General features: G+C 61.3%; 48 protein-coding genes and 1 pseudogene (2 of these 49 only partly in view). 23 read left to right on the top strand and 26 right to left on the bottom strand.

Features of this window, described 5'->3' with window-relative positions:
• Positions 1 to 634, top strand: the end of a protein-coding gene (locus AC2ISB_RS07570; protein ID WP_486574638.1) for a DEAD/DEAH box helicase. The gene continues 5,720 nt to the left of window position 1, outside the view; only the last 634 of its 6,354 coding nucleotides appear in the window; its start codon lies beyond the left edge, outside the window; the stop codon is at positions 632 to 634.
• Entirely contained in the window at positions 631 to 2,742 is a 2,112-nt protein-coding gene (locus AC2ISB_RS07565; protein WP_486574637.1) for a UvrD-helicase domain-containing protein, read from the top strand. The genes AC2ISB_RS07570 and AC2ISB_RS07565 overlap by 4 nt, the downstream gene beginning before the upstream one ends.
• A 79-nt stretch (positions 2,743 to 2,821) precedes the next feature.
• On the opposite strand, the gene AC2ISB_RS07560 is transcribed toward AC2ISB_RS07565, so the two are convergent.
• From AC2ISB_RS07560 to AC2ISB_RS07505, 12 genes and pseudogenes are all read right to left on the bottom strand, one after another.
• Complete coding sequence (locus AC2ISB_RS07560) at positions 2,822 to 4,780, bottom strand: GmrSD restriction endonuclease domain-containing protein (RefSeq protein ID WP_486574636.1); 1,959 nt, start codon at positions 4,778 to 4,780, stop codon at positions 2,822 to 2,824.
• 105 nt (positions 4,781 to 4,885) lie between these two features.
• A pseudogene (locus AC2ISB_RS07555) lies at positions 4,886 to 5,186 on the bottom strand (integrase core domain-containing protein); the annotation flags it as partial.
• A gap of 204 nt (positions 5,187 to 5,390) precedes the next feature.
• Positions 5,391 to 5,525, bottom strand: a complete 135-nt coding sequence (locus AC2ISB_RS07550) for a hypothetical protein (RefSeq protein ID WP_486574635.1) — start codon at positions 5,523 to 5,525, stop codon at positions 5,391 to 5,393.
• Positions 5,526 to 5,588: 63 nt separating this feature from the next.
• A complete protein-coding gene (locus tag AC2ISB_RS07545; protein WP_486576769.1) occupies positions 5,589 to 5,645 on the bottom strand; it encodes a hypothetical protein in 57 nt (18 codons plus the stop codon).
• A 669-nt stretch (positions 5,646 to 6,314) separates the two neighbouring features.
• Positions 6,315 to 6,614, bottom strand: a complete 300-nt coding sequence (locus AC2ISB_RS07540) for a hypothetical protein (RefSeq protein ID WP_486574634.1) — start codon at positions 6,612 to 6,614, stop codon at positions 6,315 to 6,317.
• Positions 6,615 to 6,741: 127 nt separating this feature from the next.
• Complete coding sequence (locus tag AC2ISB_RS07535) at positions 6,742 to 8,238, bottom strand: YfjI family protein (protein WP_486574633.1); 1,497 nt, start codon at positions 8,236 to 8,238, stop codon at positions 6,742 to 6,744.
• A complete protein-coding gene (locus AC2ISB_RS07530; protein ID WP_486574632.1) occupies positions 8,235 to 8,849 on the bottom strand; it encodes a DUF7146 domain-containing protein in 615 nt (204 codons plus the stop codon). Before AC2ISB_RS07530 ends, AC2ISB_RS07535 begins: the two co-directional genes overlap by 4 nt.
• Positions 8,850 to 9,273: 424 nt before the next feature.
• Positions 9,274 to 9,540, bottom strand: coding sequence for a helix-turn-helix transcriptional regulator (locus AC2ISB_RS07525; RefSeq protein ID WP_486574631.1), 267 nt, complete (start codon positions 9,538 to 9,540; stop codon positions 9,274 to 9,276).
• A 98-nt stretch (positions 9,541 to 9,638) separates the two neighbouring features.
• Positions 9,639 to 10,430, bottom strand: a complete 792-nt coding sequence (locus AC2ISB_RS07520; protein WP_486574630.1) for a hypothetical protein — start codon at positions 10,428 to 10,430, stop codon at positions 9,639 to 9,641.
• Complete coding sequence (locus tag AC2ISB_RS07515; protein ID WP_486574629.1) at positions 10,420 to 11,622, bottom strand: tyrosine-type recombinase/integrase; 1,203 nt, start codon at positions 11,620 to 11,622, stop codon at positions 10,420 to 10,422. Before AC2ISB_RS07515 ends, AC2ISB_RS07520 begins: the two co-directional genes overlap by 11 nt.
• Positions 11,623 to 12,035: 413 nt before the next feature.
• Positions 12,036 to 13,595 carry a DHA2 family efflux MFS transporter permease subunit gene (locus tag AC2ISB_RS07510; RefSeq protein WP_339107630.1) on the bottom strand — a complete coding sequence of 520 codons (1,560 nt, stop codon included), beginning with the start codon at positions 13,593 to 13,595 and terminating at the stop codon, positions 12,036 to 12,038.
• Positions 13,592 to 14,713 carry an HlyD family secretion protein gene (locus AC2ISB_RS07505; RefSeq protein WP_486574628.1) on the bottom strand — a complete coding sequence of 374 codons (1,122 nt, stop codon included), beginning with the start codon at positions 14,711 to 14,713 and terminating at the stop codon, positions 13,592 to 13,594. Before AC2ISB_RS07505 ends, AC2ISB_RS07510 begins: the two co-directional genes overlap by 4 nt.
• Positions 14,714 to 14,874: 161 nt before the next feature.
• Here AC2ISB_RS07505 and AC2ISB_RS07500 point away from each other — a divergent pair, with 161 nt between their 5' ends.
• Positions 14,875 to 15,534, top strand: coding sequence for a TetR/AcrR family transcriptional regulator (locus tag AC2ISB_RS07500; protein ID WP_486574627.1), 660 nt, complete (start codon positions 14,875 to 14,877; stop codon positions 15,532 to 15,534).
• Positions 15,535 to 15,553: 19 nt separating this feature from the next.
• On the opposite strand, the gene AC2ISB_RS07495 is transcribed toward AC2ISB_RS07500, so the two are convergent.
• Positions 15,554 to 18,160, bottom strand: a complete 2,607-nt coding sequence (locus AC2ISB_RS07495) for a chemotaxis protein CheB (protein ID WP_339107627.1) — start codon at positions 18,158 to 18,160, stop codon at positions 15,554 to 15,556.
• Between the two features lie 77 nt (positions 18,161 to 18,237).
• On the opposite strand from AC2ISB_RS07495, the gene AC2ISB_RS07490 reads away from it, so the two are divergent.
• The gene (locus AC2ISB_RS07490) at positions 18,238 to 18,612 is read left to right on the top strand and encodes a response regulator (protein WP_339107626.1); all 375 of its coding nucleotides are present in this window, start codon (positions 18,238 to 18,240) and stop codon (positions 18,610 to 18,612) included.
• Between the two features lie 97 nt (positions 18,613 to 18,709).
• Positions 18,710 to 21,121: a hybrid sensor histidine kinase/response regulator gene (locus AC2ISB_RS07485; RefSeq protein WP_486574626.1), complete on the top strand. Its 2,412-nt coding sequence runs from the start codon at positions 18,710 to 18,712 to the stop codon at positions 21,119 to 21,121.
• A 25-nt stretch (positions 21,122 to 21,146) separates the two neighbouring features.
• Here AC2ISB_RS07485 and AC2ISB_RS07480 read toward each other — a convergent pair whose 3' ends face one another.
• On the bottom strand, positions 21,147 to 23,090 hold the full coding sequence (locus AC2ISB_RS07480) for a putative bifunctional diguanylate cyclase/phosphodiesterase (protein WP_486574625.1): 1,944 nt from the start codon (positions 23,088 to 23,090) through the stop codon (positions 21,147 to 21,149).
• 359 nt (positions 23,091 to 23,449) lie between these two features.
• On the opposite strand from AC2ISB_RS07480, the gene AC2ISB_RS07475 reads away from it, so the two are divergent.
• Entirely contained in the window at positions 23,450 to 24,628 is a 1,179-nt protein-coding gene (locus AC2ISB_RS07475; protein ID WP_406720964.1) for a M20 aminoacylase family protein, read from the top strand.
• Positions 24,629 to 24,672: 44 nt separating this feature from the next.
• Here AC2ISB_RS07475 and AC2ISB_RS07470 read toward each other — a convergent pair whose 3' ends face one another.
• Together AC2ISB_RS07470 and moaA are read right to left on the bottom strand one after the other, a co-directional pair.
• The gene (locus AC2ISB_RS07470; protein WP_339107622.1) at positions 24,673 to 25,470 is read right to left on the bottom strand and encodes a Crp/Fnr family transcriptional regulator; all 798 of its coding nucleotides are present in this window, start codon (positions 25,468 to 25,470) and stop codon (positions 24,673 to 24,675) included.
• Between the two features lie 60 nt (positions 25,471 to 25,530).
• Positions 25,531 to 26,538 (bottom strand): GTP 3',8-cyclase MoaA, encoded by a 1,008-nt coding sequence (moaA, locus tag AC2ISB_RS07465; RefSeq protein WP_486574624.1) that lies wholly within the window; start codon positions 26,536 to 26,538, stop codon positions 25,531 to 25,533.
• A 155-nt stretch (positions 26,539 to 26,693) separates the two neighbouring features.
• Here moaA and AC2ISB_RS07460 point away from each other — a divergent pair, with 155 nt between their 5' ends.
• The 3 genes from AC2ISB_RS07460 (at position 26,694) to AC2ISB_RS07450 (ending at position 30,708) form a co-directional block, all read left to right on the top strand.
• Complete coding sequence (locus tag AC2ISB_RS07460) at positions 26,694 to 27,185, top strand: hypothetical protein (protein ID WP_486574623.1); 492 nt, start codon at positions 26,694 to 26,696, stop codon at positions 27,183 to 27,185.
• A gap of 456 nt (positions 27,186 to 27,641) precedes the next feature.
• On the top strand, positions 27,642 to 29,231 hold the full coding sequence (locus AC2ISB_RS07455; RefSeq protein ID WP_486574622.1) for a Re/Si-specific NAD(P)(+) transhydrogenase subunit alpha: 1,590 nt from the start codon (positions 27,642 to 27,644) through the stop codon (positions 29,229 to 29,231).
• A gap of 13 nt (positions 29,232 to 29,244) precedes the next feature.
• The gene (locus AC2ISB_RS07450) at positions 29,245 to 30,708 is read left to right on the top strand and encodes an NAD(P)(+) transhydrogenase (Re/Si-specific) subunit beta (protein WP_339107618.1); all 1,464 of its coding nucleotides are present in this window, start codon (positions 29,245 to 29,247) and stop codon (positions 30,706 to 30,708) included.
• Between the two features lie 40 nt (positions 30,709 to 30,748).
• Here the strand turns inward: AC2ISB_RS07450 and AC2ISB_RS07445 are convergent, their stop codons facing one another.
• From AC2ISB_RS07445 to AC2ISB_RS07425, 5 genes are all read right to left on the bottom strand, one after another.
• Positions 30,749 to 31,117, bottom strand: a complete 369-nt coding sequence (locus AC2ISB_RS07445; protein WP_486574620.1) for a hypothetical protein — start codon at positions 31,115 to 31,117, stop codon at positions 30,749 to 30,751.
• Complete coding sequence (locus AC2ISB_RS07440; protein ID WP_486574619.1) at positions 31,117 to 31,404, bottom strand: hypothetical protein; 288 nt, start codon at positions 31,402 to 31,404, stop codon at positions 31,117 to 31,119. The genes AC2ISB_RS07445 and AC2ISB_RS07440 overlap by 1 nt, the downstream gene beginning before the upstream one ends.
• The gene (locus AC2ISB_RS07435) at positions 31,401 to 31,970 is read right to left on the bottom strand and encodes an RNA polymerase sigma factor (protein WP_339107615.1); all 570 of its coding nucleotides are present in this window, start codon (positions 31,968 to 31,970) and stop codon (positions 31,401 to 31,403) included. The genes AC2ISB_RS07440 and AC2ISB_RS07435 overlap by 4 nt, the downstream gene beginning before the upstream one ends.
• 72 nt (positions 31,971 to 32,042) lie before the next feature.
• Positions 32,043 to 32,348: a hypothetical protein gene (locus AC2ISB_RS07430; RefSeq protein ID WP_339107614.1), complete on the bottom strand. Its 306-nt coding sequence runs from the start codon at positions 32,346 to 32,348 to the stop codon at positions 32,043 to 32,045.
• A 48-nt stretch (positions 32,349 to 32,396) separates the two neighbouring features.
• Entirely contained in the window at positions 32,397 to 32,849 is a 453-nt protein-coding gene (locus tag AC2ISB_RS07425) for an EF-hand domain-containing protein (RefSeq protein ID WP_486574616.1), read from the bottom strand.
• 194 nt (positions 32,850 to 33,043) lie between these two features.
• Here AC2ISB_RS07425 and AC2ISB_RS07420 point away from each other — a divergent pair, with 194 nt between their 5' ends.
• Positions 33,044 to 34,333, top strand: coding sequence for a DUF3422 family protein (locus tag AC2ISB_RS07420; RefSeq protein ID WP_486576767.1), 1,290 nt, complete (start codon positions 33,044 to 33,046; stop codon positions 34,331 to 34,333).
• Positions 34,334 to 34,658: 325 nt separating this feature from the next.
• Here AC2ISB_RS07420 and AC2ISB_RS07415 read toward each other — a convergent pair whose 3' ends face one another.
• Positions 34,659 to 36,158: an AcvB/VirJ family lysyl-phosphatidylglycerol hydrolase gene (locus AC2ISB_RS07415; RefSeq protein ID WP_486574614.1), complete on the bottom strand. Its 1,500-nt coding sequence runs from the start codon at positions 36,156 to 36,158 to the stop codon at positions 34,659 to 34,661.
• A gap of 274 nt (positions 36,159 to 36,432) precedes the next feature.
• On the opposite strand from AC2ISB_RS07415, the gene AC2ISB_RS07410 reads away from it, so the two are divergent.
• From AC2ISB_RS07410 to AC2ISB_RS07400, 3 genes are all read left to right on the top strand, one after another.
• Positions 36,433 to 37,656 (top strand): glutathionylspermidine synthase family protein, encoded by a 1,224-nt coding sequence (locus tag AC2ISB_RS07410; RefSeq protein WP_339107611.1) that lies wholly within the window; start codon positions 36,433 to 36,435, stop codon positions 37,654 to 37,656.
• A gap of 100 nt (positions 37,657 to 37,756) precedes the next feature.
• On the top strand, positions 37,757 to 38,338 hold the full coding sequence (locus tag AC2ISB_RS07405) for a DUF1190 domain-containing protein (protein WP_339107610.1): 582 nt from the start codon (positions 37,757 to 37,759) through the stop codon (positions 38,336 to 38,338).
• Positions 38,339 to 38,489: 151 nt separating this feature from the next.
• A complete protein-coding gene (locus AC2ISB_RS07400; protein WP_339107609.1) occupies positions 38,490 to 39,182 on the top strand; it encodes a DUF1236 domain-containing protein in 693 nt (230 codons plus the stop codon).
• Positions 39,183 to 39,516: 334 nt separating this feature from the next.
• Here AC2ISB_RS07400 and AC2ISB_RS07395 read toward each other — a convergent pair whose 3' ends face one another.
• The gene (locus tag AC2ISB_RS07395; RefSeq protein WP_339107608.1) at positions 39,517 to 40,263 is read right to left on the bottom strand and encodes a DsbA family protein; all 747 of its coding nucleotides are present in this window, start codon (positions 40,261 to 40,263) and stop codon (positions 39,517 to 39,519) included.
• Between the two features lie 169 nt (positions 40,264 to 40,432).
• Between AC2ISB_RS07395 and AC2ISB_RS07390 the strand changes: the two genes are divergently transcribed.
• From AC2ISB_RS07390 to AC2ISB_RS07365, 6 genes are all read left to right on the top strand, one after another.
• Positions 40,433 to 41,578, top strand: coding sequence for a pyridoxal phosphate-dependent aminotransferase (locus AC2ISB_RS07390; protein ID WP_339107607.1), 1,146 nt, complete (start codon positions 40,433 to 40,435; stop codon positions 41,576 to 41,578).
• Between the two features lie 68 nt (positions 41,579 to 41,646).
• The gene (locus AC2ISB_RS07385) at positions 41,647 to 42,909 is read left to right on the top strand and encodes an N-acetylmuramoyl-L-alanine amidase (RefSeq protein WP_406720954.1); all 1,263 of its coding nucleotides are present in this window, start codon (positions 41,647 to 41,649) and stop codon (positions 42,907 to 42,909) included.
• A gap of 173 nt (positions 42,910 to 43,082) precedes the next feature.
• Positions 43,083 to 45,644, top strand: a complete 2,562-nt coding sequence (locus tag AC2ISB_RS07380; protein ID WP_339107605.1) for a penicillin-binding protein 1A — start codon at positions 43,083 to 43,085, stop codon at positions 45,642 to 45,644.
• A gap of 96 nt (positions 45,645 to 45,740) precedes the next feature.
• Positions 45,741 to 46,868, top strand: a complete 1,128-nt coding sequence (gene prfB, locus AC2ISB_RS07375) for a peptide chain release factor 2 (RefSeq protein ID WP_339107603.1) — start codon at positions 45,741 to 45,743, stop codon at positions 46,866 to 46,868.
• A gap of 242 nt (positions 46,869 to 47,110) precedes the next feature.
• A complete protein-coding gene (locus AC2ISB_RS07370; RefSeq protein WP_339107602.1) occupies positions 47,111 to 47,674 on the top strand; it encodes a P-loop NTPase family protein in 564 nt (187 codons plus the stop codon).
• Between the two features lie 67 nt (positions 47,675 to 47,741).
• Positions 47,742 to 48,488: an SDR family NAD(P)-dependent oxidoreductase gene (locus tag AC2ISB_RS07365; RefSeq protein WP_339107600.1), complete on the top strand. Its 747-nt coding sequence runs from the start codon at positions 47,742 to 47,744 to the stop codon at positions 48,486 to 48,488.
• A gap of 54 nt (positions 48,489 to 48,542) precedes the next feature.
• On the opposite strand, the gene AC2ISB_RS07360 is transcribed toward AC2ISB_RS07365, so the two are convergent.
• The 3 genes from AC2ISB_RS07360 to AC2ISB_RS07350 form a co-directional block, all read right to left on the bottom strand.
• Positions 48,543 to 49,043: a bactofilin family protein gene (locus tag AC2ISB_RS07360; protein WP_339107598.1), complete on the bottom strand. Its 501-nt coding sequence runs from the start codon at positions 49,041 to 49,043 to the stop codon at positions 48,543 to 48,545.
• Positions 49,033 to 50,346: a DUF5930 domain-containing protein gene (locus AC2ISB_RS07355; protein ID WP_406720952.1), complete on the bottom strand. Its 1,314-nt coding sequence runs from the start codon at positions 50,344 to 50,346 to the stop codon at positions 49,033 to 49,035. Before AC2ISB_RS07355 ends, AC2ISB_RS07360 begins: the two co-directional genes overlap by 11 nt.
• 231 nt (positions 50,347 to 50,577) lie before the next feature.
• The gene (locus tag AC2ISB_RS07350) at positions 50,578 to 51,054 is read right to left on the bottom strand and encodes a peroxiredoxin (RefSeq protein ID WP_339107596.1); all 477 of its coding nucleotides are present in this window, start codon (positions 51,052 to 51,054) and stop codon (positions 50,578 to 50,580) included.
• Positions 51,055 to 51,300: 246 nt separating this feature from the next.
• Here AC2ISB_RS07350 and AC2ISB_RS07345 point away from each other — a divergent pair, with 246 nt between their 5' ends.
• The 4 genes from AC2ISB_RS07345 to AC2ISB_RS07330 all read left to right on the top strand — a co-directional run.
• Positions 51,301 to 54,711, top strand: a complete 3,411-nt coding sequence (locus AC2ISB_RS07345) for an AsmA-like C-terminal region-containing protein (protein WP_486574610.1) — start codon at positions 51,301 to 51,303, stop codon at positions 54,709 to 54,711.
• A gap of 7 nt (positions 54,712 to 54,718) precedes the next feature.
• Positions 54,719 to 55,768, top strand: a complete 1,050-nt coding sequence (gene queA / locus AC2ISB_RS07340; RefSeq protein ID WP_339109516.1) for a tRNA preQ1(34) S-adenosylmethionine ribosyltransferase-isomerase QueA — start codon at positions 54,719 to 54,721, stop codon at positions 55,766 to 55,768.
• 148 nt (positions 55,769 to 55,916) lie between these two features.
• Positions 55,917 to 57,314, top strand: a complete 1,398-nt coding sequence (locus AC2ISB_RS07335; protein ID WP_339107594.1) for an MFS transporter — start codon at positions 55,917 to 55,919, stop codon at positions 57,312 to 57,314.
• Positions 57,315 to 57,438: 124 nt separating this feature from the next.
• Positions 57,439 to 57,671 carry the beginning of a DUF924 family protein gene (locus AC2ISB_RS07330; protein WP_339107593.1) on the top strand. It continues 376 nt past the right edge of the window, so 233 of the gene's 609 nt are visible here — the first part of the coding sequence; its start codon is at positions 57,439 to 57,441; its stop codon lies beyond the right edge, outside the window.

The following is a 57,671-nucleotide window of genomic DNA, read 5'->3' as shown; positions in this document are numbered from 1 at the left end:
TCTCAGACAGGGCGCACCGGCCGTCTTGCCGAGCGATCTCGACCAGGAGAGCCGTGCATTTATCGACTTCGGGAAGTACACGATGCAGTTTTCGTTGCCAGGCGCTCGATTGTTCGTCGGGCTACCGGAGACGGCTCGCACGCCGGAGGGAATGCATCTAGCGCGGGCGCTACTGCACTCATCACTTCCTGACGCGGTATCTGATGCGGCCGCCAACACCAGCGAGCGGCGCGACTGGTGGCATCTTTGGTCGACGATCACGCTGTTGCAGGGCATCGATCTGCATGTCTCGGCGCCTGCCGGTCACGGTCTCGCTCCGGCACCTTCGCTCGCCAGCAGCAACCCTTGGGATCATCTTGAAGATGTGGACCCTATTCTCGAAACGCTGATCGAACTGCTGCGTGACCTGCTGCCTGCACCTGATGCCGTCGGCCTCGACCTTGTCGAAGGAACGCGCGTGGTCGGCATGGCAGAGCTTGCGTGGACAGAGCAACGTATTGGCGTGACCTTCGATCCTTGCACAGTGACGGGCTGGACAGTGATTGAAATAGACCCTGACAACTTAGAGATGACGGCGCTCGCTGCCATCGTCGCCGACCTGAAAGACCAATTCGCCATGGAGATGACATCGTGAACGGCACCCCCGACAAGCTGAACCTCTCCATCGACATCACTTGCAATATGGCGCTCGAGAAGATGCCGGCGAGTGTGCGTAAGCAGTTCTGGAGGCAGGTGCAAAAGATCAGCGCGCATCCCGAAGCAAATGGCCATAATTTCGAGCGCATCAATGGGGCCTCTGACAGGAGAATGCGCTCTCTCCGGATTGATCAGGGCTACCGCGCTATTGCATTGCAGGAAGGAAATGACCTGCTGCTTGTCCATGTTGATGAACATGACAAGGCCTATCAATGGGCCGAAAGGCGGCGGGCCGTCGTCGATGATATCACCCGTTCGGTGCGTTTCGTCATGGCGGTCTCGGAAGAACTCGCGCCAGTGCCCGAAGCGCCCTCGCCAGTGCCATCAAAGTCTGGCCTCTTCGATGCTTGGACGGACGCGGACCTGATTTCTGTGGGCATCCTTGCCGATCATCTGGGTACAGTGCGTACGATATCGGACGATGATGCGATCACGTCGGCACCGGAACTCGATGAAGTCGCCCAGTTGTCTCTTACAGGCCTTGCCGCCGGATTGTCGCTCGAAGAAGTGCGCGAAGAAATCGGCCTTTCGGATGAGCCGACGAAAGAACTGAGTTTCGCGGAAGCCCTGCGTTCAGATATTGCCCAGCGGCGCATCCGGGTTCTTGACGACAAGGATCTCGAGGCGTTCATCGATCAGGACATGGCCGCTTGGCGGATCTTTCTCCATCCGATGCAGCGACGGCTTGCGGAAGGACGGAAAGCAACGACCCTAGTACGCGGTGGTGCCGGGACCGGCAAAACTGTTGTGGCCATGCACCGCGCACGCTGGCTGGCCGATCAGATCCGACGCGACAGTTCCCGTAAGGGACGAAAGGTGCTTGTCACCACCTTCACGCGCAATTTGGCCGCCGATATCCGCGAGAACCTCAACAATCTATGTCGTGAACATCTTGTCGGGCCTACACCAGCAATCGAGGTCATGAACCTTGACGCTTGGGTTGGAGATTTCCTTCGCGCCCGGAAGTTCGATAGACGGATCGTCTTCAGTGAGGGAAAGGAGATGGAAGAGCTCTGGGCGGAAGCGCTCGAACGTTTCCCGATCCCCGAAGGAATGAGCCGCAGTTTCGTGCAGGATGAATGGTCTCAGGTCATCCAGGCGCAGGGACTGGAGCAGAAACATGATTACTTCCGCGCGCCTCGTGTCGGACGTGGCTCGCCACTCAGCCGACCGCAGCGCAAGGAACTCTGGTCTATATATGAGTTCATGCGGGCACGCATGATCGAGGAAGGGATTGCCGAGCCTGATGACGGCTACAGAGCGGTGAAAGCCTTGCTTGATGGGGGCGGGATCACATTGCCCTTTGACCATATTATCGTTGATGAAACCCAGGATATGGGAGAGCAGGCGATCAAAATGTTGCGCGCGATGGTGCCCGAGCGCGACAACGACCTTTTTCTTGTCGGCGATGCGCATCAGCGGATCTACCCCCGCAAGGCGTCCATGTCGGCCTGCGGGGTCAATGTCCGCGGGCGCCGCTCGAATATCCTGCGGATCAACTATCGGACAACCGAAGAGATCCGTCGCTGGGCGGTTCAGGTCATGGCCGGACAGAAAGTGGATGACATGGACGAGGCGACTGAAAGCGCCAAAGGGTATCGCAGTTTGATGCATGGCCCCGAACCGATGCTGGCCAAAGCGGCGAGCAAGGTTGATGAACTGGACCAGCTTGTGGCTTGGCTTAAGTCGCTTGATCTCACAAAGCTTACCGTCGGCGTCTGCGCATTCTCCCGTTTTCAGCGTGACGAGATCGCGGATCATCTTACTCAAGCAGGGTTGCAATCGATCATCCTTGAGCATGAAAGCGACGATCCCTCCACGCCGGGTATTCGCCTTTTGACCATGCACAGGTCCAAGGGGCTGGAGTTTGATGCTGTTTGTCTGATGTTCATGGGAAAGACAGAGTTCCCGCCCGCTTGGATGCAGAAGCCGGACGCTTTCCCAGATCAAGCTGCGAGGGAAGATGCAGTAAGCAGGCTTAATTCACTTGTACATGTGGCGGCGACACGCGCGCGGAGCTTGCTAAGGGTCTCTTCTGTTGGTTGAGGGAGCACGTTATCTCGGCTCCCGCCGCCTCTGAAGCTTGTGAAAGGCGAGCCACTTGGCCGTACTGGTCCAGCGGCACTTATTCAGCAGTCATCCCTCGGCCAGATGAGGTCAGCCGTTTCACGTAAGATTTGAATTCCCCGGTCGTGGTGAAGCATCGATACCCTGCCGAACTCGCGAGCGAGATCAACTCTGCGCTTTCGCCAAGTAGAACGGCAACGGGCTCTGACAGCTCCGTCTGGATGCCGTTGGGCCAGATGAGATCGAGGATCGCGCGTTGTTCGCCGGTTTCGGGGTCGACAAAATCGAAGGATATGTCTCCGCGGGCATAGCCCTGTTCCGCCACCCAGTCATTCAGGGCTTCCAGTTCATCGGCCTCTTCCTGACTTGCGATCCCGCCAAGAAGAACTTTCTTGGTCAGCCGCGCCGGTCGTGCCCCTTCCAGGATCGCAGTGTCGCCATGGAGCAGTGATGCGAGGCATTCGTTGGCGGCATCGGCGAGCAATTCCTTCCGCGCTTCGCTGAAGTCCCGATAGTTCTCGACCTTCCACAAGTTGGGGTCCTGCGGGATCCATTGCGATTGCAGTGCGCCGGGATGCGCGGCTTCGACCTCCGGGAAATAGTCCTCGGGCCTGCGATCCGAAATCGACAGGTTGGTGTCCTTGGTCAGGAAGCAGAAGTTGGCCAGCGCATTCACCTCTGCGCGGGCATAGTTGGCCTCGTAAAGGCGGGCGCGTGGGAAGATGTGATGGACCTCCAGGCGGCTCATCTTGCCCAGGAGATTGTTCTTCAACGGCAAGCCTGTGCCCCAGTCGCGGGCCTCGGTCATCCGGGTCAGCATGTAGAGGACAGGATAGAAGCGGGCCCCAACGCTCCAAGAATGGAAATGCCCTGGTTCTACGCGCAGCCCGCCTTGGGCAAGACGGAGTTCGCCAATCAGCTTGTCGAGATCACCGCCACTCTGATCAAGGATGCCCAGATCCTTGTCGATGAAGCTTTCGACAGACCCGGAGAAGCGCCCCCACATGCCGGTTTGCACGAACCAAAACAGGAGCTTGTCCCGTGTCTTTTCGTCGAGCTTGCCACCGTGGGTGTCGAGGAAGCGAACCATGACAGGAATTGCGAACTTCGAGAACAGGACACGGTTGTGATCGAGGCCGAGACGGCCGCCGATCATGTTCAGACTGCTGTCGATATGCCGAACTGCGCGCTTCAGAGCGCTGGCGATGTCGTCAGATCCTTGAGAGTGGAGATACAGGAACTTTGCCTCCCCGGTCAGGATGGTGTTCACTGATCGAAGCAGCCAGTCCAGCGTGAAGTCGTAGCCTTCGGACCGCCAGCGGGTGATACTGGACTTCATCGTGTCACGGGCTTCCGGCCAGTCAGCGCAGATCTTTGCCAAAGCCAAATCGCCCTTCGAGAGTTTGGTGCCACCGCTGTTCACCCGGTTGAAGATGTCTACGACAACATCAAGCGTCTTGTCGGGCCCCGTGACCTCTTCGATGTGGAAGTTCTTGTCGCGAATGGCCAGCAGCTGGTTCAGGCGACCGATGTAATCGCCGACCTTCGTTTGCGTGGTCGGGTTCTGGCTCAGAGTGGTAACGAACGCCCCGATCCCTGCATTCCCCTTCTGCAAGACCTCGGTTACGTCGATCCAAAGCGGGTCGTCCCGCATCTTGATCGGCTGGAAGAACTCGAATTCCTCGGTTTCGAGGTTGAAACGCAGGTCGGAGAATGCCTTGTCATTGCCATCGAAGAAGCGTGGCGGCTTTCCACGGATCACGCCGTAGAGCGAAGTGATCCGCTGCTGTCCGTCCAGCAGGAGCTTCACCACACCCGGGGCCAGTTGGCCATCGCCACGATGAGTCGCGGTCGAGGCATCGGTCGCCCAGACCAGCAGGCTGCCGACGGGATGGCCTCGGTACAACGACTGGAAAAGTCCCCGGACCTGTTCGCGCCCCCAGACGTACCCGCGCTGGAATTCCGGGAGCGCCATGTGGCCTTTGTCGATGTATTCAAGGATGGATGAAATTTGCATTGCAATACCAAGACTCAATTAATCGTTGATCGAAGAATGGCCTGCAACGCTATCATTTCGCAAGTGAACCGCCCCGACTTTTCCGGAGGGTTATTTGTTCAGTAACTAAGCGACAATATCGAGGCAGTTCAGTTTTGCATAGTAGTCTTCCTCTGCTTCTGCGGGGGGGTATGTATCCGATTGGTCCGAGTAGACGGCGGTTGTTATACCAATTGACCCATTTCAGCGTTTCCCACTCGACTTCGCGGATCGATTACCAAGGGCCGAGCTGGTTGATGACCTCGGTTTTGAAGAGACCTATGACGCACTCGGCAAGCGCATTGTCATAGGAATCGCCGACCGCCCCGACCGAGGGATCGATGTCAGCCTCCGCTAACCGCTCGGTATGCTTGATGGACAGGTATTGGGCGGATTCAACCGTTCGTCGCGGCAAAGCGCGAAATCAGGTATTCATAGGCGCCGCCGATGATGTCGAGCGCACCCACGCGGGAGGGGTGCAGGTCGAGCGCGGGTTTGGCAAAATCTTCGAGGAGGTGACGGAGGGTATCGTTTTTCTGCTCTTCATCCCCGAGCTTGTTCGAGTTGAAGCTGATGTCCTGGAAGACATCTTTCAGCTTGAGCCCTTGGCTTCTTCGATGGCATGCAGGGCCTTGTCGATACGGGTGCCATTGGCGGCCTCGAAGCGGCGGGCATGGAGGGCATCGAAGGATGCGGTTTCGGGAAGATCGAAAGCCTCGTCCTGCATGAGCTCGGCGACCAGTTCGGGCGCATCGGGATGCTCCGCCGTGTAGCGCGCGTGGTGGTCCTTCTAGACGTCCGAGACGTATTTCAGGAACAGCATGGTCAGGACGTAATCATTGTAGATTGACGGATCGACGACACCGCGGAAGGTGTCGCAAGCGCCCTAGGCGGCCTTGTTGATATCTTGCTGGATAATCGGGTTCATGCTCATGCTCGCTTTTTCATAAGCAATCGCATGCAGCGCGTGTCGAAACAACTCCTCTAGAAGACAAATGAACCTGGAATTATCAATACCTGTCGGAGAGTAGCTTTCATCCTGATCGAGCACATGTATCGGTTTCATCGTTTCGTGCTGTCCGATAGCGCTTCGGGTGCTGCACTTCGGCGTCTGAAAATGCTGGCGATTGGTAAAACCCGCGAAGTGTGAGCTTTCAGATTGGAGCGCTTTGGTGGAAGAGGCCGCTATTGCGAGAGATATGCCCGCTCGAGTTCCAATTCGACCTCAACATTTCTCAACATCTGAGCGACTCGGAAGCGGCCTAAAACCAATTTCGACTTCATCATTTTTCATCATGCAAATCGCCGCAGGAGGCGGTTCGACGGTGTAAATCAATTCGGAAATTCGATTGTGGGGCGGCAGATGAGGAGGGTGACGGCGAGCGGTTCATGATGGATGGATCACGTTCCGAGGTGCTGGCCCAAGGGCTCAACGGTCCCGCATTGGAAGGCCACGCCCTCACTCATCACGATAAATCGCCCCACAATTCTACGCAATGCGGCTTAAAGTGGTTGCTTACGGTTTCTCTTCTTTCAGCGGATATTCCCATTGCCGCGTGATACCGTTGAACAGCCGCCCGTTAGGTCCGTGCTTTTCCCATTCCGATAGTCTGCGCCATTGATCCAGAGAGACAACGCGGCCCGTCCATGTGACAGGCTCCCCGTTGATGCCGCGCCCGTGCCGGTGGCAATCGTCATCCGGCCCAGCGCTGGGCGTTCGATGCGCAGTAAATACGGTGGGCGGGTTTTCCTGATTTTGGACGTAGGGCCTTGCGACACCTGCGACATCTGCGACACGCGGGGCAGAGGGCGGCATGTGCCGCGCCTCCCTCGTTTCAGGTGCGGCACCCCGCGACAACTGCGACACAGAGGCGGGTTTGTCGCGAATGTCGCGGGTGTCGCAAGGGGGGCTTGTGAGAATATCCGTAAGAGCGGCCTGCACATCAAACAGCATCGGCGGGCCTCACGATCCGATAGGCTTCCTTGCGGGCGATGCCGCGCACCTCGGCCCCCTCAGGCAGGCGGGCGAGCCAATCATGCCTTTCCAGAAGCGTCACAGATGCACGCGCGGTCTTGCTTTCCCTGAGGCGGTTCGGACCCATCCGCACAATGTCGCGCATCGTCACCTCGGGATGCGGCCAGCTATCCAGAAGCCAGCGGCGCAGGAGTTCGGCGTTCTCGGTCTCGATAGAGATACCGCCCGCCTCGGCCAGCCGCTTGGCCTCCCCCAGATAGAATTGCGCAAGGGTGACACCCCAGCCCATCGCCTGCGGTGTCACCTCGGTTGCATCCAGATCGGCCCAGAGGGTCAGCACACCGGCAAGTCGCGATGCTTGTTCTGCCGCTTTGCTGGCATAGGCGCGGACCTGTTCCATGTCCTGCCCTGCGGCCTGCGCCAGCTCCACCGCCTCGGCAAAGCGGTATAGAAGTTCCTTGGCATTAGGCGAGAGGGTTAGGCGGCGCGGGGTCAGTTCCTGCGGGTGCCGGTCGGTCGGCAGATCAGCTTGCAGGATGTTAGCCAGACGTGCTGCGAACCTATCCACCGAACGGACGCTTTCCGGCCCAGCGCCACGCTTAAGGCGGGTGCCGATCCGGCTGGGCGGTTCGGTAATCAGGAAGCGGGCGAGGAAACCTTGCCCAGACGCCAGAGGATCGGCCAGAAGCGGCAGGGCGGCCACCGGCTGCACCATGAGATGCGCGGCCAGCCTGCGCCCCCTATAGGTCTGTGAGCCATCCCCCGCGCGGGTGCGGTCAATCGGCTCTCCGTTCCAAAGGCGCGACAGCCCCGCCATTGTCTTCAGGCGATTATCCGAGTTCATGGCATGGCCCCCGATAAACCCGCCTGCTTCATCCGAGAACAGGCCAAGGCTCGGGCGTCCGATGCCATAGAGCTTCATCAGCCCTTCAAAGGTCGGGTCCATCGCGGTGAGGTTCGGACGCATGGGCGGGATAGGCTCCGGCCCCATTGCCGCCAGATCGGCGCGCGCACCTGCCGCTTTCTCGGCCTTGGCCCCTGCCGCCTCGGTCACAAGGCGCTCGCGCTTCTTGGTCCAGACCTTGAGTTGCACTTCATGCTCGGCCAGATCGGCCCGATAGGTTTCATCCTCGGCCTGTTCATGGTCCCGCACCCCGCGCATAAGCAGACGGTCACAGGTGCTCTTGCGCTCCCCACTCTCGGCAATGGTCAGGCAGAATAGCGATAGAGGGGAATCCCCGCCTAAGGTCTCCACATCGGCAAAGCCCTGCACGGCCAGAGAGGCCACCGAGAGGGCCGATTGCGCAGCGATTGCGGCGGGTGCCTGCGTTATGTCGACCACGGCCTGCACTACCTCTGTGAGCGGCCCCAGCGCGTCTACCGGATAGGCTTCCCCCTTGGGGATTTCGCGCAGGAGTGGTTGCGGCCCCTCGGCCTTGAACGGAATAGGGGTGATTGCGGTCATTCTGCGCCGCCTTTCTTCATCATAAGAATATCGTTCCAGTCGCGCCCTTGCGGTGCGGGCAAGAGGCTCACGGCCCAACCAAGGCCATAGGCGCGGGATGCCAGTTTATGCGCGGCCTTGGCCCCCGCTTCGTCGCCATCGGAGGCAATGGTCAACCGTGCCGATGCGCTGGGTAGGGAAAGCCCAGTGATGCCGGATGTAGAGAGAGCCGCCCAGATCCGCGCAGGATGCTCCAGAAAGTCACAGGCGAGGCTTAGGGCGGTCTCCACACCCTCGGCCACTACAACCGGCCCAGCGCCTTCTATGAGCCTCACAGCGCCGCCTCCCGTACGCCCGAGCATGGCCTTGGCGGGTTCGACCTCGGCCTTGCCGGTGCCATCAGCCCGAAGATAGGTGCGATGCACCGCGAAGTGCTCGGCCCCATCGACCCGCGCCACCATTGCCGGAAGGCGCTGGGCGGTCGGGTGCCAGCACTCGGGATGAAAGCGCAGGCTATCCGGCAGGGGGCATGTGATGCCACGCCTGCGAAGATAGTGCTCCGCAATCGTGCCCTCAATCGGCAGGGCCTCCCGCCAGACGGTCAAAGCCTGCCGTGCCTTCTTCTCGGCCACGGCCCGCGCCTCGGCTTCTCGCTGGACGATGACTGCGCGGTTAGGGGGCGTATAGCTCCCTATCCCGTCAATGATGCCCAGGCCTTTCAGGGCGTCCAATATGGACGTGAAAGAACAACCCGCGTGACACCGCGCCAGCAAGCGCCCGTCCACCCCGTCAGAGAGGCTTAAGGCGGGCGTGCGGGTGTTGTGGTGTGCAGGGCAGAAGCACAGCCCGTAAGAGCCATGCCAGCGCCCGCGCAGGGCTTGTGTGATTTCCTGCGCTCGCGCAATGGGTGATCCTCCCGTTGACGTCTTCGCGTCGAACGGTTGTGAAAATTTCATTTTCACTTCCTCCAGTCGTTGAAGGGAGGGCCACAATCTTGTAAGGTTCAGTTGTTAAAAGGCTAAACCGAGACCGCGGCCCAACAGGGTGGCGGTCTTATTAGTTTTGATTGCGCGATTGCTTGGCCTGCTCGACCACGGACACGATCTCGGATAGCGGCCAGCGTGACAAGGCGCCGAGCTTGAGGGGCTTGGGGATAGTGTTATCAGCGACGCGACGCAGGAACGTCGGATAACTCATGCCGAGGAGTTTGGCAGCTTCTCTCCCTGCGAGAAGCGGATCGTCGCAGCTCCAAGAATTGGTCTGCTGAGTATCTAGAGGAACGCCAGCCGCGCGTGCTGAGAGGCTTCGAGATGTCACTTTCATGTCCTTTCGGTTCCTGACTTTGAAAGCCAGCGATTGATCATGTTTGACATCTACCGAAGGTTCTTGGGGACAGTGGCCTAGGTGTCCCCATTTTTTATTCATCCATCCTTACTATGCCAACGATTCCAAGTCTTTCTTAGAGATTCTGGCTTGCCAAGCCCCTTGGCGCTACAGGCTTGTGCCGCCCCGCGCACGCCCAAGTCAGGCACAAGTGCCACCATGCACTCCATCTTTTTCTTTCTCGGTGCCTCATGCCTCTTGTTAGTGATATGAGCACTATTGCGACTGCCGCCAGCAACCTTTGCGCCCCTGATGGCATCACTTTCAATGATTTTTCCATCCGCTTTCTGGGCGTGCAACCCTGCAGCAAAAGCGCGCAGCTTGATCCCATCGAGATGTTCGCGCAACGCCTGCCAACCTTCTTCATCCATTTCTGGAGCATCGGGGTCCCCCCTATCCAACAAAACTTTGGAAATAGCTTCGGCCTCCTGTAGGCACTGAACAGACGTGGCCGCATGCGCTGCGCGCGACAGCCGTTGGTCGCCGATTGTCACCTCTTCCTCGTTTTTTAGCGCCATCATTCGCGTATGGACCTCATCTTGGACCTTCTGCCATTCTTCGATATCAGGCGGAGGCCCATCTTCTAGCTCTTCTTCTAATTCCCCAATCCAGAGGATCTTTGCGCCCTCTTGCCATTCTTTGCCAAATGTGGAGGGGTGTGCATATGCTTGGCTAACCTCGTAACCATTTTTAAATTCGGTCATTGGGAAGTCTCTTTTTAGACGCACGAAAAGAGCTTCTTTCGCTGCGCGATCACTTGAGTGACGCCACCAATTCTCGACCGTGTTCCAATCAAGCTCCCGGTAAGCTGCTTCCCATTCATAGGCCATGAGCCCCTCCCGTTTCAGCTTGATAACATGACAGATAACTTGTCACATGGACTGCCCATTTAGCGAGAAGTTCCCGTCGAATTTCGAGGAAGTCCGTGCGCCGATACGCACGCTCCACCGAGCCGCCAACCACATGCCCCAACATCGTCTCCGCAACATCGTGGGGTGCATCCGTTGTTTCAGCCAACCAATCCCGCAAGCTCGAACGGAAGCCATGAGGCCGCTCTGCCATCCCGCGCCGTTCCATCATCCGCGCCATAGTCGCATCGGAAATCACGCCCTTACGCTGGCTCGGGAATAGATACCCATCTCGCGCCATACGCTGCGCCGCATCAATTATCTCCAGCGCCTCGGGTACAAGCGGGACACGGAAATCGGAGGTGCTATCTTTGCGGCCCTTCATAGCCTCGGCGGGGATTGTCCAGACAGCGTCATTGATCTGATCTTCTCGGATAAACCTCAGCGGCCCCGAACGCACGCCAGTCAAGATCAATAATCGCAAAGCAAGATGGGTCACAGAACCATCGGAGAGGCTCGCATAGAACGCGGGTACATCTTTCCAATGTAGCGAAGGAATATTTGTGACCTTATGGCGGCTTTGACCCAATAACGCGCGCGCCTTATCCGTTGCCTGAAGATCAACGGTCAGGCCCAGCGCTGCAGCATGGCGCAAACACAGGCTGAGGCGCCCAAGCGCTTTCTCCGCCACAGAAGCCTTGGTGTGCCAGATGGGCTGCAGGCAATCACGAATATAAGTCTGGTCGATCTCAGAAACGGGGATCTTCCCGAGTTTTGGTAGAACATGCAGTTCGAGCGGGCCGAACCACCGTCCGGCTTTCCCATCGCCTTTCAGTTCTGCCTTGCGGGCTTCAAAGCAATCCCTTGCGACGTCGCCTAGCAGATGCAGATTCCGCTGCGCTTCCCGTCTCGCTTGCTGCCGCGCGTGAATCGGATCGAGCCCGGTGCGTAGAACCGCGCGAGCCTCGTCCGCATGCCGTCTCGCTTCGGCCAGAGAAACTGCCGGATAAGCCCCCAAGCCCATTTCGCGCCGTCGGCCATGCGTTGTGACACGCAATACCCATTTTCCTCTATGTCGGTCCAGCTTTACAAGCCATAGCCCCGCCCCGTCGCAATACTTCCCGACTTCGTAGGACGCGACACCTCTCGCACTTAAACGGTTGATAGCTGTCATCTCTAACCGATCCTCATGGAATCCAGTCCACCTTCCAGTCCACCCCAATATCTAGTGTAATATGATAGTGGATGAGCAAGGATGATAGCTGTCTATATGGGTAGTGCCCTGAAATTATGAATGTATGATAGGCGATGATATTTCTAGAAAACTAGATATAGTGCCATTCAAGGCCCTCTGGGGGCACCATAAATTCATTATAATTCAATGGCCTTTGGTGCGGCTTCCGTTGCGCGCCATATGCACCATGTTGATGCCGCGCAAGTGCAGGCCGCATTTGCGGTGATACTGGCTGCGGTATCGGCGCGGTGGGCCCCGTTTTTCGGCGCAGTTGCGGCGCTGTCCATATATGGTGCGAATCTGTGCGGGGGGTGGTGGCACTGGCGCTTGCACTTGTGCCCCGCGCATGGGGATCAATGCGCGGGGGGCTTGCCTTGGGCCTGTGGTGGCTTCATCGCCAAAGCCATCGCGGCGAGGCCGGCAAAGAGGCAGGTCAGGACGACGAATGTATCGATAAACGCCATCACATGTGCCTGCGCCGAGACGCGGGCCGCCAGTTGCGACAGCGCGGCGGTGGTGCCATCCATCCCCGAGGAGCTATAGATTTGGGCCAGAAGATCGCGCTGGCGGATCGCTTCGGGATTGGCCCAGCTGACCGCTTCGGACAGACGCGCCCCATGAAGGGCCTGACGGTCGGTCAGGAGCTGGTTGATCAGGGCAAGCCCCACCGCGCCGCCCAGATTGCGCATCAGGTTATACAGCCCCGACGCGCCCTTGATCTTGGCAGGCGGCAGCGTGCCAAGCGCCAGATTGTTGATCGGAACCATGCAGATCATCAGCGACAGGCCGCGCAGCACCTGTGGCCAGAACAGTTCCCAGAAATCCCAGTCTGCCGTCATATAGGTCAGCAGATAGGTCGAGCTGCCAAAGCCCAGAAACCCCATCAGCAGCATCAGTCTGAGATCGATTTTCGAGGCCAGTATCCCCGCCAGCGGTGCCGCAATGAACATGGCGATGCCCGAGACGAAAACCGTCTCGCCGGTCATCAGGCTGTCATAGCCGCGCACCGTCGCCAGATAAAGCGGGTAGAGATAGGTCATTCCGTAAAGCCCGATCCCCATGACGAAGGAAAAGACCGAGCCCACCGAGAAATTGATATCGGCAAAGGCCGACAGGTCGACCACCGGATTTTCGCGGGTGAAGGCGCGCCAGAATGTGACCACCGCGCCGATCGTGGCCACGACGAAAAGAATGGCGACGGCCTCGTCCTGAAACCAGTCATTGCCGGGACCTTCTTCCAGCACATATTCGGCCCCGCCCAAGAAACATGCCAGCGCCAGCAGGCCGGTCCAGTCGAAGCTGTCGAAAAGCGACCAGTTGGGTTCGTCGAAATCGATCAGGCTCAGCGAGCCGAGCGTGACCAGAATCCCCGCAGGCACATTGACCAGAAACAGCCAGTGCCATGACAGCGCGTGGGAAAGATAACCGCCCACTGTCGGCCCGACGGTCGGGGCCAGCGTGGCGATCAACCCGATGATGGGAGAGACGATATTGCGTTTGGAGGGTGGGAAGATGGTGAAGGCTGCGGCAAAGACCGCAGGGATCATGCCGCCCCCCAGAAACCCCTGCAATGCGCGCCACAGGATCATCTCGTTGATCGAGCCTGCGGTGGCGCACAGGAAAGAGGCCGCCGTGAAACCTGCCGCCGAGGCCGCAAAGAGATAGCGGGTGGACATCATCCGCCCCAACACGCCCGAGAGCGGGATCATGATCACTTCGGCGATCAGATAGGCGGTCTGCACCCAAGAGATCTCGTCGCTGGAGGCACCCAGCCCCGCCTGGATTTCCGTCAGCGAGGCCGAGACGATCTGGATATCCAGAATCGCCATGAACATCCCGAAGACCATCACCATGAAGGCGATCATCCTGCGGGGCGTCATCTCGGGCGCAGCATGGGCAGCGGCGGCGTTCATTGCGCGCTGGCCGTATCCGTCGCACCGGGTTCGGGCGACGTGCGCCTGTCGATTTCGATCACCGCCGAAAGACCGGCGCGCAGGCGTTCATGATCGTCCTCGGGCAGGGTGATCCGCACCGGAACCCGCTGCACGATCTTGGTAAAATTGCCGGTGGCATTATCGGCAGGCAGCAGCGAGAAGATCGCGCCCGTCGCAGGGGCCACCGAACTGACGACCCCTTCGAGCGGGTGATCCTTATCGGTATCAAGCACCACGCGGGCCTTGGCGCCGGGGGCGATGCCGGCCAGCTGGGTCTCTTTGAGATTGGCTTCCACATAGAGGCCGTGATCGGGCACGACCGCTGCGAGGGTCTCGCCGATGCTGACCAGTTCGCCCTGCTTGATCGCGATATTGGCCACGACCCCGTCGAAGGGCGCACGCAGGACCGTATGGTCCAGATCGCGCTGCGCTTGGGCCACCGCCAGTTCAAGCTCCTTGCGGCTGGAATCGCTTTCGGCCCGTTCGGCGCGCAGCACATCCACATCGGCTTCGGCTCCGGCGATGGCGGCCACTGCGGCGGTGCGATTGGCCTGTGCCGTGGCCAGTGTTTCGTTGGCGGTATCCAGATCCGCCTGCGAGGTGACGCGCCGTGCCGCCAGATCCTTGGCGCGTTTGGCATTGGTTTGCGCATTGCTCAGCGCCGCGTCGCTTGCGGCAAGCTGGGCCTTGGCTTGGGTCACGGCGGTTTCGGCGGCCGCGATCTGCGTGTCGATACGCGCCAGAGTGCGTTCCAGCGTCGGCAGTTTGGATTGCGCCAGTTCAAGCGCGATCTTGTAATCGCCCTCGTCGATGCGCAGCAGCACATCGCCCTTATGCACATGCTGGTTATCCTGCACGGGGATTTCCGAGATATAGCCCTGCAGTTTCGATGACATCAGCGAGACATCGGCCTGCACATAGGCATCGTCGGTTTTCACCATGAACCGCCCATGTGTCCACCAGCTGATGCCGAACCAGCCGCCGGCCAGAATCGCGACCACCGCGACGCCGGTCAGGATCTTCTTTTTGCGGTTGCTGGATTTCGGGGTGCCGGAATTTGCAGTGGAATCCGGCGCGGATTTGGGATCGGAGGACATGGCAGACTTTCGGGACATATGGGCGGAACGGAGGATAAAGGGCAGGCGAAGAGATAAATCGAACCATTGGGTTCGATGTCATTAACGCAAGCCTGCTTATCAATCAAGACTTTATCGAACCGGATGGTTCGATTAATAATGGGGAAAGTTTGAGGGCCGTAATGACCGAAAAAGATTCTCCGTGCGCCGGATATGCAAAGCGACATGCTGCGGGCCAAGACCCCGAAAAGCGTGAACAGATTCTGGATGGTGCTTGGGAGATGTTTCTGGAGCGCGGCTTTGACGCGACCACGATGAACAGCATCTGCAAGGCGGCGGGTGTCTCCAAAAGCACGCTTTATGTGTATTTTGCCGATAAGCAGGATCTGTTCGTGGCGCTGGTCGAGCAGCGCAAACGTATTTTTCTGGCCGGTGTCGAGGATTGTCTTGCCGGACCGGGAGGGACGCGGGAAAAACTTCTGGGGGCGGCGCGCCTTCTGGCGGGGCGGCTATGCGCCGAGGATGTGGTGCGGGTGCAGCGGATCGTGATTGGTGTGGTTGAACGGATGCCCGAGCTGGGTCAGCGTTTTTACGAGGCGGGCGCGCGGAATTTTCTTGGCGTCTTCAGTCAGTGGCTGGGCGCGCAGGCGCAGGCCGGACAGCTTTCGCTGAGCGATCCGGTGATGGCCGCGCACCGGTTTTCCGAACTGGTGACGGCGGGGATCTGGCGGCAATGTCTTTTCGGATTGCGTACGGCCCCACCCAGCGACGCCGAAATCGAGCGCAACTGTCAGGAGGCGGTACGCATCTTTTTGCTGGCCTATGGCCCGCCTGCCGTCTGACGCGGGCAGGGGCTAGATCTCAGGCGGGCGTGGTATCGATGCCGTGAAACAGCAGCATCGCCCCCGTTGTCGGTTCGGCCTGCGTGGTCGATTTCTGCATCATCGGGTGGACCTCGATGCGCAGATGATGGCCTTCGTGATCCCCTTCGGCATTGCGCGATGTCTTGGAGCTGATCACCTCGCGCGCCAGTTTCGGCAGGTCGATGAAGGACAGCTTCGGCGTGACCACCGCCAGCGGGCGGTTCACATCATGCGCTTCCAGCAGGAAATGCGCCCCGACCAGATCGCTGAAACGCCGGATGCGCAGGTCGCTATCCACGAAGATCACTCCGACGCGCAGCTTGCGCAGGACCGTGTCGGTATGCTCGTTCAGCTCGGAAAGCTTGTCGATCTGCAATTCGTGCTCTGTGCTCAGCGTCACCAGTTCTTCGTTGACCGCGTGCAGTTCCTCGTTCGAGCTTTGAAGCTCTTCGTTGGAGGCCTGCAATTCCTCGTTTGAGGCCTGTAGCTCTTCGTTGGAGGCCTGCAATTCCTCGCCGCTGGCTTCCAGCCGCTCGGTCACATGCTGGAGCGTTTCCTCGGTCAGGCGCAGGTCGCGTTCCAGTTCCTGGATGCGGCGGGTCAGCAGCAGCACATCCTCGTTGAAGCTGATCGGCTTGGCAGATTTGGGCGGGGCGTCCTCCGCATCGGTCTCGCTTGCCTCGCGGAAGGTGATATCCACCAGCATGAGCCGCGAGCGGGTCAGTTGATCCAGCGGCTCGATGCGCAGCACAACCGACCGCAGGCGTCCGCCGCCCATATCCACCTTCACCTCGCGCGACGAGATATCCAGCACCCCTTGGCGCAGGCGCTCCATCCCGACCTTGATCGGGAATTGCAGATCGCGATGCACGATCTCGTCCACCGTCCATTCGGCCAGATTGTTCATCGTGTCGATAAAGGCGCTGGCGGCCCCGAACCAGCTGAGCACATGCCCGTCCGTGGTCACCAGAATGGAGGAGGGCGCGTAGCGTTTGAGCAGCGCATCATATCCCGCAATCAGCATCTCGCGATGCGACATGTCGAAGAAAGTGCTGTTGGTGGCGGCGTTGCGGCGCGGGGCAGGGCGGGCCGAGGTCACCGGCGCGCGCTCGGAATTGCGCGTGGCCGAGCCCAGCTGGTGTGACAGGATGTTCCTGTCCAGCACCCTGCGGCTGGAGGCTTTCTGGAACAGTCGCCAACGGGCATTGATCTGTTTGAATTCCGGTCCGAAGCGGCCGATCGTCTCGGACGGGCCAAGCAACAGGAACCCGTCCTTGCGCAACCCGAACAGGAACATCGAGATGATGCGCGCCTGTGGTTCCTCGTTGAGATAGATCAGCAGGTTCCGGCACGAGACCAGATCCAGATTCATGAAGGGCGGGTCACTGAGCGCGTCATGCACCGAGAAGATGATCGACTGCCGCAGCTTGGGTTCGATGATATACTGGTCGCGATGCTGGATGAAATATTTGGCCCGCAGCTCGGCGGGGACTTTGGCCACGCTGGTTTCCGAATAGATGCCCGCCGAGGCGATATCGATGGACCGGCGATGCACATCGGTGGCAATGATCCGGAATTTACGGTCAAGTCGGGCGGCTTCCAGCGCTTCGCTGAGTTCGATGGCAATCGTATAGGCCTCTTCGCCGCTGGCACAGCCCGGAATCCAGATACGCAAAGGGGCATCGTCATCGGAACGTTCCACCAACTCATCCAGCGCATCCTTGCGCAGGATGCGGATCGCTTCGGGATCGCGGTAGAATTCGGTGACGCCGATCAGCAGGTCCTGATAAAGCTCCTCCAGCGCATTCGCATCCTCGGAGAGCAGAACGCGATAGGCCTCGAGCGAGGGCAGGCCCCGCAGATGCTGGCGGCGGTCGATCCGCCGCTGCACGTTGATCGGCTTATAGGACGAGAAATCCACATGGTATTTGCGTTCCAGAAGTTTCAGGATCGCCTGCGAGGCCGATCCTTCCATCTCGGTCAGGGCACCACGGCCTTTCTTGCCCATCGTGAAGACGATAGAGATCGCCTCGGGCATCTCCTCGACCTCCAGCACGCGGTCCACCGCGCCGGCTGTCAGCACCGAGCGCGGCATCGAGGAAAATGCCGCCTGTGCGGGGGCCTGCGCCAGCACCGTGGCATCGGCATTATGCAGGATTTGTGCGCCGCGGGTGCCATCGGTGCCCGAGCCGGAGAGGATGATCGCAACCGTCGCTTCGGGCGGGCGTTCTACCAGAGAGCGAAAAAGCGCATCAATCGGCATGGGCGGGCGGTGCCCTCTCTCGCCGAAGGCCGTGGTCACGAAATGGTCCCCGACCAGTTCGACCGTCTGGTTGGGCTGATTGAGATAGATGGTGTTCGGCTCCAGCCGCATGCCGTCTTCGATATGTTCGATGCGCATCTTCGAACGGCGGCTGAGCAACTCGTCCATCATGGACCGGTAATCGGGCGATAGATGCTGGATAACGATATAAGCCCATCCTGTCGAATCGGGGCAGTTGGAGAAGAAAGCCTCCAGCGGTTCCAGCCCGCCCGCCGATGCGCCCAACGCCACAACGGGAAGAGCGTGTGAATCCCCGTGCTGAGCCTGAGATGCATCGGTCATCGTGAAGTCCTTGTCGGTCTTGAGTTAATTCAAACCGTAGCACATACTCTGCCAGCCGCAACTTTAAGGACACCCCCTTGGCCAGAATTCTTATTGCAGATGACGACGAAAACTATCTGATCGCCTTTTCGGAGGGGATGGAGGCGCTTGGTCATGAAACCGTCTGTGTGACGCAATCCGACAGGCTGCTTCCGAATCTGGAACTGGGCGGGTTCGATATCGTTTTTCTCGACGTGGTGATGGCCGGAGGCGGGGCGATCGTGGCGTTGCACAAGGTGCGTGAATTCAGCGCGAGCCTTCCCGTTGTGGTGATTTCGGGCATGCCCGAGGTGGTGGATTCGCCGATTTTCACGCTGGGTATGCGCGCGGCAAATGCGCGGGTGTCCAAATCGACATCGCTCGCTAAGCTGTCGGAACTGGTCGATGATCTCGTCAGTAAAGCGCGGCAATAACACGTATCGCGTGTAGCCACCCGCCGGTTTTGCGGCGGCGTTACAGGCGCGCATATGTCACGGGCCTATCTCAGGGGGCGCAGGCGGGAAGGATCGCATGAGACACAGAGTGCAGCTCGAAGATCGCCTGTTTGCGCGCCCGCAGATCCGCAATGTTTCCGGCGGGTCCTATGCGCTGCTGGGGTCCTATGCGCTGCTGGGGGCCTGTCTGGCGCTCTGCGCCTGTGTTCTGCTTGGCGGCTATGTTCTTGACATCGCGCTTTTGCGCCAGCTTGCGCCGGGCTGGCCCGCGATGGTGCCGCAGACCGCCTATGCCCTGCTGTTTCTGGCGCTGGCCCAAGGCGGGCTGTTGCGCGGTATCGGGCGGGGGCCGGTGCTGGTGGCGCTCGTGCTGGCGCTGGCAATGGCGGGGATCGGGATCGAGGACCAGTTGCATACCCTGCCGCAAACCCAGATCCGGCGGCTGTCTCTGAACCCGCTGGTGACCTCCAGCACCGGACGGATGGCCCCCGCAACCATTGCGGGCGTCTTGCTGATGGTGGCGATTTTGGCATTGCAGATGGCCGGAGCCAAATGGTGCAAATGGGGCCATGCGGCGCTGGCGAGTTTCGGTATCTTTTCGTGCCTGATCGCGATGGATGCCTATTTCTTCGATGCGCCCGCCTTGTCGCGCATTACCTTCCTGTCGGCGATGGCCTTCCATACGGCTTTGGGGTTTCTGCTTTTATATGTCGCGGCTTTGCTGGCATCTCCCGAAGGAAGCTGGGTGCCCGACCTGTTTTCCGACCTTCCGGGGGGGCGTATGGCGCGTTGGGTGCTGCCTTGGGCCGTAATGGGGCCTATCGCGCTTTGCTATGTCGCGCTGCGCAGCACCGAGCACGGGCTGATCTCGCCCAATTTGCGGCTCAGCAGTCTGGCCATTGTGCTGCTGCTGCTGGCGGCGGTGGCCACCCTGCGCGGGGCACGCTACCAGAATATCGCCGCGCGCAGGGCGGTCTATGAAGAGCGTCGCCTGCGCGAGGTGCTGGATGGGCTGGAAACGGCGGTCTTCGTGATTGATGCGCAGGGCGTGCTGCGGATGGTCAACCATGCCGCCGAGAAGATGGCGGCCAATGCCCCCGACACCTTCCTGCAGACGGCAGAATTCCATTCGATGCGCAACCGCCGTCCGTTGGAGGGGGACGAGCATCCCGTCACACGGCTTCTGGCGCAGGGCGGTCCGACAGAGCTGCATTGCGGCTGGATCGATGGGAGCGGTCGGGAACATGCGCTGCGGCTGTCGGTGACGCAGACCCATCCGGGGCAGGGCTTTGCCGAGCCGGTGCGGATTTTGGCCATTCAGGACCAGACCGAGGGCTGGATCCTGCGCGAGAACCTCTCGCGCACCGAACGGCTGGATGCGATCGGCCAGATGGCGGGGGGCGTTGCCCATGAAATGGCCAATATTCTGGGGGCTGCGCGCCTTTCGGTGGATACGTTGCTGCTGAAACCCGAAGAGCTTTCCGAGACGCAGCGTGGCAAGATCACGGCTATCCGCACGGTCTGCGAGCGCGGGGCCGATCTGACCGAACGGCTTTTGAACCTGACCCGAGACCGCGCCGCCGAGGACGAGACGCTGCGGCTGGACGCGAAGCTGCGCGAGGTTGCGGATCTGGCCCGCCAGACGGTTCCGGCGGCGATCCGTTTCGACCTCGATCTGGGCTGCGGGGATCTCTTCGTGCGCTGTGTGCCGCGTGATCTGGAAAGCGCGCTGCTCAATCTTGTGCTCAATGCCAGCCATGCGATCATGGAAGGGCCGGGGGCGGGCGGGATCACGCTGCGCAGCCATGCGTGCCCCGATGGTCGTGTCGCGATTTCGGTGATCGATACGGGGCCGGGCATGTCGGCGGCATTGCTCGAACATGTGCGCGAACCGTTCTACACAACGCGCGAGGCGCAGGGCGGCACCGGATTGGGGCTGCCGATGGTCGATAATTTCGCCCGTCAGTCGAATGGCCTGTTCGAGCTGCGCTCGACCGAAGGCGAGGGCACGACCGCGACGCTGGTGCTCGGGGTGGTGTCACCGGCCGATGCCGAAGCTGCCCCGCCGCAGATGCAACTGCCGGATCTGGGCGGTCTGCGGGTGCTGGTGGTGGAAGACGACCCGCATTTCCATGATATTCTGACCCAATCCCTGCAAATGCTTTCGGCCGAAGTGCTGTCGGCCTCGTCGGCGGGGCAGGCGCTGGATATTCTGGCGCGCCAGACCCGTGTGCCGGATCTGCTGATCACCGATATCATGCTGCCGAACGGGCTGGACGGCTATCGTCTGGCCTTTGAGAGCCGCAAGATCTGGCCTGATCTGCGGGTGATCTACATGTCGGGCTATACCGACCAGATCAGCCGTTCGGGGCGCAGCGTGCAGGGGCTGTTGCTGCGCAAACCGCTGGCACTGGACAATCTGGTCAATGCCATTGCGCTGACCTTGCATAACAGGCCCGGTGATGGGCCGGGCCCGTCTGCGCCGTGACGCGCTGTTGTTTTGGCGTGCGGGGCTACTTTTGCGCAGAGGGCGTCGGTGAGGCCGGATCGTAGCGGGTGGGGGCCTGTATCAGGTCTTCGATGGACATCGGACGGGCAAACAGGAACCCCTGCGCGCGCGGACAGCCCATCGCCTTGAGCATCTGTAGCTGTTCAAGGGTTTCGACGCCTTCGGCCACCACCTCGTAGCCGCATTTCCGTGCGATCAGCAGGATGGCTTCGGCAATCGCGCCCCCCGAGCTGCTTTGCGACAGCTTGGCGCAGAAAGACCGGTCGATCTTGAGAATATCCACCGGCCAGTTGTCCAGATGGCGCAAGCCCCCATAGCCCGTGCCGAAATCATCCAGCGCCACTTTCGCGCCCCTTGTGCGCAATTCCAGCAACGACCGCAGGATCTGCCCCGAGCGTTCGTCCAGCATGACCTTTTCGGTGACCTCGATGGTGATCATGCTCCAGTCCAGATGGTGCCGGTTCAGCATGGACTGGACATCGAAGACGAATTCGGGGTTCAGCAGGTCGAAGGCGGTCAGGTTGATCGAAAGGGAGGCGGGGCGGGCGCCGCGCTGACCCAGACCGGCCTCGTTATAGGCCATCAGCGCGCGTTCGAGCACCGTGCGGGTCAAGGTCTCGGCAAGGCGGTAGTCCTTGAAGATCGAGGCGAAAGCATCGGGCAGCAGGATGCCGCGCTGCGGATCGCACCAGCGGGCCAGAACCTCGTAGCCTTGCACTTCGCCCGTCCCGCTATCGACGATCGGCTGGAAATAGGGTTCCAGCCGGTGGGCCCCGATTGCCTCGTCAAAGCGGCGCCCGATGGCACGCGAATTGAAGCGTTCGTGATGGCTGGGCGAGAAGATGGTATTGACCGCGCGCCCTGCATGTTTCGAGGCATAGAGCGCGCTATCGGCCAGTTCGAACAGGTGACTGAAGCTGCGCCCCTGCGACGGAAACAGGCTGGCCCCGATGCTGACCCGCCCCAGATCCGCTTTTCCCAGCATGGCCGCGCCCCGCTGCACCGCCGAACGGCAGCGCGACAGAAGCGTTTCCAGATAGTTCGACGAGGTCCGCCCCGTTTCGACGAAAATCCCGAATTCATCCCCGCCGACACGCCCCACGATCGCAGGCGGAGGGAAGGCCGACGTGATGGCGGAGGCGATGATGCGCAGATATTTGTCGCCGAAACTATGGCCGTAAATATCGTTGATCGACTTGAAATGGTCGATGTCGAGCATGATGAACGCCCCCTGCGCCTCTTTGGCATTCAGAAGGTCAAGCCGCATCGCGACCTTGCGCTCGAACGAGCAGTGGTTCTCGACCTGCGTCAGCGGATCGACCTCGGCCTCGCGTTCCAGCCGTTTCGCGCGGCGCTGTGCGGCCTGATAGCTGTTCTGGAGCGCCTGCTTTTCCAGATGCACGGCCAGCGTATGCGCCAGAAGCTGGGCGGTGGTGTCAAGCTGTTCGGCGCGATAGGCGCAGGCGGGGGCGCTGGTCGGAAAGGCGGTGCTGAGCCCCCCGAGCCGCCGCCCCGTTTCGCTGAACAGCCCGTGGCTGTAGAACACGTAGTCCTCGGTGCTGCAGCTATAGGGCGGGGTTGCGCGCCCGTGCAGATGGGACTGCGCCGTGACCTCTTCCAGCCCGAAGCTGAGCGCATCCTCTTGGGCGGTGCGGCCCTCGGTGAAGCCCTCGGTGCGGTTTTCGGCGGGGCTGTCCTGCGCAAGGGTGACATGCGCGCGCGTGGCCCCTGTCAGACGTTGCGCCAGCGCCGAGAGGTCTTGCAAAAGTAATGGGGAACTGTCCGTCGCGTCCAGCGTCGCGTCCTGCTTTTCCTGCCAATGGGCTGCGCGCAGGTTCCGCATTTCCAATTCGTGCAACTGATAGGTCCCTCGCGTCTGCGCAGGCGGAAAAGGCTGACCGACCATCGTGACCGAAATGGGGGCTGTCCCGCGAGATTTATGTGCCATCGCAATGTCCTAAGCAAGAAAACCGATCAGACTGGTCAAACGCATCCACAGGGAGAAAATGGTCAAATTTTGATTTATGATTAACTCAACTTTAAGGTGATCACGCTTCTTGGCGCTTCGTCAATCATTTTCCGCATTCTGCGGATTTTTTTGCCCTAGAGGCCGAATATTGCGTAATTTTACAGCCAGTTGCGGGGGCGGAGTGTCGCCTCCTGCGCCCCAAAGCCGTCTTCAGGCCATTCATCGGGGCCAAAGATCCTCGGGGGGAGGCAAAGCGACACGGGCAAAGACGGCAGGCCTTGTGCCCGCGCACGCCATCGCGCAAGCTGCGAGGGGATTTAGCGTAGAAAGAGCCGCCAATGCCGATCAAGACCCGTTTTGCCGAGATGCTTCCGGAAATCACAGCATGGCGGCATGACTTCCACCAGCATCCTGAACTGTTGTTCGATGTTGGACGCACGGCTGGGCGGGTTGCCGCGCTTTTGCGCGAGTTCGGCTGCGACGAGGTGGTCGAGGGCATCGGTCGCACAGGTGTGGTCGGGGTGATCCACGGGCAGTCCACTCAGGCGCAGGGACCTCGCGCAGAGCGTGCCATCGGGCTGCGCGCCGATATGGATGCGTTGCCGATCCTTGAACAGGCCGATGTGCCCTATGCCTCGACCGTGAAGGGCAAAATGCATGCCTGTGGCCATGACGGGCATACCGCCATGCTTTTGGGGGCCGCGAAATACCTGTGTGAAACGCGGCAGTTTGCAGGGCGCGCCGTGGTGATTTTCCAGCCCGCCGAGGAAGGGGGCGGTGGCGGCCTTGAAATGTGCCGCGACGGGCTGATGGACCGCTTCGGCATCGAGGAGGTCTATGCCATCCATAATATGCCGGGCATCCCCGTGGGCGAATTCGCCATTTGCGATGGTCCGATCATGGCGGCTTGCGACCAGTTCGATATCCGTGTGCTCGGGCGGGGCGGGCATGCCGCGACCCCGCATGATGCGGTGGATGCGGTGGTTGTCTCGGCGCAGATCATCATGGCGCTTCAGACCATCGCCTCGCGCAATGTGAACCCGCATGATCAGGTGGTGGTCTCGACCTGCGCGGTCAAATCCGACAGCTCGGTGCATAATGTCATCGCGCAGGAGGTGAAGCTGCGCGGCACCGTGCGCACCATGCGCCCCGAGTTGCGCGATTATGTCGAAGCGCGCCTGCACCAGATCGTGACCGCCACCGCAGAGGCCTTCGGGGCGCGGGCCGAGATCCATTATGACCGCGGCTATCCCGTGACCTCGAACCCGCCCGAATATGCCGCGCTTGCCGTGCAGGGCGCGCGCGGGGTCACCGATAAGGTCAATCCGGATGTCACCCCGATGATGGGGGCCGAGGATTTCAGCTATATGCTCGAAGCCCGTCCCGGCGCCTATATCTGGCTGGGCAATGGCGATAGCGCGATCCTGCATAGCCCCGATTACATCTTCGATGACCGTGCCTTGCCTTACGGGGCGAGCTGGTTTGTCGAAATGGTCGAGACCCGTCTGCCGGTCTGACGTGACGGGTCTGGCATGCGGTCGGCGCAGCGCCGGTGTCGGGCTTACAACAGAGGGCGCGTGACCTTTTGCGGCAGGATGATATCCTGCGCGCGGGCCAGCTTTTCGGGGTCGGGCAGGGTCAGCCAGCCCCGCTTCCATTCGGCCAGTTTCTCGCGCCGCAATCTGGCCAGCGTCTTGTTGGTATGCACCAAAGACATCCCCAGCGCGTCGGCCAGATCCTGCTGCTTCCAGGGCATCGGCACGGTTGGTCCTTTCAGGCCCCGTTCCGTTCCGGGGGCGGCAGAGCGCGAAGGCTCCAGCTCGATCTGGCGCAGGAAAATCTGCAACAGCGCCCAAGCGATGCGGCTTGTGGCTTCACGCTGACCGATGGCGGCAAGGCTTTCGCCAAGGAAATGCTCCTCGCGGGCGGCCAGCCATGTCACGGTAAAGGCGCGTTCGGGCTGTGTGCGCATCAGATCCCAGAAGGCGCTGCGATCGAACACGCATAGCCGCATGTCGGAAGAGCTTTCGAAGCCGTGGCACATTTCGCCCATCACAGCGGTCTGCAGCCCGACGAAATCACCGGGAAACACGAAGTTCAGCACCTGACGGCTGCCATCGGGCAGGGTCTTGTAGCGCATCCCCAGACCCTCAAGAACGGTATACATCTGCGGGCTTGCCGCGCCTTCAAGCATCACCGTCGTGCCCGCCGCTACACTCATCTCTCCGGCCTTGAACCGCTCCATGAACGCGATTTCCTGATCGGAGAATGTCTCGAAACAATCCTTCTTGCGGAGCGGGCAATCGGTGCAGGCGGTGCCATGCCCCGAACGCGGGCTTGCTGGTGTGGCGGATGACATGTTCTTTCCCTCGTGACCTATGTCCTGAGACAAGCCGCAAAGGAGGGGTTGGTTCCCTATCTAGCCGCCGGTATGGCTCATATGGCGCGACATCTGCCCCGCGACCTGCTGGCGCGAATAGTCGAAATCGTGGCCCTTGGGTTTGCGGGCAATGGCGTCGCGGATGGCCGCGATCAGGGGGGCATCCGCGCGGTCGGCGCGCAGGGGCGCTCGCAGATCGGCGCGGTCCTCCTGACCCAGACACATATACAGCTCGCCCGTGCAGGTGACGCGCACCCTGTTGCAGCTTTCGCAGAAATTATGGGAGAGCGGTGTGATGAAGCCGATTTTCTGACCGCTCTCGCGCAAGCGGACATAGCGCGCAGGCCCCCCCGTGCTCTCGGGCAGGTCGGTCAGTGTGAACCGCTCGGCCAGACGGGTGCGCAGCGCCGAAAGCGGCCAGTACTGGTCCAGCCGCAGGTCTTCGCCCATCTCGCCCATCGGCATGACCTCGATGAAGGTCAGGTCGAACCCCTCGTCGCCGCACCATTTTACCAGATCGAACAGCTCTGCCTCGTTGAACCCTTTCAGGGCGACCGTGTTGATCTTGACCCGTAACCCCGCCGCTTTGGCGGCCTGTAGCCCTTCGAGAACCTGTTCAAGCCGCCCCCAGCGGGTGATCTGCGCAAATTTCTGCGGATCAAGCGTATCAAGCGAGACATTGATCCGGCGCATCCCCAAGGCGGCCAGCTCTGTGGCATACCGCGCCAGTTGCGAGCCATTGGTGGTCAGCGTCAGCTCGTCAAGCGCGCCGGTGTCGAGATGGCGGGCAATCGCGCGGAAAAAGGTCATGATGTCGCGCCGCACCAAAGGTTCGCCCCCCGTGATGCGCAGCTTGCGCACGCCCAGCCCGATGAACGCCGAGCAGAGCCGGTCAAGCTCTTCAAGGCTCAGTAGATCGCGCTTGGGCAGGAACTGCATATGCTCGGCCATGCAATAGGTGCAGCGGAAATCGCATCTGTCGGTCACTGAAACCCGCAGATACGAGATAGGCCGTGCAAAAGGGTCTATGAGAGGCGCATGTGTCATGTCCGAAATCTAGGTTTGCCAGCGGCATTGAGCAAGCGGTCTCTGGGATTTGCGCAATGCGATTTGCCCAAGGAATTCCCTTGCGCTAGCTATACGGGCGTGACCTGCGGCAATGGCTTCGGGAACACGCGGTATTTTTATAAAAGGATGGGTGCATGATGGCGAGGCAGCGGACGCAGGAACGGGTCTGGGGGCAGACCGTGCGGTTGAAACAGGGGCTGGTGGCGCTGGTTTGCGGCCTTGGCCTGAGCGCCTGTTCCCAGTTGGGTGGCCATACGGACCCGGCGGCTGCACCGGGGACGGGGCTGATCAAAAGCCCCATTCCGCAGGGGGCGGCCCATACGGCTCAATCGCTGGATCAGGCCAGCGCGGGCGAGCGCGCGGCGGCGATGGCAACCAGCACCGGCGGCACCAAGCTTGGCACGACCGTGGCCAGCCTCGGCGACCCGACCCAAGCCGGTTTCTGGCTGAAGACCTCTTTGGTGAAAACCCAGACCAAGGGCCGGGTCACATTGTCGAACGGCAAATCCGTGCAGGTGATGCTTCTGCCCGCCGAAGATGGTGCCAGCCAGCTTTCGCTCTCGGCGCTCCGGATGCTGGATGTCTCGCTTACCGACCTGCCGACCCTGACGGTCTATGCGCTGTAATCCGCATTGGCGGGGGGTGTGCTGACCCGCGACCGGTCCGTCGGAGGATGGGCCGGTTTTTTATTTGCCAAAACCCGTGTGGAAACTTGCCTATAATTTTCAAACCGTTGCTGAAAAAGAGGCAGTATTAGTGTCCTATATTTGAATGTTTCCGCAAACATACTGCGGTCTATGGTCGCAATCAAAAAAATATATGGCAGCTATACTGTCTATTAATGGATTGCAGGTGAATTTGAAATGCACCGCAAGATGCTGAAAAATATATGAAATTATTCAGTATGCCTTGGTATGCAGAGGTATGCCTTTGTATTCCGGGGTGAAACGCTCTTCTTTTCAAGGATTTCGACTATAGGGGCGCTTGTGAAACAATCTTGCGCAGTCTAATCCTTTTGCAGGGCGTGTCGCTTGGGGCATGTCGTCTATTGACCTGACACCGCGTCAAAAGGGGGGATCAACTTGAAGATCGGTGCTCCAGAGGAGATTTATTCGGGGGAATCGCGTGTTGCGATGACGCCGGATTCCGCGCTCCAGCTGCAAAAGCTGGGCCATGAGTGTTTCATTCAATCGGGGGCCGGCATCAAGGCGGGCTTTACCGATGCGGCCTATACGGCTGCCGGCGTCACCGTTATCGAGGGCGCCGAGGCGCTGTTCGACGCGGTTGATTTCGTCGTCAAGGTGCGTCCGCCGGAGGAGGCGGAGCTGTCGCGCCTGAAGACGGGTCAGACGCTGATTTCGTTCTTCTATCCGGCGCAATCGCCGGAGATGCTGGAAAAAGCCAAGGCCACCGGCGCGAATGTGATCGCAATGGATATGGTGCCGCGGATTTCGCGCGCGCAGAAGATGGATGCGCTGTCGTCCATGGCCAATATCGCGGGCTACCGCGCGGTCATCGAGGCGGGCAACAACTTCGGGCGCTTCTTCACCGGTCAGGTGACGGCGGCGGGTAAAGTGCCGCCGGCCAAGGTGCTGATCGTGGGCGCGGGTGTGGCAGGTCTGGCCGCCATCGGCGCCTCGACCTCGCTGGGCGCGATCACCATGGCCTTTGACGTGCGTCCCGAAGTGGCCGAGCAGATTGAATCCATGGGCGCGTCCTTCGTCTATCTGGACTTCGAGGAAGCCCAGACCGATGGCGCGGCGACGGGCGGCTATGCGGCCCCGTCTTCCCCCGAATTCCGCGAAGCGCAGCTGAAGAAATTCCGCGAGCTTGCGCCGGAAGTCGATATCGTCATCACCACCGCCCTCATCCCCGGCCGTGATGCGCCGGTGCTCTGGACCAAGGATATGGTCGAGATGATGAAGCGCGGCTCGGTGATCGTGGATCTGGCCGCCGAGCGTGGCGGGAACTGCGAGCTGACCGTCAAGGACGAGCGCATCGTGACCGAGAATGGCGTGACCATTCTGGGCTATACCGATCTGCCCTCGCGGATGGCGACGCAATCCTCGACGCTGTATTCGACCAATATCCGCCATATGCTGGCCGATCTTACGCCGGAAAAAGACGGTGTCATCAACCATAACATGGAAGATGACGTGATCCGTGGCGCGACCGTGGTTCATCAAGGCGAGATCACCTTCCCGCCGCCGCCGCCCAAGGTGAAGGCGATTGCCGCGCAAAAACCGAAGGAAAAGGCCAAAGAGCTGACGCCCGAGGAATATAAGGCGCAGGAAAAGGCGGCCTTCCGCAAGCAGACCATGTCTCAGGTCACGCTGCTGGTGGCGGGCACCGTGTTGCTGCTCGCGGTGGGCGCGGTCGCACCGGCCAGCTTCATGGCGCATTTCGTGGTCTTCGTGCTGTCGTGCTTTGTGGGCTTCCAGGTCATCTGGAACGTCTCGCACAGCCTGCACACGCCCCTGATGGCGGTCACCAATGCGGTGTCGGGCATCATCATCCTTGGTGCGCTGTTGCAGATCGGCGCGGGCACGCAGGTCTCGGGCGGCTGGCTCGTGGTGATCCTCTCGGCCATCTCGATCCTGATTGCCACGATCAACATCGTCGGCGGCTTCCTGGTTACGCGCCGGATGCTTGCCATGTTCCAGAAGTCGTAAGGGGGTGGGATCTATGGATATCGCTCTGATCTCGGCCGCCTATATCGCGGCGGCCATCCTGTTCATCCTCTGCCTTGGTGGCCTCTCGGGGCAGGAAAGCGCGAAACGCGCTGTCTGGTATGGCATCTCGGGCATGGCTCTGGCCATCATTGCGACCGTTTTCGGTCCGGGTGTGGGCTTCTACTGGCTGATCCTGCTGATGCTGATCGTCGGCGGCGGCATCGGTGCGCAGCTGGCGCGCAAGGTGGAAATGACCGCCATGCCTCAGCTTGTGGCGGCGCTGCACAGCTTCGTGGGTCTGGCCGCTGTCTTCATCGGCATCAACACCCATATCGTGCTGGCCTCGGTCATGCCGATCATTCTGGAACATGCCCAAACCGGCGTGATGCCCACCGCTTATGAGCAACTGTCGGGCTTTGCCGCGATTGTGGCGCATAAGTCGATGGCCGAGGTGAATATCCTCAAGGTCGAGACCTTCCTTGGCGTGTTCATCGGCGCGGTCACCTTCACCGGGTCCATCGTGGCTTTCGGCAAGCTTGCAGGCAAGATCGACGGCAAGGCCAAGAAACTTCCGGGTGGCCATGTTCTGAACGCCGGTGCGGCGATCCTGTCGCTGGCGCTCTTGCTGTGCTACATGGGTGGCTCGGGCGCGTGGACGCTGATCCTGATGGCGCTTTTGGCCTTCTTCATCGGCTATCACCTGATCATGGGCATCGGCGGCGCCGATATGCCGGTTGTGGTGTCCATGCTCAACAGCTACTCGGGCTGGGCTGCCTCGGCCATCGGCTTCTCGCTTGGCAATGACCTGTTGATCGTCACCGGTGCGCTGGTGGGCTCTTCGGGCGCGATCCTGAGCTACATCATGTGTAAGGCGATGAACCGGTCGTTTGTGTCGGTGATCCTTGGCGGCTTCGGCACGACCACGGGCCCCGCGATGGAAGTCGAGGGCGAGCAGATCGCAATCGACGCCGGTGGTGTGGCCGATGCGCTGCATGATGCCGATAGCGTCATCATCGTGCCGGGTTACGGGATGGCCGTGGCGCAGGCGCAAAACGCCGTGTCCGAGCTGACCAATATGCTGCGCTCGCGTGGCAAGACCGTGCGCTTTGCGATCCACCCCGTGGCAGGCCGCCTGCCGGGTCATATGAACGTGCTCTTGGCCGAAGCCAAAGTGCCCTATGACATCGTGCTGGAGATGGACGAGATCAATGACGACTTCCCCTCGACGGATGTGGTTATCGTCATCGGCTCGAATGACATCGTGAACCCGGCCGCCCAGGAAGACCCGAATTCCCCCATCGCGGGCATGCCGGTTCTGAAGGTCTGGGAAGCGAAACAGGTGTTTGTGTCCAAACGCGGACAGGGCACCGGCTACTCGGGCATCGAGAACCCGCTGTTCTATAAGGAAAACACCCGCATGTTCTACGGCGATGCCCGTAAGTCGGTGGATGAACTCCTCCATATGATGAAAGCCTGATCAGGCGAAGAAAAGGCCCCGAGGTTTCTCGGGGCCTTTTTCATTGGTGATGCGCGTCAAGCCTGTCCAGCACCAAGGGCTGTAGCTGATCCAGAAGCGCATCCAGATCGCGGCGGAAGTCCCCCATCGCCGCTTCGGTCGCTGCGCGATCAAAAGGCTCGGCGGTGCCAAGCGCCACAATTCTGGCGCGCGCCTTCAGCACCTCTTGCAGGGCAGGGGTCAGGGTCTCGCGGTTCTCGGCCAGAGCGGCCCGCAGATCGCGCCGGATCTCGCGCGGGAAGATCACCGCCTCGCCCACGGGGCCGGTCAGCTGGGCGCGCAGCGACATCAGCCGCAGCCCCGCGCCGATCGCCAGCGCATTGCCCAGAAGAGACACCGCCAGCATGCCAATCAGAACCTTGCGCTGCATCAGAAGCCTCCCGGCGGCAGGCTGCCGGTAATCAGCGCCAGGGCCAGATCATCGCCCAGGAGCGGCCCGATCACGCCCCAGCCAAGGGCGAGCGCCACAATCAGCGCGCCACCGAAGCCAAGCGTAACGGGCAGGGGGCGGATGAGAACCTCGGCCAGAGGCGGTCTGTGCGGCGTCTGTCGGGCGATTTCGCTCAGCACGGTGCGCGACAGTCGGGGGATGTCCACGGGTGTCGCCTGCATCAGTTCGATCACGCGCGCGTCGATGTCTTCGGTGTCTTGCGTCATGGATCGATCTCCTTGAGTTGGTCGCGCAGTCTGGCGCGGGCGCGGATCAGCAATTGTTCGACAGCCCCCGTCGACAGCCCCATGATCTGGGCAATCTCTCGGGTGCTCAGCTCGCCACTGGCGCGCAGCAAAAGCGCGCGCCGCTGGCGGTCGGGCAGGTGGTGCAGGGCCGCTCGCGTCAGCCCCAGCCGCTGGCGCATCGCCAGATCATATTCGGCAGGGGGATGGTCATCGACCGGGTCGGGGGCTGCGTCAAGCCCCAGAAAGTGCCGGACCCCCAGACGCCGGTTGCGGTCGGTGCAATGGTTGGCGGCAATGCGGTAGATCCAAGTCGAGACGGCGGCCCGCGCAGGGTCATAGCGGGAGGCTTTCTGCCAGACGCGCAGGAACACCTCCTGCACAACGTCCTCGGCCTCTTCGGGGCGGCGCAACATAGCGGCGCTGAACCGCGTTACTCCGGGGCCGAAGCGCTGCATCAGGCGCTGCAGGGCCTGCCGGTCGCCCTGCGCCAGTGCGGCCATCAGCGCGACCCATTCGGTTTCGGGGCGGTTGTCGGCCTGTGTCACGCGGGCCTCCTTCCGCCCGATCCCTGCCTGCAACCGGATTGGATCGCAGGCAGGAAGGAAGGGCAAGCGTGATCAGCGGGTGACACTGATCTTGCGGCTTGTCTGGCCGGTTTCGCCATTCGTGCCGGTCGCCGTAACGGTGGTTTCGGTGCCGGTGCCGTCGCTGCTACGGGTGCGCGTTTTCGAGGCGGTCTGCCCCGTCGGGCTGGTCGCCTTGGTGGTCGTGGTGCATTTGGCCTGACCGTTTTCACGCACGCAGTCGCGGTCCTTGGTGACGGTGCTGCCTTTGCCGGTTTGCACGGTGACGCTTTGCGCCTGCGCGGTGGCGGCCATCGTGAACAGACCGAGCGAGGTCAGCAAAACAGGGAGAAGTTTCATAGCAAAATCCTTTTGCGGGGGAGAAAACAGAGCATGACAGCCCCGTTGTTAAAATGACGCAGGCGAGAGGCCTGCAGGAAGGCGGGCGATCAGGCGCGCCAGTTCTGCCGCGCTGAGATGTCCGTCGCTGTTGCGGTCGGCACGGGTAAAGCCCTGTGTCTGTGCCTTAAACTCGGACCAGTCCACAAATCCGTCGCGATTTGTGTCACGTTTCATCAGACGCTGGCCATCCGCATGCTGCCTGCGGGCCTGTGCGGCCTGCGCCACATCCTGCGCGCGGATTTTTCCATCCTGATCGCGATCGATCCCGTTGAAGATCGTGCGGCGCAGGGCGTCGAATTCCGCCAGATCCAGCCTCCGGTCCTGATTGCGGTCATAGCGATCAAGGATCTGGGCGGCGCGGGTCATATCTGTGTCGGGGCTGGCTTCGGCCAGCGGGGCGAAAAGGGCAAACAGGCAGGACATCACAAGCGATGAGGGGCGTGACAGGCGGCAGGTCATGGCGGTCTCCGGCAAACTGGCGATGTCTTCCTTTACGCAATCCGCGCGCGGTCCCTACGCGTGCCAGCGGAAAAACTGTTGCGGCATACGAATGTATGCTAATAAATACATGATATTAATGCACAAAATTATTTACAGGCGGGTGTGATTGAGGCAGGCTCCGACGGTCGTAACCAGGAATGACTGTCATGCCCATGCCTCCGGTCGAAGACCATCCGCAGCGCTACCCGATGGTGGCAGAGCTTCATGCGCGCCCCTTTCCCAAGATATCGGTGCCCTCGCATGTGGTCTATCTGGCGGTGAAAGAACCGCTGGGGGCGGCATCGCGTTCGCGGGCGGCAGATATGGAACATCTATGTGATCTTCTGGACCGGCATGGCGCGCCGCTGCCTCCCGAAGGGGCCACCCACCATGCGGGAAATATCGGGCGATACCGGCTGTCTTGGGAAAGCCATACAGAGTTTGTCAGCTATCTTGCGCAGTCCGACGGGGTATCACAGCGCCCCTTCGATCCTGCGGAAACGGCGGTTTTCCCCGAGGACTGGCTTAGAACGGCCCCCGGAAAGCGTCTGGTGGCCGTGCATATCCGCATCAAGGAAATGCCCGAAGATCCGGGGCAACTGGCCAAGATGGTCGATGACTGGTTCGTACCGGAAAATCTGGTTTGCACCTGGGTTGTGGATGAGGCGATCGCTTTGGCGGGCGATTTCCGCATCGATGCGGCAGGGCAGATGCGTTTTGCGCTTTTCGTGCGGCCCGGCACGGGGCCGGGTCGGGTCGGGAGGGTGGTCCAGCGGCTCTGCGATCTGGAGGCCTATCGCGCGATGTCCATGCTGGGGCTGTCGCGCGCGCGCGAGCTGACCGCGCGGCTTAACAGCCTTGATCCGGCCCTGTCCTCGCTGATCGCATCCATGCGCGATGCCGATACCACGCCCGAGAAGGTGTTGAACGCGTTGCTCGATATCTCCTACGAGCTGGAGATGCTGGCGATGCATCTGTCCTTCCGTTTCGGGGCGACCCGCGCTTATGCCGCCTTGGTGCGCGAGCGGGTCGAGATGCTGCGCGAGACACGTTTTGCGGGGCGGCAGAAGCTGGGCGAATTTGTTTCGCGCCGTTACGATCCGGCGATCCGCACCGTCTTTGCCGCCGAGCAGCGGCTGAATGCGATGCTGGAACGTGCCGGTCGCGCCGCCGAATTGCTGCGCACACGGGTGGATGTGGACCGTTCGGCGCAGAACCAGAAGCTGTTGGAAAGCATGGATCGCCGTTCGGATCTGCAGTTGCGCTTGCAGCATACGGTCGAGGGGCTATCGGTGGTGGCGATCAGCTATTACGCCGTCAGCCTGTGCGGATATCTGGCCTATCCGTTCGCCAAGAAGCTGGGCATGGGCAAGGAGATGATGGTTGCGGGGCTGACGCCACTGGTTGTGCTGGCGGTCTGGCTGATGCTGCGGCGGATCAAGAAAGGCATGGGCGCGCATTGACGGCCTTGCGGATAGCAAGGCCGAGATCGGGAGGGGGCGGTTTGGCATGGACCTGCTTTGGCGCGCCCCTATCCGGCTGATACCCTCGCGGTCCCGTTCAGCGTCGAACAGGCCGATGCAGCCCCCAGTCCGCGCGGGCCCGCGCTGTCATTAAAGGCGCAGGCTCATTTCGTTGTTTCGCACGTTCCACAGGGGCCCGCGATCGATCCTGCATCGGGGTAGGCTGCTCTCGCTTTGATGGGCCGTGGTAAGGCCGCGGGGGCGCTCTCCCGTAGCGGTGGCCGTTTTGACACGGCACCGGCTGACCAGTTCGGGAGGGTCTTGCTCAGGGTAAGGCGGCGGTATCGGCGGGCAGAGGCGGGGGGGAAGGCAGAGGCGGGAGCAACGGCACGGGCAAGGAGACGGGCAGTGAAACAGTGCCAAGCGCAGGCGGTCTGTCGGCGTCGGTCGGCACTGATGGCGCGGGGGCGGGGTCTGCCTGTTGTGCGGAAAGAACATCGGCGGGCGGCCTTGCCTCCTGTGCGTCGGGAAGGCGCAGACCCAGTATGGCCTCTGCTGCGCGGTCATAGTTTTTGTCCAGATGATGGCCCCCTTCGAAGGCCAGCGCCGTAACCGAGGGGCTGGTGGGGCAGGCGCTGTATTGGTCTTTGCGCCCGTACAGGCAGAGCACATGCAGGGACGGCGGCAGTGCCTCCAGGGCCGCGACCACATCGCGGCTGCCGGTCTTCTGGCCAAGCCATCCCCCCATGACCACCTCGAAGCCGGTATGGGTTTCGGGCGAAAGCAAGGCCAGCCCCAACACGTTCTCGCGCAGCGTCGCGGGCAGCAAGGGCGCATAGAACGGGGTGACATTCGCCCCCAGCGAAAATCCCGCCAGAATGACGTTCTGCGTGCCGAAACGGGCCGCAAAATGCGAGTGGATGCGGGTCATATCGGCGGCAATTCTGTCCGGGCTGCGTTCCTGCCACAGATAACGCATGGTCGAAATCCCGATGACAGGTAGCCCGTTCTGTGCCAGCCGGTCTGCGATTTCCTCGTCGAAATTGGCCCAGCCGCCATCGCCCGACAGGAAAATCACAAATGCCTCCGGTGGGGTGTCCGCGGCGCTATTATTGGTGGCCGCTTCGGGCAGGTGGAGAGTGATCGGCAGATCCTGCAGATCCTGTGCACGGGTGCCGGTGTCAAAGGCGTGATCGGTTCCGGCCAGCGCCAGATAGGCCTGCACCAGCGCCGCGTTACGGGCCTCGGTGCTGTCCTCGGCGGGCGGGTAGAAGCGCACACCACGCACCGCCTGTAGCACCGAGGCCGCGTCGGTTGCGGCATCATGCCAACGCAGCACCGTCTTGCGGCCCGCTTCGGGCAGGGCGGTCTGACAGGTATCGGGCAGATCCCTGTGCAGATCCTGCGTCACGATCCCCTTGAACTGGTCGGGGCGGGTGGCGGCCGCCAAGCGCGCAAGGGCCGTCCCCTCTCCGATGCCAAGCAGGACGGGGGCACGGGGCGCGGCTTCCCGCCGCTTGCCGATTTCCTGTGCGATATATAGCAGGGCGTCGGTTGCCTGCTGGCAGCCGCCCCCGAGATCCAGAAGCCAGTCCGGATCGATGGTAATGACAAGCGTATGCATGTCCGCCAGTGTCCGGGCAATCGTTTCGCTCCGGCCTGCCGTGGCATCCGCCGCCCCGCCCGCCAGTAAAAGCGCGGTCGAACGGATGTCGTCCTGCGGCTCGGCAATCGAGGTGACCGCCAGAAACAGCGCGCTGCTTTGCGGTTGTGCCATTGCGCGCAGACCACCGAAGATCATCAGGCCCAGCAGCAGGGTCAGCATCAGCCCCGGCCTTACTATCAGCGCGCGGCTTGGCGCAGGGGGCAACAGGCGCAAGACAGAACGGGCGGGGAAAGGCGAATGCGGCATCAAGCGGTCTCCTGCAATGGGCAAAGCTATAAGCGGCAAACCCTGATGAGCGGTTAAACCCTCGGAGGAAAACCGCACCGATGGCGGCCAAGGCTGGCATGGAGGGCCGAAAACGGGTAGAGCGCGGGCAAGGCCCCCGCGATATCCGTAGGTTTGCGGTATCCGGTCAGGGTCGGAGGAGGATGATATGCGCAAACTCGATCTGCCCGAACGTGCTGGCTGGCGCGATATGGCCAAAGAGGTGGGGTTCACCTTTGCCGATATGCATGGCGAACCCTATTGGGACGAAAGCTCGGCCTATGAATTCACGCTGCGCGAGATCGAGGACCGCATCGAGGACCCTGCCACCGAGCTGCACGCGATGTGCCGCGAGGCGGTGGACCGGATCGTGAATTCGGAGGAATTGATCGGGGTCATGGGCCTGCCCGAGGCGCATTGGGATCTGGTCCGCAATAGCTGGCGCGACGGGCAGCCCGAACTGTATGGCCGTTTCGATCTGGCCTATGACGGCAAGGGTCCGGCCAAGATGCTGGAATATAACGCCGATACGCCCACCTCTTTATACGAGAGCGCGGCCTTCCAGTGGCAATGGCTGGAAGAGCAGATCGCGGCGGGCGTGCTGGCGGAGGACGCCGACCAGTTCAACGGCATCCACGAGGCGCTGGTCGAGCGGTTCCGCGCCCTGTTTGCGCCCAAGACGGACCTGCATTTCACCGCGATGGGCGGCAATCCCGAGGATTATGCCACGGTCGAGGCGCTGGGTTGGGCCGCGCGCGAGGCGGGTCTGGGGGCGCATTACTGTGATCTGGAAAAGATCGGGCTGAGCGAAGAGCAGCAGTTTCTTGATGACGAGGATCGGGTGATCGGCACGCTGTTCAAGCTGTATCCGTGGGAAGATCTGCTGCGCGAGGACTATGCCCAGTATCTGGCAGGGTCGGGGGCACAGTTTATCGAACCCGCATGGAAGGCGCTTGTCTCCAATAAGGCCATCCTGCCGATGCTCTGGTATTTCTTCGAGGGCCATCCCAATTTGCTGCCCGCCTATTTCGAGGAGGATGTGCGCGAGGGGCTGGCCGGAAAGGGCCGCCCCGCTCCCGAGATTGCCGAAAGTTTCGCCCGCGCGCATGGCCAGCTTCTGCGGGGCTATGTCACCAAACCGATTTTCTCGCGCGAGGGCGCATCGGTGCATATCATCGAGGGCAGCAAGGTCGAGACGTCGCAGCAGGACGGCTATGCGCAATATCCCCGCATCGTGCAGGCCTATCAGCCCTTACCGGAATTTTCAGGCTTCCGGCCGATTATCGGGGCCTGGATCGTGGGCGGGGACTGCGTGGGGATGGGGCTGCGCGAGGATCGCTCGCGGATCACGCAAGACCTGTCGCGCTTCAAGCCGCATTTCATTCGGGGCTGATGCGCCCGTAGCTGCGGTGCCGATGCCGCGGACCTGTGATATGGGGCCTTATGCCGTGCGTGCTCGGGGCTCCGATACTGTTTGATGAAGGACCAGATTGATGAAGAAACGCTCACGCTATGTTGCCCTGACCATCATGGGGGCTGCCGCCTTTACGCTGGCAGGGTGCAAGGAGGAAAAGGTCGATGCACAGGCTTTCCCCGATCTGGCCTCTTGCGAGCAGGCGGCAGGCGCGGGGGGCGACTTCACCGCCGAGCAATGCCGCACCGCTTTTGCCCAGGCGCAGGAGCTGAACGTGGAATCCGCCCCGCGCTATGACAGCCTGCAGGTCTGCGAAGAGCAGCACGGGGTCGGGAATTGCGGCAGCGAAGAAGAGGCCACGGGGCATCAGGGCAGCGGTATGGGCGGGATCTTCATGCCGCTTCTGGCAGGCTATCTGATCGGCAATATGCTGGGCGGGCGCGGCTCGGCGCAGCCTTTGTATCGTAACGGGCAGGGGGGCTATACCAATGCCGACCGCTCGGCCAGCTTCTCGACCAATAACGGCAAGGCCAAGCTCAGTCAGGGGCTGTTCAAGAAACCGGCCACGACCATCGGCAAGGCGCCGATGACCCGTGCCACGGCGGTTTCGCGCGGGGGGTTCGGGACCAGCTCCAGCACCAGCCGCAGCTTTGGCGGCTGAGGGCGCTGGCCGGTTCCCGCCGATGGCTTGAGAATCTTGTGAACGGTTTGCGGGGAACGTCTCTGCCCGAATGCGGGTTGTCTGTCCAAATCGCAGCACAGCGCCGGATCGGTGCACAGCGGCTGCGACGGGTAAGCTTAGGAGATAGAAGATGTTCAAGAAAACCACGATGACCGTTGCCGCATTCGCCACGCTTGCAACCGCAGGTCTGGCCACCAGCGCCTCGGCGTTTCCGGCCATGCTCGGCACTGACAGCTCGCTGCGCGCAGGGCCGGGGGCGGATTATCAGGTCAGCTCGACCGTGCCGCAAGCCGCCAATATCGAGGTGGATGGCTGCATCTCGACCGGCAGCTGGTGTCAGGTCAGCTATGGCGACAATACCGGCTGGACCCCCGCGTCGAATATCGCGATCCATGAGGGTAACAACATCGTCTATCTGGCCGATCGCCCGAAGAATGTCGATGTGAAGACCATCGAGATCAAGGATAATGGCAATGGCCAAGCGGCCGGTGCCTTTGCCGGTGCCGCCGCAGGTGGGGCGGCAGGCGGCGCCATTGCCGCAGGCACAGTGATCGGCGGGCCGGCAGGTGCCGTTGTGGGGGCGCTTATCGGGGGGGCGCTGGTTGGCGAGGCCGCCAAACCCGAGCCCACCACGGTCACCTATGTGCAGGAGCATCCGGTTGATCCGGTCTTCCTGAAAGGCGATGTGAAAACCGGCGCGAAGCTGCCCGATAACGTGGCATTGCAGCCCGTGCCCGACAGCAAATACGCCTATGTGAACGTCAACAAGGAACCGGTTCTGGTGGACCCGCATAGCCGTGCCATTGTCTATGTGTTCAACTGATCTCCTCTGTTGAGGAAAATCCGGAAGCTGGCCCTCGGGCCAGCTTTCTGCTGTGTGGTCCGGAGCACTGATCCTGTCGGACGGGGCCGCCATCCAGATGGGCAGGCCCGAATGGCAGAATCCGCAAAAGCCGCCCCGCAGAGGACCGCTCCGGCTTGCCGCCTGCCAAAGGCCAGAGAGCTGCCTGTTCTGGGGCTTCCGATTCCCCAGTGTCGCGTGCGGTGGAAGGCCTGGGGCAATCTCTCCCGAAACTTGCCATCAGGACCGGCGCTGCGTCTTATCGCCGCGCCAGACATCAGTGCCAGAAATCGGTGCCAGTTACAGCCGCGCCTGTTCAGCCGCGCTGATCGGCGACGATCTTTTTCATGGCCTCTTCCGGCGCATAACCGCGCAGCATCTCGTCGCCGATCACAAAAGACGGGGTACCGGACAGGCCCATCCGCTGGCCAAGCGCGTAATTCGCCTCGATCACCTTTTCAACCTCGGGCGAGGCGGCGGCTTTCTGGATCGCATCGCCGTCCAGATCGAGCTTCTTGGCCAGCGCCGAAAGGCTGTCATCGGAAATATCGCCACGCAGGGTCATCAAGGCGTTATGGACCTTCTCATACGCCTCATCGCCCGCGACCTGCTTGGTGGCAATGGCAAAACGCGCAGCCTTTACCGAGGCGTCGCCCAGAATAGGGAATTCCTTGACGATGAAACGGATATGGCCATCCGATTTCAGAAGCGCGTTGATTTCGGGATAGGCCTTCTTGCAATAGCCGCAGCGGTAATCCATGAACTCGACAATCGTCACATCCCCATCGGGATTGCCGCCCACCCATGACTCGGGATCATTGGTCAGCTCGTCTTCATTGGTCGCAATCAGTTGCTGGTCATTCTGCGCGATCTGGGCGTTCTGCTTTTTTTCAAGCTCGTTGATCGCCTCCATCAGGACTTCGGGATTGTCCATTAGGTAATTGCGCACGGCCCGTCCGAAATCGGCGCGTTCGCTATCGGTCATCGACCCCAGATCAAGCGCGCCTGCGGGCTGGGCCAAAAGCGCAGAAAGGGCGAAGGCGGGAAGGAGTTTGCGGGTCATCTGGGTCCTCTGTCGATCCTTGGTCCGGCGCCACAGACCGGCGCGGGAGGTTGGCGCCCACACTGGCGCAAGCGCGGCGGCGGGGCAAGGGGGGGCACAGCCTTTGCATTGACCTATGGCAGCGGCTGGCCTATCGCGGCGGGGTCGAAGCCTAAAATGGAGCCCCACCATGCGTTTCTCAACCCGCGGACAAGTCGATCCTTTCATCGTGATGGATGTGATGGAGGCTGCGCGCGCAGCCGAAGGGGAGGGGCGCGATATCGTTCACATGGAAGTGGGCCAGCCCTCGACCCCCGCGCCCTCCGGTGCCCGCCAAGCGCTGGCGCAGGCGCTGGACGATCAGGCGATGGGCTATACCGTGGCGCTGGGAATTCCGGAGCTTCGTCAAGGGATTGCGGGGCTGTACAAACGTTGGTACGGGGTGGATCTGGATCCGGCGCGGGTGGTGGTCACCTCGGGCTCATCGGGCGCGTTCGTACTGGCATTCTCGGCGCTGTTTGACGCGGGCGACAAGGTTGCTCTGGGCGAGCCGGGCTATCCCAGCTACCGCCAGATCCTGCGCGCGATGTCGGTGGAACCGGTGGGCATGCCGACCAGTGCCGAAAACCGCTATCAGCCGGTGCCTTCGGATATCCCCGAAGATGTGCAGGGGCTGATCGTGGCCTCGCCGGGCAATCCGTCGGGCACCATGCTGGGCAAGGCTGAACTGAAGGCGCTGATGGATCTGGCCGAGGCACGCGATCTGGCTTTCATCTCGGACGAGATCTATCATGGCCTCCATTACGAAGACCGCGCGGTGACGGCGCTTGAGGTCTCGGATCAGGCCTATGTGGTCAATTCCTTCTCGAAATATTTCTCGATGACGGGCTGGCGGGTCGGCTGGCTTGTGGTGCCCGAAGACCATGTGCGCACGGTCGAGCGTCTGGCGCAGAACATGTTCATCTGCCCGCCGCATGCCAGCCAGATTGCCGCCCTTGCCGCGCTGGACTGCATCGACGAGCTGGAGGCCAATCGCGCCGCCTATGCCGAGAACCGCCGCCTGATGCTGGAGGTTCTGCCGCAGATCGGCTTTGACCGGATCGCGCCGCCCGATGGGGCCTTCTATATCTATGCCGATGTCGCGCATCTGACCGATAACTCGCTGGCCTTTGCCGAAGAGATCCTGCGCGAGGCAGGGGTTGCCGTGACCCCCGGGCTGGATTTCGACCCCGCGCGCGGGGCCACGACGCTGCGGTTTTCCTATGCGCAATCGACCGACCGCATCCGCGAGGGGCTTGCACGGTTGCAGAGCTTCATGGCGCAGCGTGGCAAGTGAGCACTGACTTTCGGGGGGCGCTGCGCTAAGCTCGCCCCGAACAGGATACAAGAACGGAATCGGGCAGAATGCGGAGATCGGCGCAGCCGTGTCATGGGCGCTTGGCGCTTTTCTGGGTCATGGCGCTTTGGGCGTTTCTGGCGGGGTGCGGGCTGGCGCAGGCGCAAGACAGCCGGCTTTCGGCGCTGGCGCAGCTTGATCCGGCGCGCAGTGGCATCACCGGCGATGCAACGCAGACGGATCTGCGCTTGGGGCTGTCGCAGCCTGTCGCGTGGCGGGCGTTCTTGCTGGATAATCCGCCGCGTCTGGTGGTGGATTTCCGCGAGGTCGATTTTTCCGCACAGGATCCGGCGGTGATGCTGGGCAAGGGGGGCAAAAGCGGCGCGGTGCAGGTGCTGCGCTGGGGGCCGTTCCGCCCCGGCTGGTCGCGTCTGGTGGCCGAGCTGTCCGGCCCGATGAAAATCGCGGCCGCGCAGCTGCGGACCGGCGAGGCGCCGGAACTGGATATTTCGCTGACTCCGGTCAGCAAAGACAAATTCGAAACAACGCAGGGCGACCCGAATTCGGCCTTGTGGGATTTGCCGCAGCCGGCGCCGGTTCCGGCTCCGATCCTGCGCCAAGATGGCTCGCGCCCGCTGCGGGTGGTGCTTGATCCCGGTCATGGGGGCATTGATCCCGGTGCGGAGGCGGAGGGCACTTCGGAGGCGGTGCTGGTGCTGACCTTCGCGCGCGAGCTGAAAGAGGCCCTGACCCGCGCGGGGATCGATGTGGTGATGACGCGCAACGAGAATGTGTTTGTGCCGCTTGAGACCCGTCTGACGATTGCGCGCAAATCCGAGGCGGATCTGTTCATCTCGCTGCATGCCGACGCGCTGGCCAGCGGGAAAGCCACCGGAACGGCGATCTATATGCTTGACGAGAAAGCCACCGACGACGCGTCGCAAAAACTGGCCGAGCGCCATGATCGCGCCGATATTCTGGCCGGTGTCGATCTGGACGGGCATGGCGATGATGTCGCACGGGTGCTGATGGATCTGGCGCGCACCGAGACGCGCCCGCGCACCGTGCGTTTTACGCAGGTTCTGGTGGGAGCACTGAAATCGGCGGGGGTGACGCTTTACAAACATCCCGTGCAGGGGGCGGATTTCTCGGTGCTGAAATCCGCCGATTTCCCTTCGGTGCTGATCGAGCTGGGCTTTCTGGACTCGGAACGGGATCGCAAGCATCTGCTGGATGACAGCTGGCGCAAAACCACGGCCGCCGCGATCACGCAGGCTGTGCAATCCTGGGCGCAATCGGATGCGGCAGAGGCAAGACTTTTGCGCCAGTAGCCCTATAAATGACGCTGAATGCTGTAGAAACGCCGCTCACATAGCCGAGATGTGAGCGCGATCTTGCCGCGAAGGCGTATAACTTGTTTTGACCCCGCAGGCCGTGGCGGCTATAGGCGGGCAGAATTGCGGTTTTCCGCGATAAACGGGCATCCCCCGGTAAGGAGCGAACCTTGATCCGATTTATCCTGTCCTTCTTCGGCAGCATCTTTTCGTGGATTGTTACGGCGGTGTTCTTCGCCGCGCTGACGGTCGGGGCGATCTTCTGGATGTATTCCCGTGACCTGCCTAGCCATGATCAGCTTTCGCAATACCAGCCCAAGACGATTTCGCGCATCTATAATGGCGACGGGCGCCTGATCGACGAATTCGCCACCGAGCGCCGTCTGTTCGTGCCGATCGACGAAATTCCGCCGATCGTGCAGGATGCCTTTGTATCCGCAGAGGACAAGAATTTCTGGCACCATGCGGGCTATGATCCGGTCGGGATCGCGCAGGCCGTGTTCGAGGCGGTGCGCACCGGCGGCCATGACGTGCGCGGGGCCTCGACCATCACCCAGCAGGTGATGAAAAACTTCCTGCTGTCTTCGGACCGGTCGGTCGAGCGGAAGATCAAGGAGCTTATTCTGGCCTCGCGGGTCGAACATGCGCTGCCCAAGAAACGTATTCTGGAGCTCTATCTCAACGAGATCTTCCTCGGCCAGAATTCCTATGGTGTGGCGGCGGCGTCGCTGACCTATTTCAACAAGCCGCTGTCGGAACTGAAGCCCTATGAGGCCGCGACACTGGCCTCGATGCCGAAAGCCCCGTCGAATTACCATCCGGTGCGCGATATGCAGCGGTTGAAGGACCGCCGCAACTATGTGCTGCATGAGATGTGGCAGAACGGCTATATCTCCGAGGCAACCTATCGCGAAGAGCGTGAATTGCCGGTGAAATCGGTGCAGAACGGGGATTACGCGCCGTTCCGCGACCAGATGCCGCCGCGCGACTATTTCACCGACGAGATCCGCCGCCAGCTTTCGCGCAGCTTCGGTCAGGACGAGTTCTTCTCGGGGGGGCTGACCGTGCGCGCAACCGTCGATCCCGAGATGCAGGCACAGGCCGGACGCGCCCTTCAGCATGCGTTGGAAGATTATGACCGCAGCCGGGGTGTCTGGCGGGGCACGGGGGTGACCATTCCGGCGGACAAGCTGAAAAACGAGGCCGATTGGCGCGCGGCACTGGCCGATGTGCGCAGCGATAAGGTGCCGCGCGATGTCGAGGGCTGGATGCCTGCCGTCGTGCTGTCTGTCGGCAAGGAAGATGCCCGCATCGGCATCGAGGGGATCAAGGAAGAAGGCAATGGCAACTGGATCCCCGCCAAGGATGTGCAATGGGCCCGCAAGCTGAACGAGAACGGCAAGCTGGGTCCGAAGGCGCGTGTGGCGTCGGATCTGGTGAGTGTGGGCGATGTGGTGATGGTGCGCGCCATGACCTCGGACAGCGATGGCAGTTTCATCCGCTGGACGCTGCGGCAGGTGCCGCAGGTGGAAGGGGCCTTCATGGCGATGGACGTGCATACGGGCCGTGTGATCGCGATGCAGGGCGGCTTCTCCTATCAGTCGACCGTATTCAACCGCGCCACGCAGGCGATGCGCCAGCCGGGCTCGAACTTCAAACCCTTCGTCTATGCGGCGGCGCTGGATTCGGGCTTTTCGCCCGAGACGGTGGTGGTGGACGCCCCGATCGAGGTGAATACCCCGCAAGGCCTGTGGCGTCCGAAGAACGCCTCGAACAAATATTACGGCCCGACCCCGATGCGGACCGGTCTGGAACAGTCGCGTAACCTCATGACCGTGCGGATCGCGCAGGAAATCGGCATGGATACCATTGCCAATTATGCCGAGCGTATGGGCGTCTATAACCCGATGAAGAAGTTCCTTGCCAACGCGCTCGGGGCGCAGGAAACCACGATGTTCAATCTGGTCTCGGCCTATGCGATGTTCGCGAATGGCGGCAAGCGGGTGGAACCGACGCTGGTGGACCGTGTGCAGGACCGCTACGGCCGCACGATCTACCGCCACGACCAGCGCGTCTGTGACGATTGCAGCGCCCAGACCCTGCCTGCGGGCGAGGGGCCGCGGATCGAGTCGAATTCCGAGCAGGTGGTCGATCCGATCACCGCCTATCAGATGATCTCGCTCATGAAGGGCGTGGTCCAGCGTGGTTCGGGCCGCGGGGTGAATATCAGCGTGCCCGTCGCGGGTAAAACCGGCACGACCAATGATGCAAAAGACGTGTGGTTCACGGGCTTTACCTCGAATATCGTCGCGTCGTGCTATATCGGCTATGACAATCCCAAAGGGCTGGGGGCGCATGCTTTCGGCGGGACGCTCTGTGTGCCGGTGTTCAACGAATTCATGAAGGAAGCGGTCAAGAAATATGGCGGCTCCGAATTCACCGTGCCGCCGGGCGGGCATTGGCAGAACTTCAACCGCTTCACCGGCGAGATGCTGCCGCCGGGGGCGTCGGGCGATTATGTGCAGGCCGAATATCTGCGCGAAGGCCAGAGCATTGCCGGTATGGGGCTGGTGGTTGATGGCGGCTTCGGCATGGGCTCCAACCTGCCGCTCTTTGCGCCCGGGGAAAGCGATGAGGGCGGGACATCTGTCACCACCTCCTCCGGCAAGACCGCGATCCTCCCCAAACAGCGCGCGAATTTCGGCACAATCAGTGCCGGCGGGCTATACTAACATCGCAGGCCACGGATTTTCGGCCCCTTCGACAACTTGTCGAGGGGGCCTTAAATCTGTATGACCGGCCAGAACAGGAAAAGGACAGGTTTCGACATGCGCGCCGAGACGCAGAACATCGTTGAACAGATCAAGAAATCGCTCGACCTTCTGGGGCAGCGGATGGACCTTGAAACGGCTCCGCACCGGATCGAGGAATTCAACGCCATGATCGAGGACCCGACGCTGTGGGACGATCAGGCCCGCGCGCAGAAGCTGATGCGCGACCGTCAGGCGTTGTTGGACAAATACGAGACCTATCAGCGCATCAAGCAGGAGCTTGAGGACAATATCGAGCTGATCGAGCTGGGCGAGATGGAAGGCGATTCCGATGTCATCTCGGAGGCCGAGGCCGCGTTGAAGGCCCTCAAGGAAGAGGCCGCCGCCAAGGAGCTGGAAGCGCTTCTGAATGGCGAGGCCGATGGCAATGATACCTATCTCGAAGTCCATTCGGGCGCGGGGGGGACGGAAAGCTGCGACTGGGCGTCGATCCTTGCGCGGATGTATGTCCGTTGGGCCGAGAAGAAGGGCTATGAGGTCGAACTTGAATCCGAGACCGCAGGCGAAGAGGCGGGCATCAAATCCGCGACCTACAAGATTTCCGGCCCCAATGCCTATGGCTGGCTGAAATCGGAATCCGGTGTGCACCGTCTGGTGCGGATTTCGCCCTATGACTCGGCGGCGCGTCGGCATACCTCTTTCAGCTCGGTCTGGGTCTATCCGGTGGTCGATGACAATATCGAAATCGAGATCAACCCGTCGGATATCCGCATCGATACCTACCGGTCTTCGGGCGCGGGGGGCCAGCACGTGAACACCACCGACTCTGCGGTGCGGATCACTCACTTGCCGACCAATATCGTTGTGACCTCCTCGATGAAGTCGCAGCACCAGAACCGTGAAATCGCGATGAATGCGCTGAAATCGCGTCTCTACCAGTTGGAGCTCGATAAGCGTAACGCCGCGATCAACGAGGCGCATGAGAATAAGGGCGAGGCGGGCTGGGGCAACCAGATCCGGTCCTACGTGCTGCAGCCCTACCAGATGGTGAAGGATCTGCGCACCGGACACGAGACCTCGGACAGTCAGGGCGTTCTGGATGGCGATCTTGACGGGTTCATGGCCGCGACGCTGGCAATGGGCGTCGAGGGCAAATCCCGCGCTGACGCGCAGGCGGCGGATTAAGACCGGCTTTGTTCAAGCACCGAATCTTAGGTGCCTAATCACGCGGAACAGGGAGGGCGAAGGCTCTCCCTTTCTCATTTTGGTGAACCGGATCTCAAGAAAACTGATCGAATTGCGTAAATTTATGCTGCAGGACAGCATCGTGAACAAACTGGTAATTGATTTTTGAACGATGATCGGGAAGATTATGAACAAGAGATGACTGCCTACAGGGCCCTTTAACGGGAAATTAGGAGGCCTTCATGAAACCTAGAATTTACATCACCGGTGCTGCGGGTGCGGGTTCGACATCGCTTGGTCAGAAGATCGCGCAGACGCTTCAGGTTCCCTATATCGATACGGATGACTGCTATTGGGCCGAAACCGAGGTGCCCTTTACCTGTAAACGCGAGATTGGCGAGCGCTGCGCGCTGATCGAAAAGGCGCAAGGCAAAGGCGGCCCCGAAGGCGGATGGGTTTTGGCCGGAGCCGCCGATGGCTGGGGCGACGCTATTTTACGGCAGGCCGATCTGGTCATTTTCCTGCGCGCGCCTACGCCTTTGCGACTGACCCGTCTGCGCAAGCGCGAGGTTCTGCGCTATGGCACGCGGGTGGCACCGGGCGGCGATATGGAGCAGATCTACCGCACCTTCCTGAACTGGGCGGCCAGCTACGACGACCCCTATTTCTGCGGACGTTCACTGAACCGCCACCGCGACTGGCTGGAAAGCCAGCCGGTGCCGGTGCTGGAGCTGTCCGGTGCGCGTCCGATTGCCGAACTGGAACATGACGCGCTGGCCGAGCTGGAGCATCTGGTCGCGGCCTGAGTGACGGATTGTCTTTTGGGCGGAACTCCTTTCCCCTCAGCGCGTAGGGCAGGAAAGGAGCCGTATCATGGACTTCAACGGAAAAACCATCTGGCTGGTGGGGGCAAGCTCCGGCATTGGCGAGGCGCTGGCGTTTGAACTGGCACAGCGCGGCGCGCGGCTTGTGCTGTCGGCGCGCTCCGAAGCGCCCCTGCAGGCGCTGCAGCAACGGCTCGGGCCGCACCATGCGGTTCTGCCCGTGGATCTGGCGGATAAGGCCGGCGTCGATGCGGCATGTCAGGCGATCTTACCTCTGGTCGGGCAGGGGCCTCTGGACGGGATGATTACCACCGCCGCGCTTTACGATCCGGGGCTAGTGCGCGAGATCGATTGGGACAAGGCCGAGCAGCTGATGCGCGTCAATCTTCTGGGGACGCTGGCCTTTGCGCAGGCCGCCCCCGCGCTGTTACGCAAAGGCGGTCAGCTGGCGATTTTCGGTTCGGTTGCAGGCTATTTCGGGTTGCCCAAGGGGCAGTTCTATTCGGCCTCGAAAGCGGCTGTGATCAATCTGGTCGAGAGCCTGCGGGTGGAGTATGCGCCCGATATCGATGTGCGGCTGATCTCGCCCGGTTTCGTCAACACCCGCCTGACGCAGAAAAACCAGTTCGACATGCCCTTCATCATGGAACCCGAGGCCGCGGCAAAGGCGGTCGCGGATGGTCTTGCAGGCCATCGCTTCGAGATCCATTTCCCCAAGCGCCTCACGCTCGGGTTGAAGCTTTTGCAGCTTTTGCCCTATGCGTTGTCGCTGCGGCTGACAAAACGTCTTCTGTAAACGCAAAAGGGGCAGCGCGATGGCTGCCCCTTGCAGAATGCAGGACTGCGGTGATCAGTCTTCGCTGCTAACCGGCGGAGCCAGTTTCGGCGTGACGTCGCCCGATTGCAGCGGGTCTTCCTGACGCTGCACAGACCCTTCGAAATGGGCACCGGATTCAATCGCGATGGTTTTGTGGATGATGTCGCCTTCGACCTTTGCGGTCGAGGTCAGGCGCACTTTCAGGCCACGCACGCGACCGATCACACGGCCATTGACCACGATATCATCTGCAACGATTTCGCCGCGGATGGTGGCGGTTTCGCCAACGGTCAGCAGATGCGCGCGGATGTCGCCTTCAACAACGCCCTCAACCTGCACATCACCCGTGGTGCGGATGTTGCCGGTGATGGTCAGGTCGGAAGACAGCACCGAAGCACCGGGCTTGGCGCGGGGCGCACCACCGGGAGGCGGCGCGAAATCGCTTTTGCGCGGCGGCAGGCCTGCATCGGCCTTGCTTGCTTCGGGTTCGCCGGATTTGGTGCCGGGCTCGTGGATTTTGCTTTTAGAAAACATTCTTTGCAGCCTTGATGAAGGTCATCGGATCAACGGGTTTACCGCCTAACCGGATTTCATAGTGCAGATGCGGTCCGGTTGACCGTCCGGTATTTCCTGTATCACCGATCAAATCGCCTTGCGAGACCTTTTGCCCTTTCTGCACGCGGATTTTGGACAAATGGCCATAAACGGTCGAAACACCGAATTCATGCTGGATTTTGATCACCTGACCATAGCCATGTTCCCATTCGGCGGCGGTGATCACACCATCGGCAGGGGCATAGACATGGTTGCCGATGGGCAGCGCCATATCGACACCGGCATGCAGACGGCCCCAGCGGTAACCGAAGGGCGAGGAATAGCGGAACTGCGATTTCAGCGGCAGCTGGAAGGGCAGCTTGTCGGCGGCGATGCGATACATGTTGATCTCATCGAGCTTTTGCAGGATCGACGCCGCGCGCTTGTCATCCTCGGTCAGGGAGGCGGGGCTTTTGGAGGACATCGACACGCTGCCCAAAGGGCCGCCCGTACCGGAATAGCCTTTGCGGATCTCGCTCAGGATCTTGTCGGTGTTCAGCCCTGCCTGTTTGAACATCTTGTCGAACGGCGCCATCGAGATGGTCACCGCATCTTCAAGCGTGGCGAAAATCTGGTCATTGCGTTGTTCAAGCTGGCGTTTCTGGAGCGCAAGCTGTTCGGTTTCCTGCCGTGCGTCCTGCGCGTCCTGCGTCGCGCTATCGCGTTCGGTCGCGATTTCGCCCAGAGCGTTGGACAGCATCTGCACGGTTTCCGACATATCGACATTGCGCGCAGCGGGGCTGCCTTTGCCATCCTTGCCCTGCTGCAATCCGGCCAGCTGGGTCTTGGCAGCGTCACGTTCGTTCATCACGCGGCGCAGGGTCTGCTGCACCACCTTCAGGCCGGTTTCCAGCTCGCGGCGATGTTCTTCGGATTGCAGAAGCGCCGATTGCATCTGCGAGACCTGACCAAGCGCGGTCTGGAACCGCTCCTGCGCCGCCAGCGCCTCGGAGGCGCGGCTGTCGCGTTCACGCGCAAGGCTATCAAGGCGGTGTTCGAAGGCCTTTTGCGAAATGGCCGCCTGCTGCGCCGAGGAGCCTTCGGAAATATTGTCGATAAACAGAAGCGAGCTTGCCACGATGGACCAGCCAAACAGCACCGCCCCGACAGCCAGCACCGAAGCCTGCGTCAAAGGGCGCAGGCGCACAAAGCGGGTCGAGTCATCCGATTTCATAAAGAGGCGCTGCTCGGGGAGCCAGCGCTCCAGGGCAGAGTTGGTACGATCCAGTAGACGTCGGGGCAAAGGCTTGGGTCCTGCTCTTCCTGAGGGCCACATCGCAAGGGCGAGGCTGTGGCCGAATTGTCACCTGTGCGACATGAAGTGGTTGATAGATCTTGCGCGAGGCACGAAACCGATTAGCAATCACGCGGCCCATCTGACAACCTGATTCCTTGCCTGCGCGCAGGACATCGGCCACACTTCGCATCACATCAGCGAAATCCTGCCGAGATTTTGCGTTAATTCGTTAACGTTTTAGCCCAACTCTTCGGCTTTTTGCAGGACTTCTGCGGCATGGCCGGTGACTTTCACCTTTGGCCACTGCGCGGCAATCCGGCCTTCGCGGTCAATCAGGAACGTGCTGCGTGTGATGCCCATATAGGTCTTGCCATACATCGATTTCTCGGCCCAGACGCCGTAGGTTTCACAAAGATCGCCCTCGGCATCGGACAGGAGGATGACGTTCAGGTCATGCTTGGCGCAGAAATTCTCGTGTTTTTTCAGGCTGTCCTTGGAGATCCCCAGCACCACCGTATCGGCTGCGGCAAAGGCGTCCGACAGGCGCGTGAATTCCAGCGCCTCGGTGGTGCAACCGGGCGTGTTGTCCTTGGGGTAGAAATACAGGACAACCTTCTTCCCCTTCAGCGCCGAGAGTGTCAGCAGGGCCTCGTCGCCGCCGTTTTGCGTGCGAGGCAGGGTGAAATCGGGCGCTAAATCGCCGATGGTTGCCATTTTTCTTTCCTTTTGCTTGTCTCTAAGCCTATTCACAGCCTAGATGAATTCTGCACGAACTCTATCTGTCCCGAAAATGCTGACAAGACATAGGCGGGATTTTTTGTGCCCTTTCCGGTTTTCAGAGCGGGCGGGCATGTTTTTGGGTGTGCCTGCGGGCCTTTCGGGGCGCGCAAGAGAACTTGGGGCCGGCTCGGCAGAGCCATTGCGTGAGAATTGGGCTATGGGCGCAAACGGGACGGCAGCGTGACAGACGACACGACCGATTTTTCCAAGCCGGAAGACGAGACAGAGCCGAAGCGTGCCCCAACGCAGCCTGTCGGCCGCCCTCCCATGCAGGAGCCGCCCGCAAGATCGCGCTCTGTTTATAAGATTTTGCTTGTTTTTCTGGCGGTGCTGACCGTGCCTGTCGTCAGCCTTGTGGCGGTGCTGGCTTGGGCCGCCGTGACCCATCATCCGATGCGGGTGCCGATGGCGATCACCACCAAGGTGGAGGCGCGTGTCAATCAGGCGCTTGGCGGCACGTTACAGGCGCGGTTCTCGGGCGGGGCGGATCTGGTGATTGCCAGCGGCCTGCGCCCGCAGGTGCGGCTGAATTCGGTGCAGCTTCTGGCGCCGTCCGGACGCCCGATTGCGGTTCTGCCGCAGGTGCAGGCCGCCGTTCTGCCGATGCCGCTTCTACAACGCCGGATTGCCCTGTCGAGCATCGAGCTGAAGGGGGCCGCCGTTGCGATGCGCCGCCTTTCCGACGGGTCGCTGGATATCAATTTCGGCGGTCAGGGCGAGATGCAGCATCTGGCCATCGACAGTCTTTCGGATGTGACCGATGCCGTCGAAGCGGCCTTTGCCACCCCTGTGTTGCAAGATCTCAGCGAGATCCGCGCCGACACGATCGATATCCGCCTTGATGACGAACGGCTCGGGCGGGTCTGGCGGGTGTCGAAAGGGCAGTTCCGCCTGACGCAGGAGGCCGACCGTATCTCGGCCAGCCTGTCGCTGAATGTGGGCGAGCAGAACGATATGCCGGCCCAGCTTGCCTTGGGCGTGACCACTTACAAGAATTCGCCGCGGGCGCAGTTCGGGGCGGCGGTCACGGGGGTGCCTGCCCGTGATCTGGCCGTGCAATCGCCCGCGCTTGCAGGGCTTTCGGTGCTGGACGCGCCGATCTCGGGGTCGTTGCAGACCGCGATTGATGATCAGGGCGTCGTGTCGGGGATGGTGGCCAAGCTGAATATCGGGGCAGGGGCGTTGAGCCCTGTCGAAGGGTCGCGCCCGATTCCGTTTGAAAGCGCGGCGCTGGAATTGAGCTACAACCAGAAACAACAGCGGATCGAGATGAGCCGCCTCGAGGTGCATAGCACCGCCGCCGCCTTCAAGGCGACCGGCTCGGTGATGCTGCGTGATTTTGCCAATGGCCTGCCGCGCCAGCTTGTCACCCAAGTGGCGCTGAACGATCTGCAGCTTGATCCGGAAGGGGTGCTGGAACAGCCTGCCCATTTCTCCGACGGGATGGTCGATCTGCGCATCGGGCTTGATCCGTTCCGTGTGGATATCGGTCAGGCGCAACTGATGGAGGACCAGACACGGCTTTCGGCCAAAGGCTCTCTGGCGGCCAGTTCCAAAGGCTGGCAGGTGTCGCTTGATAGCGGGATCAGCCGGATTTCCTCGAAAGGGTTGCTGGCGCTCTGGCCGCCGAAGCTTGTCGAGCATACGCGCAAATGGGCTGACGAGAATATTGCCGATGGCACGCTTTACAATGTGCGTGCGGCCATCCGCATTGCCCCCAATCATGACCCGCGCATAGATCTGGGGTATGAATTCAGCGGTGCCGATGTGCGCGCGGTCAAGACGCTGCCCAATATCGAGGACGGGCGCGGTTTTGCCACGCTGGATGGCACAACCTATGCGATGATGGTGGAAGAAGGGCAGGTCACGGCCCCCGATGGCGGGGCAATCGAGGTGGCCGATTCCACGCTGAAAGTTCCCAATATCAAGCTTAAGCCTGCGCCGATGCAGGTCGATCTGGTGACCCGTTCGCAGATTCCGGCGGCACTTTCCCTGCTGGACGAGCCGCCCTTTAGCTTTATGAGCAAGGCCGGCAAGGGGACGGATATCGCCAAGGGCTGGGCCGTCGCGCGGACGCATCTTGAATTTCCGTTACAGCCGCATCTGAAACCGACGGATTTCAAATATGATGTCTCGGCCACGCTGACCGATGTCTATAGCGACCAGATCGTTCCGGGGAAGGTGCTGCGTTCGCGGCAGATGCGACTGCTGGCCGATCCGGAAAAAGGGCTGCGCATCGGCGGGCGGGGCCTGTTTCAGGACCAGAAATTCGATGCGTGGTGGATCAAGAAATTCACCCCCGAAGAGGCCCAGCATTCCCAGGTGCAGGGCTATCTGAATATCACCCCCGAAGGGCTGACCAAGCTGGGCGTGGCGCTGCCCGACAATATTCTGTCCGGCGAGGGCTGGGCCGCGCTGGATCTGGATATGGTGACGGGAGAGCCGGTCAGATATGTGATCCGCAGCGATATGAAGGGGATCGGCCTGTCGATCCCGCAGATCAGCTGGCGCAAGGGGCAGGCCTCTTCGGGCAAGCTGTCGATTGCGGGCGAGTTGAGCCAGCCCGTGAAGGTCGACCGGATCTCGCTGGATGTGCCGGGGTTGAAGGCGGAAGGCTCGGTCGCGTTGCGGGCCGATGGCGAGGGGCTGGAGCGCGCAAGCTTCGACCGTCTGTCGATTGGCGGCTGGTTCAACGGCGCCGCCGATCTGATTGGCAAAGGGCGCAACCGCCCGCCGGGCGTGGCCATTCGTGGCGGGCGCCTGACGCTGTCGGACCTTCCGTCGGGAACCAAGGGCGCGGGCAGCGGTAGCACGGGCAGCGGTAGCACGGGGGGCGGCGCGTCGGCCTCGACCCCGTTATCGGTGCGGCTGGACCGGCTGCTGGTGACGGACGGGATCGAGCTGACCGACCTTGTGGGCCAGTTCAACACCCGTGCGGGCTTCAACGGCACCTTTGACGCCCGCCTCAATGGCGGGGCGGTGGTCAGCGGTGCGGTGGGGCCTTCGGCCTCCGGGCGGCCTGCGGTGCGGGTGGAAACCCGCGATGCGGGCGGTGTGCTGGCCTCGGCCAAGCTGTTTGACAATGCGCGCGGCGGGCAGATGGTTCTGAACCTGTCGCCTATGGGGGATCGCAGCTATGTGGGGCAGCTTCGGGCCAGTAATCTGAAAATCACCAATGCGCCTATTCTGGCCTCGATGCTGTCGGCGGCCTCTATCGTGGGGCTGCTGGAGCAACTGACCGGCGACGGCATTGTGTTCAATAACGCCTCGGCCGATTTCAAACTGACGCCGCAGGGCGTATCCGTGACCGAAGGCCGTGCCACAGGCGCGTCGATGGGGATCACGCTGAATGGCAATTATCACATCGGATCGGGGGCATTTGATATGGAGGGGGTGATCTCTCCGCTTTACATCGTCAACGGGATAGGCCAGATCCTGAGCCGACGCGGCGAGGGCCTGTTTGGCTTCACCTATACCCTGCGGGGGTCGAAGACCGCGCCCAAAGTGTCGATCAACCCGCTTTCCATCTTCACGCCGGGGATGTTCCGCAACCTGTTCCGGACCGATCCGCCCGCGCTGAGCACAGAATAAGACGATGATGCAACTTTCGGATTTCGACTTTGACCTGCCCGAAGGGCTGATTGCCACAAGGCCCGCCCGCCCGCGCGATGCGGCGAAACTTCTGCTGGCGCAAGGCGGGGGCATTACGGATCTGCATGTGCGCGATCTGGTGGATGTGTTCCGCAAGGGCGACCGGTTGGTGCTGAACAACACCAAGGTGATCCCCGCGCGGCTGTCGGGCACGCGCACCCGCCAAGCGGCGCAGGGCGAGGTGACGGCCAATGTCGAGGTGACGCTTCTGGAGCCGCGCGCCGATGGCTGCTGGACGGCGCTGGCCAAGCCCCTGCGCAAGGTCAAAGAGGGCGAGGTGATCCGCTTTTCCGCCGATCTGTCGGCAGAGGTGGCAGAGATTGCCGAGGGCCAGCTGGCGATCCGCTTCAACCTGACGGGCGAGGATTTCGACGCGGCGCTGGCAGAGGCGGGGGCAATGCCGCTGCCGCCCTATATCGCGGCTTTGCGCAAACCCGATGCGCAGGATAAATCCGACTATCAGACCGTGTTCGCCCGCCATTCCGGCGCGGTGGCGGCCCCCACCGCCAGCCTGCATTTCACCCGCGAGCTTCTGGAGGCGATCCATGCCAAAGGGGTGGAGTTCACCGAAGTCACCCTGCATGTCGGGGCGGGGACGTTCCTGCCGGTGAAGGTCGATGATGTCACCACCCATAAGATGCACAGCGAATGGGGCGAGATCACGCCCGAAGCCGCGGCCGAGATTGCCGCCACCAAAGCCGCAGGCGGGCGCGTCATTCCGGTGGGCACCACGGCGCTGCGGCTGATTGAATCGGCGGCGCGCGGGACAGGGGCGATTGCGCCGTTCCGTGGCACCACCGATATCTTCATCTATCCGGGCTTCGAATTTGCCGTTACCGATGCGCTGATGACCAATTTCCACCTGCCGAAATCGACGCTGATGATGCTGGTTTCGGCGCTGATGGGCCCCGAGCGTATCCGCGAGATCTATGCCCATGCGGTGGCGCAGGAGTACCGGTTCTTCTCGTATGGCGACAGTTCCCTATTGATCCCGTAAGCTTGCTGATAATCCCTGCTTGAAAAGCTTAAAACGAAACTGGACACTGGCCCCTACGGGGACTAGCTCAGCGCGGGGCGCTGAGAGAGATTCTCGCCGCGGATGTCGGTTTTGGCACATTCAGATAGTATTCGATTAGGGGGCTTTGATGTTCGCCGCGATAAAGGATAGCTGGGCGCTGCTTTTGGGCGTGATGTTGCTGATGGTCGGCAACGGGATGCAGGGGACGCTTTTGGGGATCCGGGGCCAGCTCGAGGGCATCGGCACCTACGAGATGTCCTTTGTCATGACAGGCTATTTCGCAGGCTTCCTGATCGGGTCGCGCTCGATCCCCGGGCTGATCGGTCGCGTGGGCCATGTGCGGGTCTTTGCCGCACTCGGGTCGCTGATTTCGGCCGTGCTGATCGCCTATGCCGCCGCTCCCAACTGGATCGCATGGTCCCTCATGCGGGTGCTGATCGGGTTTTGCTTTTGTGGCGTGTATATCTCGGCGGAGAGCTGGCTGAATTCCAGCGTCGAGAAGGAAAACCGTGGCCAGCTTCTGGCGGCCTATATGGTCGTGCAATCGATCGGTATCGTCAGCGCGCAGCTGATGCTGAATGTCGGCGATCCGGCAGGCTATTTCCTCTTTGTCATCCCCTCGATCCTCGTGTCGCTGGCCTTCACCCCGATTTTGCTCTCTGCCGTGCATGCGCCGGATTTCTCCTCTGGCAAACGCATGAGCTTCCGTAGGCTGTGGACGGTTTCGCCCTTCGGTTGCGTGGGAATTTTCCTGATGGGGGGCGTGTTTTCCGCGCTCTTCGGGATGGTGTCTGTCTGGGGGACGCAGGCGGGGCTGAACGTCAAGCAGATCTCGCTTTTTGTCTCGGCGATCTATGTCGGCGGGCTGATCGCGCAATTCCCGCTGGGCTACCTGTCCGACCGTGTGGACCGGCGGATGATGGTCACCGTGTTGACGGTGATCGCGACCCTTTCCATGCTCTATCTCTTTTTTGCCACGCCGCCTTTCTGGGTGCTGCTGCCGATGGCGGCGGTTCTGGGCGGGATTTCCAACCCCGTCTATTCGATCCTTGTGGCTTATACCAATGACTTCCTCGACCGCTCTGAGATGCCTGCCGCATCGGCGGGGCTGATGTTTCTTTACGGGATCGGCTCGGTTGCAGGACCGGTGGTCACGGGTTGGATGATGGAAACGCTTGGTCCGCAGGCCTTCTTCCTGTTCATCGGTGTGCTCTATGCCCTGCTGGCGGGCTACGGGATCTACCGGATGACACAACGTCCGGCACCGGCATCCGAAGATACGGGCACCTTCGCGGTGCTGTCTCCGGCCGTGACCGCCTATGCGGTGAACTACGCGCTTGATGCCGTGACCGAGGACCCCGACGCGGAAGCGCGCGCCGAGCAGGAAGCCCATGACAACCTGCGCGCCGCAGAGGCCGCTTCGGGGGTCGCGTTGCCGCTGCCCGTCGACCCCGAGGACGAGACCGCTCCGATGCCCGAAGATTCGGCGGACCCGGCCTATGGCACCAAGCCGGAAGAGCCGTGATCGGCGTAAAACCTCTGAAATTGCCGCCCCGAAGGTCGAATCTTCGTGATTTTGTCTTTGGGGCTTGCGTCGTGAAGCAAACGTGACAGGCTCGGGCCAAAGGCACTGTCTGGGGACGCGGGTCATGGAACAGGTTGCGAATGTTATCGGCTTCTGGTGCGAGATTATGGGGCCGGATCGCTGGTTTGGCGCGGATGTCGCGCTGGATGAGGAAATGCAGCGCCGCTTCGCGCAGCTCTGGCGCAAGGCGCGGGTGGGGACTTTGGACGAATGGCGGGATACACCGCAAAGCGCGCTGGCGCTGATTGTGCTGCTGGACCAGATGCCACGCCATATGTTCCGCGGTACGGTGGATGC

This window comes from Thioclava sp. NS-SX20, assembly GCF_057380695.1.
The sequence above is the reverse complement of the archived record's forward strand: the minus strand, read 5'-3'. Positions and strand labels throughout refer to the sequence as shown.

Coding starts and splice junctions, on each gene's coding strand:
- AC2ISB_RS07485 (WP_486574626.1), top strand. CDS start 18,710: ATGAGACACAGAGTGCAGCTCGAAGATCGCCTGTTTGCGCGCCCGCAG.
- AC2ISB_RS07535 (WP_486574633.1), bottom strand. CDS start 8,238: ATGACCGCAATCACCCCTATTCCGTTCAAGGCCGAGGGGCCGCAACCA.
- AC2ISB_RS07500 (WP_486574627.1), top strand. CDS start 14,875: ATGACCGAAAAAGATTCTCCGTGCGCCGGATATGCAAAGCGACATGCT.
- AC2ISB_RS07475 (WP_406720964.1), top strand. CDS start 23,450: ATGCCGATCAAGACCCGTTTTGCCGAGATGCTTCCGGAAATCACAGCA.
- AC2ISB_RS07405 (WP_339107610.1), top strand. CDS start 37,757: ATGAAGAAACGCTCACGCTATGTTGCCCTGACCATCATGGGGGCTGCC.
- AC2ISB_RS07410 (WP_339107611.1), top strand. CDS start 36,433: ATGCGCAAACTCGATCTGCCCGAACGTGCTGGCTGGCGCGATATGGCC.
- AC2ISB_RS07365 (WP_339107600.1), top strand. CDS start 47,742: ATGGACTTCAACGGAAAAACCATCTGGCTGGTGGGGGCAAGCTCCGGC.
- AC2ISB_RS07425 (WP_486574616.1), bottom strand. CDS start 32,849: ATGACCTGCCGCCTGTCACGCCCCTCATCGCTTGTGATGTCCTGCCTG.
- AC2ISB_RS07390 (WP_339107607.1), top strand. CDS start 40,433: ATGCGTTTCTCAACCCGCGGACAAGTCGATCCTTTCATCGTGATGGAT.
- AC2ISB_RS07350 (WP_339107596.1), bottom strand. CDS start 51,054: ATGGCAACCATCGGCGATTTAGCGCCCGATTTCACCCTGCCTCGCACG.
- AC2ISB_RS07415 (WP_486574614.1), bottom strand. CDS start 36,158: ATGCTGACCCTGCTGCTGGGCCTGATGATCTTCGGTGGTCTGCGCGCA.
- AC2ISB_RS07505 (WP_486574628.1), bottom strand. CDS start 14,713: ATGTCCTCCGATCCCAAATCCGCGCCGGATTCCACTGCAAATTCCGGC.
- AC2ISB_RS07430 (WP_339107614.1), bottom strand. CDS start 32,348: ATGAAACTTCTCCCTGTTTTGCTGACCTCGCTCGGTCTGTTCACGATG.
- AC2ISB_RS07445 (WP_486574620.1), bottom strand. CDS start 31,117: ATGCAGCGCAAGGTTCTGATTGGCATGCTGGCGGTGTCTCTTCTGGGC.
- AC2ISB_RS07540 (WP_486574634.1), bottom strand. CDS start 6,614: ATGCCGCCCTCTGCCCCGCGTGTCGCAGATGTCGCAGGTGTCGCAAGG.
- AC2ISB_RS07370 (WP_339107602.1), top strand. CDS start 47,111: ATGAAACCTAGAATTTACATCACCGGTGCTGCGGGTGCGGGTTCGACA.
- AC2ISB_RS07400 (WP_339107609.1), top strand. CDS start 38,490: ATGTTCAAGAAAACCACGATGACCGTTGCCGCATTCGCCACGCTTGCA.
- AC2ISB_RS07550 (WP_486574635.1), bottom strand. CDS start 5,525: ATGCAGGACGAGGCTTTCGATCTTCCCGAAACCGCATCCTTCGATGCC.
- queA (WP_339109516.1), top strand. CDS start 54,719: ATGCAACTTTCGGATTTCGACTTTGACCTGCCCGAAGGGCTGATTGCC.
- AC2ISB_RS07510 (WP_339107630.1), bottom strand. CDS start 13,595: ATGAACGCCGCCGCTGCCCATGCTGCGCCCGAGATGACGCCCCGCAGG.
- prfB (WP_339107603.1), top strand. CDS start 45,741: ATGCGCGCCGAGACGCAGAACATCGTTGAACAGATCAAGAAATCGCTC.
- AC2ISB_RS07335 (WP_339107594.1), top strand. CDS start 55,917: ATGTTCGCCGCGATAAAGGATAGCTGGGCGCTGCTTTTGGGCGTGATG.
- AC2ISB_RS07470 (WP_339107622.1), bottom strand. CDS start 25,470: ATGTCATCCGCCACACCAGCAAGCCCGCGTTCGGGGCATGGCACCGCC.
- AC2ISB_RS07480 (WP_486574625.1), bottom strand. CDS start 23,090: ATGGCACATAAATCTCGCGGGACAGCCCCCATTTCGGTCACGATGGTC.
- AC2ISB_RS07360 (WP_339107598.1), bottom strand. CDS start 49,043: ATGTTTTCTAAAAGCAAAATCCACGAGCCCGGCACCAAATCCGGCGAA.
- moaA (WP_486574624.1), bottom strand. CDS start 26,538: ATGACACATGCGCCTCTCATAGACCCTTTTGCACGGCCTATCTCGTAT.
- AC2ISB_RS07515 (WP_486574629.1), bottom strand. CDS start 11,622: ATGACAGCTATCAACCGTTTAAGTGCGAGAGGTGTCGCGTCCTACGAA.
- AC2ISB_RS07385 (WP_406720954.1), top strand. CDS start 41,647: ATGCGGAGATCGGCGCAGCCGTGTCATGGGCGCTTGGCGCTTTTCTGG.
- AC2ISB_RS07520 (WP_486574630.1), bottom strand. CDS start 10,430: ATGGCCTATGAATGGGAAGCAGCTTACCGGGAGCTTGATTGGAACACG.
- AC2ISB_RS07560 (WP_486574636.1), bottom strand. CDS start 4,780: ATGCAAATTTCATCCATCCTTGAATACATCGACAAAGGCCACATGGCG.
- AC2ISB_RS07420 (WP_486576767.1), top strand. CDS start 33,044: ATGCCTCCGGTCGAAGACCATCCGCAGCGCTACCCGATGGTGGCAGAG.
- AC2ISB_RS07450 (WP_339107618.1), top strand. CDS start 29,245: ATGGATATCGCTCTGATCTCGGCCGCCTATATCGCGGCGGCCATCCTG.
- AC2ISB_RS07460 (WP_486574623.1), top strand. CDS start 26,694: ATGATGGCGAGGCAGCGGACGCAGGAACGGGTCTGGGGGCAGACCGTG.
- AC2ISB_RS07495 (WP_339107627.1), bottom strand. CDS start 18,160: ATGACCGATGCATCTCAGGCTCAGCACGGGGATTCACACGCTCTTCCC.
- AC2ISB_RS07525 (WP_486574631.1), bottom strand. CDS start 9,540: ATGAAAGTGACATCTCGAAGCCTCTCAGCACGCGCGGCTGGCGTTCCT.
- AC2ISB_RS07440 (WP_486574619.1), bottom strand. CDS start 31,404: ATGACGCAAGACACCGAAGACATCGACGCGCGCGTGATCGAACTGATG.
- AC2ISB_RS07395 (WP_339107608.1), bottom strand. CDS start 40,263: ATGACCCGCAAACTCCTTCCCGCCTTCGCCCTTTCTGCGCTTTTGGCC.